Source organism: Pseudomonas sp. CCC4.1 (genome assembly GCF_035019225.1).
In the GTDB taxonomy this organism is placed as follows: domain Bacteria; phylum Pseudomonadota; class Gammaproteobacteria; order Pseudomonadales; family Pseudomonadaceae; genus Aquipseudomonas; species Aquipseudomonas bubulae.
The window spans coordinates 1-57,671 of record NZ_JASJWL010000009.1 but is presented as its reverse complement, the minus strand read 5'-3'; the positions used below and the strand labels follow the sequence as shown (position 1 = coordinate 57,671).

The 57,671-nt window shown below is 60.0% G+C and carries 50 protein-coding genes, 1 tRNA gene and 1 pseudogene (1 of these 52 running past the window's edge); 14 read left to right on the top strand and 38 right to left on the bottom strand.

Annotated features, from left to right (window positions below; all coding sequences use genetic code 11):
- The 7 genes from QN377_RS06060 to QN377_RS06030 all read right to left on the bottom strand — a co-directional run.
- Window positions 1-5,659 carry the 5' portion of a hemagglutinin repeat-containing protein gene (locus tag QN377_RS06060; RefSeq protein WP_322212806.1) on the bottom strand. Its footprint begins 4,514 nt before the window's first position, so only the first 5,659 of its 10,173 coding nucleotides appear in the window; the start codon lies at window positions 5,657-5,659; the stop codon falls past the left edge of the window.
- A gap of 333 nt (window positions 5,660-5,992) precedes the next feature.
- Window positions 5,993-7,264 carry an OmpP1/FadL family transporter gene (locus tag QN377_RS06055; protein WP_095018457.1) on the bottom strand — a complete coding sequence of 424 codons (1,272 nt, stop codon included), beginning with the start codon at window positions 7,262-7,264 and terminating at the stop codon, window positions 5,993-5,995.
- 538 nt (window positions 7,265-7,802) lie between these two features.
- A tRNA-Gly gene (locus tag QN377_RS06050) sits at window positions 7,803-7,878 on the bottom strand.
- Between the two features lie 66 nt (window positions 7,879-7,944).
- Window positions 7,945-8,499: a CDP-diacylglycerol--glycerol-3-phosphate 3-phosphatidyltransferase gene (gene pgsA, locus QN377_RS06045; RefSeq protein ID WP_322212804.1), complete on the bottom strand. Its 555-nt coding sequence runs from the start codon at window positions 8,497-8,499 to the stop codon at window positions 7,945-7,947.
- Between the two features lie 32 nt (window positions 8,500-8,531).
- Window positions 8,532-10,355 (bottom strand): excinuclease ABC subunit UvrC, encoded by a 1,824-nt coding sequence (uvrC, locus tag QN377_RS06040; RefSeq protein ID WP_095000028.1) that lies wholly within the window; start codon window positions 10,353-10,355, stop codon window positions 8,532-8,534.
- Between the two features lie 2 nt (window positions 10,356-10,357).
- Window positions 10,358-10,996, bottom strand: a complete 639-nt coding sequence (gene uvrY / locus QN377_RS06035) for a UvrY/SirA/GacA family response regulator transcription factor (protein WP_322212803.1) — start codon at window positions 10,994-10,996, stop codon at window positions 10,358-10,360.
- Between the two features lie 116 nt (window positions 10,997-11,112).
- Complete coding sequence (locus QN377_RS06030) at window positions 11,113-11,493, bottom strand: helix-turn-helix transcriptional regulator (protein WP_322212801.1); 381 nt, start codon at window positions 11,491-11,493, stop codon at window positions 11,113-11,115.
- An 81-nt stretch (window positions 11,494-11,574) separates the two neighbouring features.
- Here QN377_RS06030 and QN377_RS06025 point away from each other — a divergent pair, with 81 nt between their 5' ends.
- The 7 genes from QN377_RS06025 (at window position 11,575) to QN377_RS05995 (ending at window position 18,242) form a co-directional block, all read left to right on the top strand.
- On the top strand, window positions 11,575-11,817 hold the full coding sequence (locus QN377_RS06025; RefSeq protein ID WP_095018455.1) for a DNA-binding protein: 243 nt from the start codon (window positions 11,575-11,577) through the stop codon (window positions 11,815-11,817).
- 654 nt (window positions 11,818-12,471) lie between these two features.
- A complete protein-coding gene (locus QN377_RS06020; protein ID WP_095018454.1) occupies window positions 12,472-13,560 on the top strand; it encodes a 3-deoxy-7-phosphoheptulonate synthase in 1,089 nt (362 codons plus the stop codon).
- 109 nt (window positions 13,561-13,669) lie between these two features.
- On the top strand, window positions 13,670-14,551 hold the full coding sequence (locus tag QN377_RS06015; protein ID WP_095018453.1) for an esterase/lipase family protein: 882 nt from the start codon (window positions 13,670-13,672) through the stop codon (window positions 14,549-14,551).
- Window positions 14,552-14,657: 106 nt separating this feature from the next.
- Entirely contained in the window at window positions 14,658-14,939 is a 282-nt protein-coding gene (locus QN377_RS06010; protein ID WP_016781241.1) for a peptidylprolyl isomerase, read from the top strand.
- Window positions 14,940-15,062: 123 nt separating this feature from the next.
- Entirely contained in the window at window positions 15,063-15,833 is a 771-nt protein-coding gene (locus tag QN377_RS06005; RefSeq protein WP_186348372.1) for a 3-hydroxybutyrate dehydrogenase, read from the top strand.
- Between the two features lie 147 nt (window positions 15,834-15,980).
- Window positions 15,981-17,087: an enoyl-CoA hydratase/isomerase family protein gene (locus QN377_RS06000; protein ID WP_095000023.1), complete on the top strand. Its 1,107-nt coding sequence runs from the start codon at window positions 15,981-15,983 to the stop codon at window positions 17,085-17,087.
- 3 nt (window positions 17,088-17,090) lie between these two features.
- Complete coding sequence (locus QN377_RS05995) at window positions 17,091-18,242, top strand: acyl-CoA dehydrogenase family protein (RefSeq protein ID WP_095000022.1); 1,152 nt, start codon at window positions 17,091-17,093, stop codon at window positions 18,240-18,242.
- A gap of 118 nt (window positions 18,243-18,360) precedes the next feature.
- Here the strand turns inward: QN377_RS05995 and QN377_RS05990 are convergent, their stop codons facing one another.
- Genes QN377_RS05990 through QN377_RS05970 form a run of 5 tightly spaced genes read right to left on the bottom strand, consistent with a single transcriptional unit; the run spans window position 18,361 to window position 23,933 of the window.
- Complete coding sequence (locus tag QN377_RS05990) at window positions 18,361-19,134, bottom strand: enoyl-CoA hydratase (RefSeq protein ID WP_095000021.1); 774 nt, start codon at window positions 19,132-19,134, stop codon at window positions 18,361-18,363.
- A gap of 16 nt (window positions 19,135-19,150) precedes the next feature.
- Window positions 19,151-20,278 (bottom strand): acyl-CoA dehydrogenase, encoded by a 1,128-nt coding sequence (locus QN377_RS05985; protein ID WP_095018452.1) that lies wholly within the window; start codon window positions 20,276-20,278, stop codon window positions 19,151-19,153.
- Window positions 20,279-20,287: 9 nt separating this feature from the next.
- The gene (locus QN377_RS05980) at window positions 20,288-21,481 is read right to left on the bottom strand and encodes an acetyl-CoA C-acyltransferase (RefSeq protein WP_095018451.1); all 1,194 of its coding nucleotides are present in this window, start codon (window positions 21,479-21,481) and stop codon (window positions 20,288-20,290) included.
- Window positions 21,482-21,491: 10 nt separating this feature from the next.
- The gene (locus tag QN377_RS05975) at window positions 21,492-22,259 is read right to left on the bottom strand and encodes an SDR family NAD(P)-dependent oxidoreductase (protein ID WP_095000018.1); all 768 of its coding nucleotides are present in this window, start codon (window positions 22,257-22,259) and stop codon (window positions 21,492-21,494) included.
- 15 nt (window positions 22,260-22,274) lie between these two features.
- On the bottom strand, window positions 22,275-23,933 hold the full coding sequence (locus tag QN377_RS05970; protein ID WP_095018450.1) for an AMP-binding protein: 1,659 nt from the start codon (window positions 23,931-23,933) through the stop codon (window positions 22,275-22,277).
- A gap of 207 nt (window positions 23,934-24,140) precedes the next feature.
- On the opposite strand from QN377_RS05970, the gene QN377_RS05965 reads away from it, so the two are divergent.
- The 3 genes from QN377_RS05965 (at window position 24,141) to QN377_RS05955 (ending at window position 25,382) form a co-directional block, all read left to right on the top strand.
- Window positions 24,141-24,494 (top strand): VOC family protein, encoded by a 354-nt coding sequence (locus QN377_RS05965; protein ID WP_416194588.1) that lies wholly within the window; start codon window positions 24,141-24,143, stop codon window positions 24,492-24,494.
- 265 nt (window positions 24,495-24,759) lie between these two features.
- On the top strand, window positions 24,760-25,083 hold the full coding sequence (locus QN377_RS05960; protein WP_095018448.1) for a type II toxin-antitoxin system RelE/ParE family toxin: 324 nt from the start codon (window positions 24,760-24,762) through the stop codon (window positions 25,081-25,083).
- Entirely contained in the window at window positions 25,080-25,382 is a 303-nt protein-coding gene (locus tag QN377_RS05955) for an addiction module antidote protein (RefSeq protein ID WP_095000014.1), read from the top strand. The genes QN377_RS05960 and QN377_RS05955 overlap by 4 nt, the downstream gene beginning before the upstream one ends.
- A 60-nt stretch (window positions 25,383-25,442) precedes the next feature.
- Here the strand turns inward: QN377_RS05955 and QN377_RS05950 are convergent, their stop codons facing one another.
- The 10 genes from QN377_RS05950 to QN377_RS05905 all read right to left on the bottom strand — a co-directional run bounded on the left by QN377_RS05950 (window position 25,443) and on the right by QN377_RS05905 (window position 36,829).
- On the bottom strand, window positions 25,443-26,825 hold the full coding sequence (locus tag QN377_RS05950; protein ID WP_232527576.1) for a DUF1329 domain-containing protein: 1,383 nt from the start codon (window positions 26,823-26,825) through the stop codon (window positions 25,443-25,445).
- An 88-nt stretch (window positions 26,826-26,913) separates the two neighbouring features.
- Window positions 26,914-28,602: a class I adenylate-forming enzyme family protein gene (locus QN377_RS05945; RefSeq protein WP_095000012.1), complete on the bottom strand. Its 1,689-nt coding sequence runs from the start codon at window positions 28,600-28,602 to the stop codon at window positions 26,914-26,916.
- 37 nt (window positions 28,603-28,639) lie between these two features.
- Window positions 28,640-29,779, bottom strand: a complete 1,140-nt coding sequence (locus QN377_RS05940; RefSeq protein ID WP_095018447.1) for an acyl-CoA dehydrogenase family protein — start codon at window positions 29,777-29,779, stop codon at window positions 28,640-28,642.
- Window positions 29,780-29,790: 11 nt separating this feature from the next.
- On the bottom strand, window positions 29,791-30,981 hold the full coding sequence (locus tag QN377_RS05935) for an acyl-CoA dehydrogenase family protein (RefSeq protein WP_095018446.1): 1,191 nt from the start codon (window positions 30,979-30,981) through the stop codon (window positions 29,791-29,793).
- Window positions 30,982-31,123: 142 nt separating this feature from the next.
- A complete protein-coding gene (locus QN377_RS05930; RefSeq protein ID WP_095018445.1) occupies window positions 31,124-32,293 on the bottom strand; it encodes an acyl-CoA dehydrogenase family protein in 1,170 nt (389 codons plus the stop codon).
- Entirely contained in the window at window positions 32,294-33,472 is a 1,179-nt protein-coding gene (locus QN377_RS05925) for a lipid-transfer protein (protein WP_095000008.1), read from the bottom strand.
- A gap of 17 nt (window positions 33,473-33,489) precedes the next feature.
- Window positions 33,490-33,909, bottom strand: coding sequence for a MaoC family dehydratase (locus QN377_RS05920; protein WP_095018444.1), 420 nt, complete (start codon window positions 33,907-33,909; stop codon window positions 33,490-33,492).
- Window positions 33,881-35,014, bottom strand: a complete 1,134-nt coding sequence (locus QN377_RS05915; RefSeq protein ID WP_095018443.1) for an acyl-CoA dehydrogenase family protein — start codon at window positions 35,012-35,014, stop codon at window positions 33,881-33,883. Before QN377_RS05915 ends, QN377_RS05920 begins: the two co-directional genes overlap by 29 nt.
- Window positions 35,015-35,024: 10 nt before the next feature.
- Window positions 35,025-36,002, bottom strand: a complete 978-nt coding sequence (locus QN377_RS05910; RefSeq protein ID WP_095018442.1) for a bifunctional MaoC family dehydratase N-terminal/OB-fold nucleic acid binding domain-containing protein — start codon at window positions 36,000-36,002, stop codon at window positions 35,025-35,027.
- A 53-nt stretch (window positions 36,003-36,055) separates the two neighbouring features.
- The gene (locus tag QN377_RS05905) at window positions 36,056-36,829 is read right to left on the bottom strand and encodes an SDR family oxidoreductase (protein ID WP_095018441.1); all 774 of its coding nucleotides are present in this window, start codon (window positions 36,827-36,829) and stop codon (window positions 36,056-36,058) included.
- Between the two features lie 143 nt (window positions 36,830-36,972).
- Between QN377_RS05905 and QN377_RS05900 the strand changes: the two genes are divergently transcribed.
- Window positions 36,973-37,758, top strand: coding sequence for an enoyl-CoA hydratase (locus QN377_RS05900; protein ID WP_170943688.1), 786 nt, complete (start codon window positions 36,973-36,975; stop codon window positions 37,756-37,758).
- A gap of 61 nt (window positions 37,759-37,819) precedes the next feature.
- Here QN377_RS05900 and QN377_RS05895 read toward each other — a convergent pair whose 3' ends face one another.
- Window positions 37,820-39,247, bottom strand: a complete 1,428-nt coding sequence (locus tag QN377_RS05895; protein ID WP_095038861.1) for an FAD/NAD(P)-binding protein — start codon at window positions 39,245-39,247, stop codon at window positions 37,820-37,822.
- 74 nt (window positions 39,248-39,321) lie between these two features.
- Window positions 39,322-40,722: an LLM class flavin-dependent oxidoreductase gene (locus tag QN377_RS05890; RefSeq protein ID WP_095018438.1), complete on the bottom strand. Its 1,401-nt coding sequence runs from the start codon at window positions 40,720-40,722 to the stop codon at window positions 39,322-39,324.
- 261 nt (window positions 40,723-40,983) lie between these two features.
- Between QN377_RS05890 and QN377_RS05885 the strand changes: the two genes are divergently transcribed.
- Window positions 40,984-42,210 (top strand): acyl-CoA dehydrogenase family protein, encoded by a 1,227-nt coding sequence (locus QN377_RS05885; protein ID WP_095018437.1) that lies wholly within the window; start codon window positions 40,984-40,986, stop codon window positions 42,208-42,210.
- Between the two features lie 94 nt (window positions 42,211-42,304).
- Here the strand turns inward: QN377_RS05885 and QN377_RS05880 are convergent, their stop codons facing one another.
- The 12 genes from QN377_RS05880 to QN377_RS05825 all read right to left on the bottom strand — a co-directional run bounded on the left by QN377_RS05880 (window position 42,305) and on the right by QN377_RS05825 (window position 54,410).
- Window positions 42,305-43,282, bottom strand: coding sequence for an ABC transporter permease (locus QN377_RS05880; protein WP_095018436.1), 978 nt, complete (start codon window positions 43,280-43,282; stop codon window positions 42,305-42,307).
- Window positions 43,279-44,274 (bottom strand): ABC transporter permease, encoded by a 996-nt coding sequence (locus QN377_RS05875; protein WP_094999998.1) that lies wholly within the window; start codon window positions 44,272-44,274, stop codon window positions 43,279-43,281. The genes QN377_RS05880 and QN377_RS05875 overlap by 4 nt, the downstream gene beginning before the upstream one ends.
- Window positions 44,261-45,805, bottom strand: coding sequence for a sugar ABC transporter ATP-binding protein (locus tag QN377_RS05870; RefSeq protein WP_095018435.1), 1,545 nt, complete (start codon window positions 45,803-45,805; stop codon window positions 44,261-44,263). The genes QN377_RS05875 and QN377_RS05870 overlap by 14 nt, the downstream gene beginning before the upstream one ends.
- Complete coding sequence (locus tag QN377_RS05865; protein WP_238705493.1) at window positions 45,802-46,749, bottom strand: sugar ABC transporter substrate-binding protein; 948 nt, start codon at window positions 46,747-46,749, stop codon at window positions 45,802-45,804. Before QN377_RS05865 ends, QN377_RS05870 begins: the two co-directional genes overlap by 4 nt.
- A gap of 251 nt (window positions 46,750-47,000) precedes the next feature.
- The gene (gene catA, locus QN377_RS05860) at window positions 47,001-47,927 is read right to left on the bottom strand and encodes a catechol 1,2-dioxygenase (protein ID WP_095018433.1); all 927 of its coding nucleotides are present in this window, start codon (window positions 47,925-47,927) and stop codon (window positions 47,001-47,003) included.
- Between the two features lie 42 nt (window positions 47,928-47,969).
- A complete protein-coding gene (gene catC, locus QN377_RS05855; protein WP_095018432.1) occupies window positions 47,970-48,260 on the bottom strand; it encodes a muconolactone Delta-isomerase in 291 nt (96 codons plus the stop codon).
- A gap of 127 nt (window positions 48,261-48,387) precedes the next feature.
- The gene (locus QN377_RS05850; RefSeq protein ID WP_095018431.1) at window positions 48,388-49,506 is read right to left on the bottom strand and encodes a muconate cycloisomerase family protein; all 1,119 of its coding nucleotides are present in this window, start codon (window positions 49,504-49,506) and stop codon (window positions 48,388-48,390) included.
- Between the two features lie 27 nt (window positions 49,507-49,533).
- Window positions 49,534-50,295, bottom strand: coding sequence for a 1,6-dihydroxycyclohexa-2,4-diene-1-carboxylate dehydrogenase (locus QN377_RS05845; protein ID WP_095018430.1), 762 nt, complete (start codon window positions 50,293-50,295; stop codon window positions 49,534-49,536).
- A gap of 20 nt (window positions 50,296-50,315) precedes the next feature.
- Window positions 50,316-51,326 (bottom strand): benzoate 1,2-dioxygenase electron transfer component BenC, encoded by a 1,011-nt coding sequence (gene benC / locus QN377_RS05840; RefSeq protein WP_094999991.1) that lies wholly within the window; start codon window positions 51,324-51,326, stop codon window positions 50,316-50,318.
- A gap of 69 nt (window positions 51,327-51,395) precedes the next feature.
- Window positions 51,396-51,884 carry a benzoate 1,2-dioxygenase small subunit gene (benB, locus tag QN377_RS05835; protein ID WP_094999990.1) on the bottom strand — a complete coding sequence of 163 codons (489 nt, stop codon included), beginning with the start codon at window positions 51,882-51,884 and terminating at the stop codon, window positions 51,396-51,398.
- Window positions 51,881-53,239 (bottom strand): benzoate 1,2-dioxygenase large subunit, encoded by a 1,359-nt coding sequence (gene benA, locus QN377_RS05830; RefSeq protein ID WP_094999989.1) that lies wholly within the window; start codon window positions 53,237-53,239, stop codon window positions 51,881-51,883. The genes benB and benA overlap by 4 nt, the downstream gene beginning before the upstream one ends.
- 214 nt (window positions 53,240-53,453) lie before the next feature.
- Window positions 53,454-54,410 (bottom strand): AraC family transcriptional regulator, encoded by a 957-nt coding sequence (locus tag QN377_RS05825; RefSeq protein ID WP_095018429.1) that lies wholly within the window; start codon window positions 54,408-54,410, stop codon window positions 53,454-53,456.
- A gap of 191 nt (window positions 54,411-54,601) precedes the next feature.
- Here QN377_RS05825 and QN377_RS05820 point away from each other — a divergent pair, with 191 nt between their 5' ends.
- Together QN377_RS05820 and QN377_RS05815 are read left to right on the top strand one after the other, a co-directional pair.
- Window positions 54,602-55,936 (top strand): amidohydrolase, encoded by a 1,335-nt coding sequence (locus QN377_RS05820; protein ID WP_322212793.1) that lies wholly within the window; start codon window positions 54,602-54,604, stop codon window positions 55,934-55,936.
- Window positions 55,937-56,475: 539 nt separating this feature from the next.
- Window positions 56,476-56,805, top strand: coding sequence for a hypothetical protein (locus tag QN377_RS05815; RefSeq protein ID WP_094999986.1), 330 nt, complete (start codon window positions 56,476-56,478; stop codon window positions 56,803-56,805).
- 52 nt (window positions 56,806-56,857) lie between these two features.
- On the opposite strand, the gene QN377_RS05810 is transcribed toward QN377_RS05815, so the two are convergent.
- A complete protein-coding gene (locus QN377_RS05810; RefSeq protein ID WP_095018427.1) occupies window positions 56,858-57,319 on the bottom strand; it encodes a hypothetical protein in 462 nt (153 codons plus the stop codon).
- A gap of 196 nt (window positions 57,320-57,515) precedes the next feature.
- Window positions 57,516-57,671, bottom strand: a pseudogene (locus tag QN377_RS05805) (electron transfer flavoprotein subunit alpha/FixB family protein); the annotation flags it as partial.

Here is a 57,671-nt window from a genome sequence, read left to right as displayed (position 1 = left end):
GGTTGACGTTGTTTCCGGCAATCAATGCGCCATTAGGGGCCAGGCGTTTGTTCGCCTGGGCCATGTACAACACCGGAACCAGCACTTGCTGGTTGTTGATCGTGGTGCTTTCCAACCAGACGATATCGTGGGTCAGGGCCGCTATCTGTTCGCTTGTCAGGGTGATACCCACCGAGAGGTTGAGCGCCTGCTTGCTGGCGACAGCATTGTCCATCAGGTATTTAAACGTCGCCGCATCGCTGGTTTGGCCGTCGATAAAACGCTGGCCAGTACGGGCGGTGAGGGCTTGCTGAATCAGGCGCTGTTCATAAAAGCCGTCACCCAGGCGCTTCTGGCTTTGGTCCGGCTCGTAACCCAACTTCGCCAGCAGGTAGTCCGAGCCCATAAATTGTTTGAGGTGGGTCAGAGCCGGGTTGGTTTCGATCAGGTATTTGTGCGGGCTGGTTACAACGTTTGTGTCAGGCAAGCCCTGAACACGGTTGATGGTCAGGCCGTCAATCGCTGTTGCAGAACCTGCTGCACCTGAGAGGTCGACCGGTAGGGAGGGAGAGTGAACGGCCGACACAGTGCTGCTGCCCTGCCCGCTCAGGCGAAACAGACCGTTCTGGCCCTCAGGCAAGCTGAAGCCGGGCAGCTCTACCGGGTTCACTTGTTGCTGGGCCACATCCGCTGGCAATTGGGCGTTGATGTGGATCGGTGTGGAGTAGCCACTTCCCGCGCCCGTGTCGGTTGGCGTACGGCCGGCAGCGACATAACCGTAGTACGGCCGGATCACGCTGTTGTTAAGGCTTTGCCCGGCACTGAGGTTGACGTCGCCCCCGGCTTGGATCACAGCGTCATGGGCCTGCCCGTCGATGTTTTGGGTGCGGGTGGTGTGCGATAGCTTGCCACCGCCCAGCAGGCCAATAAAGTAACTCAGGTCAGACTCAACGGTGGCCGAGGGTGTGGGGCTGTTTTTGGCATTGAAATTGGCAGCCGCCGGGATGGCCGCAAAAATCTGTGTGACATAGTTCCAGTACGTGCGGGTGGTGGTGATCTCCTGCCCTTGCACGCCCAGGTTGTTAAGGGTCTCTGCGGTGGCCGTCACGTTGCCTGTGGCGGCAATGGTGCTGCTGTGGTTATTGAGCGTCCCGGCGTGGATCTGGAGGTCCGCGCCACTGCCCAAGAGCGAAGCCGCTGTGCTTCGGGTAACGTTCAGGCGATCGGTTTCATCGATTTGCCACAGGCCGTTTCGCCGCCCTTTACGACGAAAGTCACAACCGGCACCAGGTATCAAGTTGCAATCGAGCTCAGTGATGGTCACCGAGCTTTTTTCCTGGGCCGTGTATTCCAGCACATCCCGCACGTTATTCACGGTCATGGCGCGGATGCTCAGGTTCTGCGCGCTTTCAACCGTGCCGGAGCGGTTGTCCAGCAAATCGGCCTGGTTGTGATCTGTATCTTTGGCGATCAGCACATCGCCCAGGCCATAGACCGTCGCATAGGCATTGGTGAAGGTGGTGGACAGCAGCTGCATGTCACCGCCGCTGAAAATCAGACCATCGCGATTGAGTGCTGTGTCGGCAGTGAGCATCAGGTTCGCGCCAGCCCCCAGTGTGCCGGTGTTGGACACCTCATTGGCAATGAGGTTGAGGTCGGTCGCAGACGTCATCCGCCCGGCGTTGTTCAACTGTCCTGCCACTGTGACCCGGGTGCCGTCACCACCGGCCAGGGTGGCGGTTTCGCTGAAGTGCAGTTGCGCGGCGCGCAGATCCAGGGATCCGAGGCTGCTCAGCCGACCACTGGCCGAATAAGTACCCTCCAGGTTGATACTCAGAGTGCCGTCACTGGCGAGCAAACCGTTGTTGGACCAGTTCCCGCCTGCGCCAACAAAACTGTTGGATGCCAGTAACTGGCCGCCCGCAACTTGATTGAGGCTGTTGACGTTGACTGTCAGGCGCGCGGCCTGAATCACGCTGCTGTTGGTCCAGCTGTCCTGGTTGAGGGTCAGGCCACCTCGACTCACCAGACTGCCGCCAACGTTGTCGAGGATCGACGGATCAATGGCGAAAGTGCCGCTGCCGGAATGCAGTACCTTGCCACCCGCGTTCTGGAAGCTGCCCGCGAGTAACGTCAACTCAGTATTGGCGCTTTCCAGGGTGCCATTGCGGTTGTCCAGCAGCCCGCCAATCTGGAACAAGGTATCGCCGCTGGTACCCAGCGTACGCAACTGCCCCGTCCGGTTATCCACGCTGGCGGCGCTGACACTCAGGGTTCCTGTGCTTTCGATAAGGCCTTTATGGTTATTCAGGGCGTCACTCAGCTCGAGGCTGACGTGCTCTGCTGCCACACGCCCACCTGTTTCGCCGCTGTTGTCGAAGGCGTTGCCGGTTATTGTCAGCAGACGCTTGACGTAGAGATTGCCGTCGCGATTGTCAAAAGCGTCGGTGGTCACGAGGGCATCGCCCACTTGCGCAGAGATTTTCCCGCCGACGTTATCGATACTGCCCGCGATCAGATTCAGACGCTGGCCCTGGATGATCCCTGCCACACCGTTGCGCAGTACACCGACTACGCGAGCATTGAGGGCTTGCTTGAGGCTGCCAAGCTCACCACCACGGTTATCCAGGTTGTCGGCCTTGATCGCCAAATCACCGGTTTGGGCAATCAGTTTGCCACCCTGATTGTCGATATTTTCAGTAATGTCCAGTTCTAAGCCGGTCTTGCCTTGCACCTTGCCCTTGGCGTTGTCCAGGCGGCTAGCGGTAAGTTTGAGCTCGCCGTCCTGGCTGTAGATCAGGCCGTCATTGCTGTTTTGCACCAAGCCACTGACGCTAATGTCCAACTTGCCATCTGCCGCGACTGTGCCGCGATTGCGGTTGTCCAGGCCAGCGGTCATCAGGCTCAGCACGCTTCTGCTGACCAGCTCACCGCCCTGGTTGTCGATCTGCGCCGCCCGCTGGATCAATAGCGGGCCACCGCTGGACAGCTTGCCGCGGGTGTTGGTCAAGGTGCCAGGCAGGTCGAGGGTTGTGGCGGCGGCACCTTTGATACTGCCAGCACTGTTGTCGAGATCACGCGCACTCAGATACAGAGCCGCACCACTGTCAATCACCCCGCCCTCGGCGTTGTTCAGCCAACCACTGACATCAAGGCTTTGGGCGCCAGCACTGGTTATATTGCCCTGACCGCTGTTGTCCAGGTTGGCCGCTGTGACGGTCAGGTTTTTTTGGCTGACCAGAATACCTGTACCGCTATTGAGAAGGCTGGAGCTGAGATGGGCATCAAGGTTGCCGTAAAGGCTGGACAGTCTGCCGCTGTTGCGATTGTCGAGCGTTGTACCGGTGGCATTCAAACCCTGCCAGCCGGAGATCAGCCCGCCCTGATTGAGCAGGTTGTCGCCATTGATGTCCAAAAGGTTATTGCTGATCAGCTTGCCGCCCGTATTATCAAGATTGCGGACACTTAGGCGGAGGGTTTGCGTAGTGGAAATCTCACCGCCACGGTTGTTCAGGTCTCGCAGGTGCTTGAGGGCCAAAGGGCCTGCTGTGGTGATCAGGCCGCCCATATTGTTGAGATCGCCTGTGGCAGTACCCAAGTCGAGCGTGATGGCCTTGCCCTGCAGCGAACCCTTTTCGTTGTTCAACCCACCACTGCTGATAGCAAGTTGGCCTGCGCTGGAAATGCTGCCCAGGTGGTTGGACAACTCAGTCGCAGAGAGGCTTAACCCGCCTTCACTGCTGATCAGGCCCAAGGTGTTTGCCACGCCGGCACTAAGCTCAAGACGGCTGTGTTTTTCGCTGGTAAGCCTGCCGCCCGTGTTGTCCAGGCGAAAACCCGTCAACGACAAACCAGCCTGGCTCGACACTTCGCCTTCACGGTTATCGATATCGGCCACATCAAGCGTCAGCCCTTGAGCGCCGCCGACCAGGCCTTTATGACGGTTGTCCAGGATATTACTGCTCAGTTGGACGGCACCTTGGCCGATCAGTTGACCTTGCTGGTTGTTTAGATCCTGCACTTGAACCTTGAGGTTCTGCTTGCCGGAAATCCGGCCGCTGCTGTTATCGAGGCGGGTTGCAGTTACGCTTGCGTTGCCGTCGGCTATCACTACGCCACTGTAGTTATGCAATGTGCCATCAACGGCCAGGCGCATCTCACCCTGACTGCTGAGCATGCCAGTGCGGTTGTCCAGGCTGCCGATCCGGGCGTCGATGCTGCTGGCTGAAACCAGACCTTGGCTGTTAAGTAACCGATCAGTTTTGAGGTCGAGACTGGCGCTACTCAGAATCCGCCCTTTGTTCTGGTTATCCAGAGTGTCTGCACGGATGCTGGCGGCCTGTTTGGCGCTCAGCGTGCCCCCCTGATTGCTCAGGATTTGGGCGCTAGCTGTCAGGTGACGACTGGCAATGATGCTGGCGTTTGTGTTCGCAAGCGTTTTTGCGTCGATGTACACATCGCCATGACTGTTGCGGGAATGGTCGGCATTGACCCCGGCCTCGATAATGCCGCGATTGGTCAACTGCGCGCCGCTGGAGAGCTTGATGCTGTCACGTGCGATAAGGTTTTTACGGCTGCTCAGGTCGCCTTGAGCCTGCATATCCAGTGTGCTGCCAGCATAGATCGCCTCTTGGGCATCGAGACTTCCAGCCTTGCCTGTGATCGCACTGCTGGCCGTGACTTGAGCCATACGCAAATGCCCATTGGCATCGAGCTGTATATCCCCGCCACTGGCCGCCAGCGTGCCGTCCAGCTTGACCCCGACTCCGGCCTCGGTACCCACCAGCCTGATGGCGCCCGCATACATTCCGCCCAAGGCGCTGGAGTCAATGGCCAACTGCGGCTTGGCGCTGCCGTCATCCGCGCGCGCAGTGGCGTGCAGGGTCCGGGCATTGACGTCGTTGCGACCGGCAATCACCGTCAAGTGACGCGCATTGATCTGGGCGTTGATCTTCGCCGAGCGGGTGATGATGTCGAAGCGATCGATATTACTGGCGTTCAAACCCTGACCGTCAATGGTCACCGTACCGCCATCAACCTGATAACGATCCAGACGACCATTATCAAAAAGGGGTTTGCCCGTGCTAAGCGTGACACTGGGAGTATTGATAAAACCGCAGCCATTACAGGTAATACCGTAGGGGTTGGCCACGATCACCTTGGCCGACTGCCCCGCCACTTCGGTATAACCGCGCAACTGGCTGGGACTGCCGCCGTTGACTTCGTTGAGGATGATATGGGCGGCGTTGCCCTGCAGGTTCGGGTTGCCTAGGATGATGCCGCCCAGTTGGGTCGACTGGGTACGGTCAATGCCGTTGTTGAGGATCAGGCCATTGGCACCGACGTTGTAGTCATTGAACTGGTTATGCGACAGACCGCTGCCATTGGGTGCAGCAATATTGACGATCGGAACGCCATTACCCGCCGCTCCCAGGCTGGTGCCTGGCCCGCTGACAACGATGCCTTCGGCCTGCACCAGCAGTGGTTGCCAGAACAGCGCATTGGCCAAAATAAAGGCCAGGCCACGTTTAGGCATGCCCAGGAAAGATTCCCGGGCATGCAGTGCTGCTGAAGACTGGCGGGCCAAGAAGGCTGAATGCCGATCATCCCTGTCGGTTTCTGGGGATAACAAACCCAGCTTGGCCAGGCTGCCCGGTACAACCGGAAATAAAGACCTCATCCCGAGATAACATCCAAACATGCTTACTCCATCCGTGATTCGCCAAACTTGATGAGTGAGGCAAAGTCTTTTCAACGAGACAATTCGCAGGCAAAAGCCTTGGCGCGTCTCCGGGTGGGGTAAGTCTTGGATATGTTTGAATGAAAAGAGTTAGGACGCTTCCGATATCAATAGCGAAACGTCTCTTCAGAGCAGCTGACTGTCACTGCCATAAATTTGATCTGTCGTAGCACGCCCTAGGGTTTGAGCCAGATATGCGCCGCAATAAATGCGAAACATATCTGGCCCTACTCTGCTTCAGATCACTGCAGTGATATTGCGTAAACCCGCAGATCAGAAACGATAGGTGATCGAAGTACCAAAACCGCTCGCGCTGTTTTTGTAGGTAGAGCTGTACGCGCCCTTGGAAGCCGAGCTGTCGTTGACCTTGGTACTGTCTTCCCACAGGTAGGAGTACGCCAGGTCGATCGTCATGTTACTCACCGGCGTCCAGCCAGCGCCGAAGCTGATGGCGGTACGGTCACCGGTGGGGATACGCGGCGAACGGTTGCTGTTGTTGGTCGGCGACTCATCGACTGACAAGCCCGTGCGCAACACCCATTGCGGATTCAACTGATACGCGACGCCAATGGCGTGGGCCCAGGTGTCGTGCCAGTTCTGCTCCTCGGTAATGGTGCTCAACGAGCCGCCAAGACGCGGGCTGACATCACTGTTCTGAGCGGTAATGTCCTTGAGGCGGCTCCAGCGGGTCCAGGTGCTCCCCGCATACAGAGTCCAGTCATCATTGAGCTGGTGAGTGACCGAGAAGTCCACGGACTCCGGCGTGTCCAGGTCCAGCTTGGCATCGTAGCTCTGGCCGCTGAGGCCCAGCAGGCTGAAGGTACCGCCAGTGACCTTGGTAGTGCCCTTGAGGTTGTAACTGACCTTGGAGTGATACGTCAGGCCCACACGGGTGCTGTCAGTGGCCTGTACCAGGATACCGGCGTTGAAACCGATGGCCGTGTCATCGCCGCTGATCTTCACCTTGCCGTCGTTACTGCCCGGGGTAAGGGCATTTGGCACTTGTGAAGTCAGTTCACCGTCAATGCGGTTGATGGTCGGACCAAACCCGATCGAGACCTTGTCATTGAAGGCATAGCTGACCGTAGGCTGGAACGTCATGACTTGAATCTTGCTTTTATTGGCGAAGTAGCGGCCGGCGAAACCACTGCCATAGTCCGTAATCAAACCAAACGGCACATAGAAACCGACACCGAAAGCCCAGTGTTCATCAATCGGCTTGACGTAATAACCCATTGGCACCGCAGTCAACGGCACCATATCGCCGTCTTCCTTGCCGCCAAAGGTACTGCGGGTATGGCTGATATCGGTTTTCGCCACGAGCAAGGCAGCACCTGCACTCACCTGCTCCTGTTTCAGGCGCGCCATGCCGGCAGGGTTGCCGTAAACGGTACTGGCATCATCCGCGGAGGACGATCGACCGGCGAAACCGGTGCCCATACCGCTGATACTTTGTTCATTGATTGCAAGACCGCTGGCAAGTAGCTGAGACGACGCAAGTGCAACGGCAAGACCGAGGGTGGTCTTGAAGAATAGTTTTTTCATTATTAGAGGTCCAGTGATCAACGGGGCGCAAACTACCAATATTCCTGATCCGTTGCCAGAGCCTGTTATATAGAAATCAATTGCCTTGTAGGACAATATAACAAGAGCGCGCCGTTATTCAGCGGGCGAATACCCGCTGATGGGCAGAGCTGATCAACTGATTGATTTCGCTAACATATTAAAGCGCTAAAGATCATTAAACATGATGCACTAAACATGAAATCGCAATCTGCTGTCCGGGAGCTGATGGCGCCGGACTTGAGTGAAGTGGGTCGCTGGCGGGGCAAGTGCGCTTTTCTTGAAAGAGCTGTGAACTTTAAATAAACCCATATTCAACGTCTCAATCAAACAGGCCAGGGAATAGCAAACGGTTGGGCATTTAATAGATCAATACGCTGTGTCGGGCGCACATCATTTTCAGCCCGCGGCTTCAGAAGAGCGATTCAGCATCCCCGAATAAAACGCCAGAAACGAAAAAAGGACCCGAAGGTCCTTTGTTCTGCCCTTGCGAATCCGATTGAATTCACTGGGCCATGTTTGGAGCGGGAAACGAGACTCGAACTCGCGACCCCGACCTTGGCAAGGTCGTGCTCTACCAACTGAGCTATTCCCGCTTGGTGATGCGCATTCTATAGAAATCTAATAACGCGTCAAGCCTTTGTTTTAAAAAGTTTTATTTATTATACCGAGGTGGTCTTCAGATGCGGCCAGGCAGCCCGCAAATACTGGAGCATCGACCACAGGGTCAAGCCGGCAGCTACCAACAGCAACCCGTACCCTACCAATACCCAGAAGCTGAAGTCCGACGGATTGGCCAGCAGTATGACCAGAGCGAGCATTTGCGCTGCGGTTTTCCATTTGCCCATGTTCGAGACCGCTACCTGGGCCCGTGCCCCCAGCTCCGCCATCCACTCGCGCAACGCGGAGATGACGATCTCACGGCCAATAATCACCGCCGCCGGCAAGGTCAGCCACACGTTGTGATGCTCTTGCACCAGCAACACCAAAGCCACAGCCACCATCAACTTGTCGGCCACCGGATCCAGAAAGGCACCAAAAGGCGTGCTCTGCTCCAGCCGGCGGGCCAGGTAGCCGTCAAGCCAGTCGGTCGCCGCCGCAAAGGCGAAGACTGAGCTGGCGGCTGCATAACTCCAGCTGTAAGGCAGGTAAAACAACAAAATGAAGAAAGGAATAAGTAGAACGCGTAGTACGGTGATCAAATTAGGGATATTCATCGGCACAACTGGCTACGAGGTGAGGTGGCATTCTACTCGCTGTGCAGGTTTGCATAAATCAACTCAGCGAGCTTTTTACTGATCCCGGGTGCTTTGGCGATCTCCTCGATGCTTGCACGAGATAGCTCCTGTAAGCCACCAAAATGTTTCAATAAATCTCGGCGGCGGGTCGGCCCTACCCCTGCAATGCCTTCCAGCGTTGAGGTTCGACGGGTTTTTCCGCGTCGCGCCCGGTGCCCGGTAATTGCAAAGCGGTGGGCTTCGTCACGGATTTGCTGGATCAGATGCAAGGCCGGCGAGTCACCCTTGAGGGTGAATTCATGGGCCGCATCATTCAGGTAAAGCGTTTCAAAACCAGCCTTGCGCGTCGTACCTTTGGCCACGCCAAGCAAAATCAGGTCGGGTACTGCCAATTCATTCAACACATCACGGGCCATCGACATCTGCCCCTTGCCACCGTCGACCAGAAGAATGTCCGGCAGTTTGCCCTCTCCCTCCTTGAGTCGACTGAAGCGCCGCATCAGTGCCTGGTGCATGGCGGCATAGTCGTCGCCTGGCGTGACACCTTCAATGTTAAAGCGCCGGTAGTCGGACTTGATCGGCCCCTCGGGGCCAAACACCACGCAGGACGCCACAGTGGCCTCGCCGCTGGAGTGGCTGATGTCATAGCACTCCAGGCGCTGCGGAATCTCGTCGAGTTTCAATACCTGGGCCAAGGCTTCAAAACGCGCCGCCACATGCAGGCGATTGGTCAGGCGGGCCATCAGCGCTTGCTCGGCATTGGTGACCGCCAACTGCTGCCAGCGCGCCCGGGTGCCGCGCACACGATAGCTGATCGCCAGCTCTCGGCCACGCAGCTCGGCGATTGCATCGATAATCGCCCCGAAGCTCTCATGCTCCACGTTGACGATCAACTCGCTGGGCAGGTCGCGCTCGGGGCTGCTGATGTAGTACTGGCCAAGAAAGGCCGCCATGACTTCGGCGACATCTTCCTCAATACCTACCTGAGGGAAAAAATTCTTGCTGCCCAGCACACGCCCGCCGCGCACGTTGATCAGGTGCACACAGGCGCCGCCCGGGTTGACGAAAGCGGCAATCACGTCCACGTCGCCGTTACCGCCCTCCATGCTTTGCTGGTCCTGAACCCGGCGCAGCAAGGAAATCTGGTCACGCACCTCAGCGGCACGCTCGAAGTCCAGCGTGCTGGCAGCCTGTTCCATGGCTGCGTTCAACTCATCGGTCAGGGCACTGCTACGCCCTTCAAGGAACATGATCGAATGGCGTACGTCCTCGGCATATTCCTGCGGGTCAACCAGGCCGACGCAAGGCGCCTTGCAACGCTTGATCTGGTACTGCAAGCAAGGTCGCGTTCTGTTTTTGAAGTAGCTGTCGTCGCACTGACGCACCAGAAAAGTCTTCTGCAGGATACTCAGACTTTCACGGATGGCGCCGGCGCTGGGGTAAGGCCCGAAATACTTGCCTTTCAGTTTTTTGGCACCGCGGTGAATACTCAGCCGCGGGTATTGACCATCCGACAAAAACACATAGGGGTAGGACTTGTCGTCGCGCAACAGGATGTTGTACGGCGGACGCCACTCTTTGATAAGCGTCTGCTCAAGCAACAGCGCTTCGGTTTCGTTGGCGGTGATAGTGGTTTCAATTTGCGCGATACGCGCAACCAGTGCAGCCGTCTTGGGCGCCAGGCCGGTTTTGCGAAAATAGCTGGCCAGGCGTTTTTTCAGGTGCTTGGCCTTGCCCACATAGAGAAGCCGCGCATCGCTGTCGAACATGCGATACACGCCGGGTCGACCACTGCAGGTCGAAAGAAATGCACTTGCATCAAACACGTCTGTCATCTCTAACCAGCATCAACCATGCCGTGACGAACGGCCAGCAAGGCCAGCTCAACATCGCTCTTGACCGAGAGCTTCTCGTAAATACGGTAGCGATAGGTGTTTACCGTCTTGGGCGACAAACAAAGCTTGTCAGAAATAACCTGAACCTTCTGACAGCCAACAATCATCAGGGTGATCTGGATTTCGCGCTCGGACAAGGCATCGAAGGGAGAGTCGCTGGCAGGCTGAAAAGATTTGAGCGCCAGTTGCTGTGCCACTTGCGGACTGATATAGCGCTGGCCTGCGAACACCTGGCGAATTGCCTGAACCATTTCAGCCAGACCGGCACCTTTGGTCATGTAACCCGCCGCGCCTGCTTGCAGCAAGCGCGTAGGAAAAGGGTCTTCTTCACACACGGTCACAGCGACAACCTTGATATCCGGGTGGCTGCGCATCATCTTGCGAGTAGCCTCAAGACCACCAATGCCAGGCATTTTGACATCCATCAGGACCACATCCGGCTTCAATTCACGAGCCCTGAGCAACGACTCTTCGCCGGACTCGGCCTGACCGACCACCTGCAGACCTTCGATATCGGCCAGCATTCGTGTGATCCCTGTACGCACAAGATCGTGGTCATCGACCACTAGAACCCGAATCAAGTCGACACCTCGCAAATTGGTCTTGGTTGATTGCCGACACCATAGCAAAAACTAAAGCACCAACCTATCGACTTGCGTCAACTATCCCTGCCAAAGCATTAAATCCTTTTAAACATTCATTCCTTGACGGGATCTACCTCCTTAGGATCACGGCGTTCCTTTGCCGCTTGAGGTACCGATAATTCTGCCAGGGTAGTGGTGAGGCGGCGAATGGCGTCCTGATCCTCCTTGTGCAGCACCCTGTAACTGATCAGCACCTTCTCTTCAAGATGACTCAAATTATCGAGCAGGGTCGGGGTTGGACTGCCGGTCAACACGTAAAGCACGTCAACACCCCGGGCAGCAACGCGCGACAAGTAATCTGCCTTGGGTGCGCGGTCACCATTTTCATATTTGCCCTGGGCATTAGCCTCGACACCACCGATTTCGCCAAAAGTTTTTTGCGACAAACCTAGCCGCTCTCGCTCCTGCCGCAAGCGCAAACCAATTCCACTCATTTGGATGTAGGATCCCATTTTAAACACCCACAAGGATGGTATAATCGATAAATATTAAACAACTTTGAACGGTTTTGAACTATGACCGGAATTCGTACCGCTGCACAAGCCAAGGCATGGCTGGAACACCAGGGAAAGTCCGTTCAAGAGTTCGCTCGGGAACATGGCATAGACCCGGCTACCACTTATCAAGTGCTCGCCGGGCGCAAAAAGGGGAAACGTGGTGAAGCCCACAAGGTAGCGGTTCTTCTGGGCATGAAGGACGGGATCATTCCGTCCCAGGGCACGCATCTGACAGAAGCTAAGGATGATGAGTTAGCTTGAGTATGCGCCTAATCGGGCGACAGGCCCGATTTAGTGTTTATACTGGCTCAGGGGCCCGATTACAGGGCTCTGCGCCCTGCCCCGGCATTGCACACGTGCAGGCCAATAGTGATCGTGGGAGTTCCAGATAGTATTTTCTTATTGAATCTGCCCGTTCGCCTCGCGTAAGCTGCAAACCATCAATCGGAGACCACCCATGTTGCATCACGCCACCACCGCCATCTGCATGACCACACGCCAATCGCGTCTGGCTGCTGCTGTGTGCGCGAACAACATGCACTCCACAGCACGATTTTATTTTGGGTATTGGTTTAGCCACTGGCGCGCCTGATACCCACACGGCGCCCACTACTTAGGGGTCGCCTGACAGAGAATTCTCACCCCCGGTCGGCTTCCCGACCGGGGGTTTTGTTTTTTTGGCCCCTGACATTTTCTTGAATTGAGGATTTACCCCATGAACTACGCCACTTATTACCGTTTCGACCTTTGCACTGCATGGCGATTTATCAGCCGCCGTTCGGGACAGCCTGCCGCCTCCGAACGGACCCACATTGGTGGCACACACGTACTTACAGCCAGTCTGGCCAATTGTCGAACACCCCACTAGGGCTGAGCGCGCCGGACAACCCGCCGCCTGCCCAGGAAGCCCGAACCATGAACGCATCCGTATCCGCCCTGCCAACCGTACACGCCGTATCTGCCCCGGTGACTACCCGTCGCCTGCCCACGGCAGCACAACTCAAACAGCAACTGCCCCTCAGCGATGCCCTGCGCGTCCAGATCAGCAGCCAGCGCCAGGCCATTCGCGCCATCCTTGACGGTGAAGACTCCCGTTTACTGGTGGTGGTCGGCCCCTGCTCCATCCACGATCCCGTCGCCGCCCTGGAATACGCCAGCAACCTGGCTGCCCTCGCCCATGATGTGCGCGACGACATGCTGCTGGTAATGCGCGCTTACATTGAAAAACCGCGCACCACCGTGGGCTGGAAAGGCCTGGCCTACGACCCGCACCTGGACGGCAGCGATGACATGGCCCACGGCCTGACCCTTTCGCGCGAATTGATGCTGGAGATGCTGCGCATGGGCCTGCCGGTCGCCACCGAGCTGTTGCAACCCATCGCCGCCGGCTACTTCGACGACTTGCTGGGCTGGGTAGCTATTGGCGCCCGCACCACGGAATCGCAAATCCACCGCGAAATGGCCAGCGGGCTTGATTTGCCGGTGGGCTTCAAGAACGGTACCGACGGCGGCGTGGCCATTGCCTGCGACGCCATGCGTTCCGCCGCCCACAGCCATCGTCACTTCGGCGTCGACAGCCAGGGCCACCCGGCAATCGTCGAGACCCGTGGCAATCCCGACACCCATCTGGTGTTGCGCGGCGGCCACAGCGGTCCCAACTACGACCGCGCCAGCGTCGCCAAGGCGCGTGCAGGGCTTGAGAAGTCCGCCATCCCGGCCCGCATGATGGTCGATTGCAGCCACGCCAACAGTGGCAAAGACCCGCTGCGCCAGCCGCAAGTCTTCAATGATGTGCTTGAACAACGTCTTGCCGGCGATCACTCGCTGATCGGCATGATGCTCGAAAGCCATCTGTTCGAAGGCTGCCAGTCCCTGGGTGCAAACATGCGCTACGGGGTCTCGGTGACCGATGGCTGCCTGGGCTGGGACGCGACCGAGCAACTGCTGCGTAACGCCGCACATCAGTTGCAAACACAGCGCCACACCGCCAAGGCCATCGCCTGACAGACGCGTTCGGCAAACCACAGCGCAACCAGGGACAATGCCTACGGTTGCGCGAGGCCGGTATCGACTAAGGTGTTTTTATGGTTCAAAAACACCTGGAAAATAGCCCATGGACGACTCAGCCAATACCAAGTATCCGATATTACTGGTACACGGCCTCTTCGGTTTCGGCCGCATAGGCCCATTCAACTACTTCAAAGGCATCAAGCAAGCGCTCGGCGGATCGGGCGCCCGGGTTTTCGTACCGATCATCTCGGCCGCCAACAACAACGAGACCCGGGGCGAGCAGCTGCTTGAATATATACGCGGGGTTTGCTCGCGCACCGGGGCAACACGGGTCAACCTGATCGGCCACAGCCAGGGTGCCCTGACAGCCCGCTATGCGGCAGCCGTGGCCCCCCTTATGATCGCCTCCGTCACCTCCGTCAGCGGTCCGAATCATGGCTCCGAAGCAGCAGACCGCTTGCGCCAGGCCTTCGTGCCCGGATCGCTCCCCGAAACCGTCGCCGCCGCCCTGACCACCTCGTTTTCCAGTTTCCTGTCCGCGATCACCGGCCACCGGCAATTACCGCAACACGCCCTTGAAGCCCTCAACGCGCTGACCACCGAAGGCGTTGCCGCCTTCAACCTGAAATACCCCCAGGGCCTGCCCGCCACTTGGGGCGGCATGGGCCCCGAGCAGGTCAATGACGTTCTTTATTACTCATGGAGCGGCATCATCAAGGGTTCACGGTTGTCGGAGTCGCTAAATCTGCTCGACCCTCTACACAATGCCTGCCGCATCTTTGGCAGTTTCTTCACCCGCGAGAGCAAACAGAACGACGGGCTGGTCGGACGTTTCAGCTCGCATCTGGGCCATGTGATCGGCTCGGACTATGCAATGGACCACTTGGACACCATCAATCACCTGGCCAGAATGAACCGCACACGCATTGACCCTGTCGCCCATTACCTCGATCACGCCAGACGACTAAAGGCAGCGGGAGCATAAGCCCACCGGCAAACCCGCAACGAAATATAGCTAAGCGCACTTTTTGCCGAGAAAAACCCTACTGAATCCGGTAGGCTCGGCACTTTCTTGAAAGGAGTACACCCTCATGGCCAAAGCCACTGCCCGTCATATCCTGGTTGCCACCGAAGACAAGTGCAACGAACTGAAAGCCCAAATCGAAGGCGGCGCTGATTTCGCCGAAGTTGCCAAGGCCAATTCTTCTTGCCCATCCAGCCGTCAGGGCGGCGATCTGGGCTCTTTCGGCCCGGGCCAAATGGTTAAAGAATTCGACACTGTCGTGTTCAGCGCGCCAATCAACGTGGTGCAAGGCCCGGTTAAAACCCAGTTTGGCTACCACCTGCTGGAAGTCACCAGCCGCCAGGACTGATCCTCTGCGCGCTGCGTGAAGACGGCCCGCCTTTTGGCGGGTCGTTTCGTTTGGGCAACGGCAAATCCCCGTGCTACGTTTCCTCATTCACGAATCCGTCGTGACGCATCCGAGGAATTGATCATGAGCCTTACAGGTAAAACTGCATTGGTTACCGGCTCCACCAGCGGCATCGGCCTGGGTATCGCATTGAGCCTGGCCAAGGCCGGAGCCAACCTGATCCTCAACGGTTTTGGCGATCCGGCCAAAGTGATTGCCGAAGTCGAACAGTTCGGCGTCAGGGTAGGTCACCACCCCGCAGATGTCAGCGACCCGGCGCAGATCGCCGACATGATCGATTATGCCGAACGCGAATTCGGCGGCATCGACATCCTGGTCAACAATGCAGGCATTCAGCATGTAGCCAGCGTCGAAGAGTTCCCGGTAGAGCGCTGGGATTCGATCATCGCCATTAACCTGTCCAGCGTGTTCCACAGCACCCGCCTCACCCTGCCCGGCATGCGCAAGCGCGGCTGGGGGCGCATCGTCAATATTGCCTCGGTTCATGGCCTGGTGGGCTCGGTCGGCAAGGCCGCCTATGTCGCCGCCAAGCACGGGGTAATCGGCCTGAGCAAAGTGGTGGGCCTGGAAACCGCCACCAGCAATATCACCTGCAACGCCATTTGCCCGGGCTGGGTGCTGACGCCGCTGGTGCAAAAACAGATTGATCAGCGCATCAGCCAGGGCATTGACCCCTATCAGGCGCAGCACGACCTGTTGGCCGAAAAACAACCTTCGCTGGAATTCGTCACCCCGCCGCAACTGGGCGAGCTGGTGCTGTTTTTATGCAGTGAGGCTGGCAGTCAGGTACGGGGCGCGGCATGGAATGTCGATGGTGGCTGGCTGGCGCAATAAGATCGCGCATTGCTGCACGCCCAATATGCAAAAATGCACAGCAACCCTGCACTTATCAGGGTTGTAATGGGCAAATTTGCACTGTTAGCATCGGTTATCGTTCACCCGTGAACCCCCTTAAAAATAATATAAAGCAGGGAGTTAGTGATGACTGCTCAGGTTTCCTCCTCACCGACACCGGATATCGCGCAGCTGCAAAGCACCGTTCTGGCCGAGGTCCGCAACCATATTGGCCACCTGACCCTGAACCGCCCAGGCGGACTCAATGCCATCAATCTTGAAATGGTCCGCAGCCTCCAGCAGCAACTCGATGCCTGGGTCGAAGACCCGCAAGTCAAGGCCGTGGTACTGCGTGGCGCGGGCGAAAAAGCCTTCTGCGCGGGCGGAGATATACGCTCGCTGTACGACAGCTATCAAAACAACGACACCCTGCATACCCTGTTCTTTGAAGAGGAATATGCCCTCGACCTGACCCTGCACCGCTACCCCAAACCCGTTGTGGCCTTGATGGACGGCTTCGTTCTCGGCGGCGGCATGGGCCTGGTGCAAGGCGCGGATCTGCGCCTGGTTACCGAGCGCAGCAAATTGGCGATGCCGGAAGTGGGCATCGGTTATTTTCCTGACGTTGGCGGTAGCTACTTCCTGACCCGAACGCCAGGTCAGCTAGGCACTTACCTGGGCGTCAGCGGGGTCCAAATCCGCGCTGCCGATGCCTTGTACTGCGGGCTTGCTGACGGCTATCTGGAAAGCACCGCATTGCCTGAACTGGACAAGGGCCTCGACAGCCTCAACTGGCAAAAATCCCCTATCGATGACCTGACCGCGCTGGTAGCCCGATTCGCCGTAACCGTATTGCCCGACCCACCGCTGGCCAGGTTGCGCCCGCTGATTGACAGCGTTTTCGCCCAGGTCGACATGCCACGGATTATCGCCCATCTGCGCGCTGTCATAGCCCCGGAAACTCGCGACTGGGCCAATGAAACCGCCGACCTGTTGCAAACCCGCTCGCCGCTGGCGATGGCCGTGACCCTTGAAATGCTGCGCCGTGGCCGAGCGCTGCCCCTTGAGCAGTGCTTCGCCCTGGAACTGCACCTGGATCGCCAGTGGTTTGATCGCGGCGACCTGATGGAAGGCGTGCGTGCATTGATTATCGACAAGGACAAGAAACCGCAGTGGAACCCGCCCAGCCTGGATGCACTGGATCCAGCCCATGTCGCCAGTTTCTTCACCGCATTCAACGCCAAGGGAGCCTGAGCCATGCAAGACATCGAACTGAGCGAAGAACAAGTGATGATCCGCGACATGGCTCGCGACTTTGCCCGGCGTGAAATCGCTCCCCATGCCCAGGCCTGGGAAAAAGCCGGCTGGATCGACGACGCGCTGGTGGCCAAGCTTGGCGAACTGGGGTTGCTGGGCATGGTGGTGCCGGAGGAATGGGGTGGCACTTATGTCGATTACGTCGCCTACGCCCTGGCCGTGGAGGAAATCTCAGCGGGCGATGCCGCTACCGGCGCCCTGATGAGCATCCACAATTCGGTGGGCTGCGGGCCGATACTGAAATACGGCAGCGAGGCACAAAAACAGACCTGGCTGGCGGAGCTGGCCAGCGGGCAGACCATCGCCTGCTTCTGTCTGACCGAACCCCAGGCCGGCTCCGAAGCCCATAACCTGCGCACCCGCGCCGAGTTGCGTGACGGTCAATGGGTGATTACCGGTGCCAAGCAGTTTGTCAGCAATGGCAAGCGCGCCAAACTGGCCATTGTCTTTGCGGTAACCGACCCTGATCTGGGCAAAAAAGGCATTTCGGCGTTTTTGGTACCCACCGCCACCCCCGGTTTTATTGTCGACCGCACCGAACACAAAATGGGCATCCGCGCCTCGGACACCTGCGCGGTAACCCTCAACAGCTGCAGCGTGCCTGAAGCCAATATGCTCGGCGAGCGCGGCAAGGGGCTGGCCATTGCCCTGGCCAACCTGGAAGGCGGGCGAATCGGCATTGGCGCCCAGGCATTGGGCATCGCCCGTGCGGCCTTCGAGGCAGCACTGGGTTACGCCCGTGACCGGGTGCAATTTGACAAGGCGATCATTGAGCACCAGAGCGTGGCCAATATGCTCGCCGACATGCAGACCCGCATCAATGCGGCACGCCTGCTGATCCTGCATGCGGCGCGCCTGCGCAGCGCGGGCAAGCCCTGTCTGTCAGAAGCTTCGCAAGCCAAACTGTTTGCTTCGGAAATGGCCGAGTATGTGTGTTCCAAAGCCATCCAGATCCACGGTGGCTATGGCTACCTTGAAGACTATCCGGTGGAGCGCTACTACCGCGATGCGCGGATTACCCAGATTTATGAAGGGTCGAGCGAGATTCAGCGCATGGTGATTGCGCGGGAGCTGAAGAATTACCTGCTTTAGAAACTGGCTCAAAACCAGTGGGAGCGGGCTTGCTCGCGATGCAGGCGGCTCGGTGCTTCTCACACACCGAGTTGAGGCTATCGCGAGCAAGCCCGCTCCCACATAGAGGCATGTGCAGTTATTGGTTCTTGAACTGCGCCTCGCGTTTTTCAACAAACGCCGCCATGCCTTCCTTCTGGTCCTGTGTGGCGAACAAGGCGTGGAATACCCGACGCTCGAAACGCACACCTTCAGCCAGGTTCACCTCAAAGGCACGGTTGACGCATTCCTTGGTCTGCATCAGCACCGGCAGGGACTTTTTGGCAATGGTGGCCGCTACCTTCAGCGCTTCGTCGAGCAATTCATCCACCGGCACCACACGGGCCACCAACCCCGAACGTTCCGCCTCTTCTGCGCCTATCAGGCGCCCGCTCAGGCACATTTCCATGGCCTTGGCCTTGCCCACCGCACGGGTCAGGCGCTGTGTGCCGCCCATGCCCGGCAACACCCCCAGGTTGATTTCAGGCTGGCCGAATTTGGCGTTGTCCCCGGCCAGAATAAAGTCACACATCATTGCCAGTTCACAACCGCCACCCAGGGCAAAACCCGCGACTGCAGCAATAATCGGCTTGCGCCTGGCCGCCACACGGTCGCTGTCGGAAAACAGGTCATCAAGATAAATTTGCGGGTAGCTCAGGTCGGCCATCTCCTTGATGTCCGCACCGGCAGCAAAGGATTTCTTCGAGCCGGTGATAACGATACAGCCAATCCCGTTATCGGCTTCCAGCCTGTCCAGCGCGTGGTTTACTTCGCGGATCAATTGCGCATTCAGAGCATTCAGCGCCTGGGGCCGGTTCAGGGTAATCAGGCCCACTTGCCCATGGATGTCCAACAGAATGGTTTCGTAGCTCATCGCTAATGTCCTCGATTCAAAGATTGCGCGAAATGACCATGCGCTGAATATCACTGGTGCCTTCATAGATCTGGCACACCCGCACATCGCGGTAGATCCGTTCCAGCGGGAAGTCGCTCAAATAGCCATAACCGCCCAGGGTTTGCAACGCCTTGGAGCACACGCGCTCGGCCATTTCCGATGCAAACAGCTTGGCTTGCGAGGCCTCGACCAGCGCCGATTGCCCACTGTCACGCAGTGCCGCAGCGTAATGGACCATCTGCCGGGCGACGGCGATTTCCGTCGACATATCGGCCAGGCGAAACGCCACCGCCTGATGCTCCACCAGGGGCTGGCCAAAGGTCACGCGTTCGCGGGCATAGTCGCGGGCCGCTTCAAAGGCTGCACGGGCCATGCCTACGGCTTGTGCAGCAATACCGATGCGCCCGCCTTCCAGGTTGCCCAGGGCAATCTTGTAGCCTTGCCCCTCTTCGCCCAGGCGGTTGGCCACCGGTATCTTCAGGTCAGTAAACAGAATCTGGCAGGTGTCCGATGCATGCTGCCCCAGTTTGTCTTCAACCCGGGCCACGCTGTAACCCGGAGTATCCGTGGGTACGATAAACGCGGTAATGCCACGCTTGCCCGCCGCCGGGTCCGTCACCGCAAACACGATCACCACTCCGGCGTTTTGCCCTGAGGTAATGAACTGCTTGCAGCCATTGAGAATGTAATGATCGCCTTCGCGGCGGGCTCGGGTTTTCAGGTCACTGGCATCGGAGCCGGCCTGCGGCTCGGTGAGGGCAAACGCGCCGAGCATTTCACCGCTGGCCAGGGGGATCAGAAATTGCTGTTTTTGCGCCTCGCTGCCGTATTTGAGAATCGGCACGCAACCCACCGAGTTATGCACGCTCATGATCGTGGAGCAAGAGCCGTCACCGGCGGCGACTTCTTCAAGGGCCATGGCATAGGCCTGATAACCCGTGTCACAACCGCCCCACTCCTCGGGCACCAGCATGCCGAAAAACCCTAATTGAGCCATCTCGGCAATTGCATCACGAGGGAAGCGATGCTGCTTGTCCCACTCGGCGGCAAAGGGTTTGAGGCGTTCCTGGGCAAACTCTCGGGCTGCTTCGCGTATTTGTAATTGTTCGGGTGTAGGCAGCATACAAAATCCTTAATACAGACATTCCACGGCAATGGCCGTGGCTTCACCGCCGCCGATGCAGATGGCGGCAACACCGCGTGTAGCCTTTTGCTGGCGCAATGCCGAGAGCAAAGTCACCAGTATTCGCGCACCCGAAGCCCCAATCGGATGCCCCAGGGCACAGGCGCCGCCGTAGATATTGACCTTGCTGTGGGGGATATCCAGCTCGGTCATGGTTACCAGGCTGACCACAGCGAACGCTTCGTTGATTTCAAACAGATCGACCTGGTTCAGATCCCAGCCAGTGCTGCTCATCAGGCGCTTGATTGCCCCCACCGGTGCAGTCGGAAACAACCCCGGCTCATCGGCAAAGGCGGCGTGGCCGTGGATAACCGCCAACGGTTTGAGGCCACGTCTTTGCGCTTCGCTGCGACGCATCAGTACCAGCGCCGCCGCACCGTCGGAAATCGAGCTGGAGTTGGCCGCCGTCACCGTACCGCCCTCGCGGAACGCCGGTTTCAGGGTTGGAATTTTTGCCAGATTGGCCTTGGGCGGCTGCTCGTCATCACTGATCAGGCGCTGCTCTTTACCCACGGTCACCTGCACCGGGACGATCTCGCTGCTAAAACTGCCGTCCTTGATGGCCTGCTGCGCACGGGTCAGGGAGGCCACGGCAAAGGCATCCTGAGCTTCACGGGTAAAACCGTGATTCTGGGCGCAGTCTTCGGCAAAAGTCCCCATCAGGCGGCCACGGTCATAGGCGTCTTCCAGGCCGTCGAGGAACATGTGATCCAGCACCCGGCCATGGCCCATGCGGTAACCGCTGCGGGCGCGATCAAGCAGGTACGGCGCATTGGACATGCTCTCCATGCCCCCTGCCACCACCACATCGGCACTGCCGGCCAGCAGCCTGTCGTGCCCAAGAATGGCCGCTTCCATGCCCGAGCCGCACATCTTGTTCAGTGTGGTGCAACGGGTACCCTTGTCCAGCCCGGCCCCCAGGGCGGCCTGACGGGCAGGTGCCTGGCCGATCCCTGCCGACAGCACACAGCCAAACAACACTTCTTGCACACCATCGGCAGCAACACCCGCGCGTTCAACCGCTGCACGGATCGCCGCAGCGCCCAGTTGCGGCGCGGTCAGGCCCTTGAAGTCCCCCTGAAAGCCGCCCATGGGCGTACGCGCAGCACTTACGATTACAACCGGATCATTGCTGATTGTCATATCTCACCTCTTATTTCGCGGCCATGCGCAAGGCACCGTCGAGTCGGATCACCTCACCATTGAGCATGCTGTTTTCAATAATCTGACGCACCAGCGAGGCGTACTCGTCAGGCTTGCCCAAGCGTGGTGGAAATGGCACACCGGCGGCCAGCGATGCACGCACTTCAGGCGTCATGCCAGCCATCATCGGGGTTTCAAAAATACCCGGGGCGATGGTCATTACCCGAATGCCGAAGCGTGCCAGTTCACGGGCTGCAGGCAAGGTCAGACTGGCAATCGCGCCCTTGGATGCGGCATAAGCTGCCTGACCGATCTGACCGTCGAATGCCGCGACCGAAGCCGTGTTGATGATCACCCCGCGCTCGCCCTCGGCATCGGCAGTGGTTTCGGCAATCGCCGCTGCAGCCAGACGCAACATGTTGAAGCTGCCAATCAGGTTGACGTTGATCACCTGGCTGAATGTGTCCAGCCCATGGGGGCCGTTTTTACCGAGGATCTTTTCACCGCGCACAATGCCGGCACAGTTGACCAGCCCGTTGACCGCGCCAAAGGCGGCCACTGTAGCGGCCACGGCCGCCTGGGCGGCATCTGCCTGGCTGATGTCCGCCACAGCGCTGCGCGCCTGCTCGCCCAACGCCAGGGCCTGGGCGGCCACTGCTTCGGCGTTCAGGTCCACCAGCATCACTTTGGCACCTGCCTTGACCAGCATGTGCGCCGTGGCGGCACCCAGCCCCGATGCACCACCGGTGACGATAAAAACCTTGTTTTCGATTTGCATGATGATTCCTGAAAGTTAGACGCTGGCGCTTGCGGCCAGCTCAGCCTTGGCGATTTCCTGATTGCGCAAAATAAAGCGCTGCAACTTGCCGCTGGGTGTCTTCGGCAATTCGCTGACAAATTCGATTTCACGGGGGTAAGCGTGGGCAGCCAGCCGTTGACGCACGTGCAGGCGCAGGGTTTCAGCCAGTTGTGCATCCCCCAGATACTGAGGGCTCAACACCACAAAGGCTTTGACCAGCTCGGTGCGTTCACGGTCCGGCTTGCCCACCACGGCGGCCTCTACCACCGCCGGGTGTTCGATCAGGGCGCTTTCCACATCAAAAGGCCCGACGCGGTACCCGGACGTGGTAATCACGTCGTCGCTGCGCCCGACAAAACTGATGCTGCCGTCCGGGTTCAGCTCCACGGTATCGCCACTCAGGTAATAGTTGCCGACAAAAGCCTTGGTCTTGAAGCCTTCGTAGCCACCAAACCAGCACATCGGCGACTGGCTGCGATCAACCGCCAGAATCCCCGGCTGGCCAACGGGCAGCTCCTGATGATTGTCATCGAGCACCACGATGCGGTGGCCCGGCGAGGCAAAACCGGCGGCGCCCATATGCACCGGATGATCGAGCCCGTGATGGTTGCACAGCACCATGCCGACTTCGGTCTGGCCATAGTGGTCGTGGATGGTGACGTTGAGTTCATCGGCAAACCAGCGGATGACTTCGGGGTTGAGCGGCTCCCCGGCACTGCTGACCACGCGCAACTGGCCCTTGATCTTGCTGGCGAAGGCGTCACCGGCCGCAATCAACAGGCGATAGGCGGTGGGCGAACCGGTCAGGTTGGTAATACCGTATTTCCTGATGACCCGGCAGGTACTTTCGACCGTGAACGGGCCGTCGTACAGGGTGATCGGGTGGCCCATCGACAGTGGCCCGGTGATGCCGAAATAAATGCCATAGGCCCAGCCCGGATCTGCCAGGTTCCAGAACGAATCCTCGGGGCGCAGCCCCACTGCATCACGGGTGTAGCTCTGGAATGCAACGATGGCCTTGAGCGGCACCAGCAGCGGCTTGGCTGGCCCGGTAGTGCCTGAGGTAAACATCAGCAGGAACGGATCTTCACCGCTCAGCATCACCGGCTCACAGGTAGCCGGGTAGTTGTCCAGCTCTGCCCAGAAACTGAAGTCGCCACGTACCAGGCCCTGCCCCTTGGCTCCCGCCACCGTGACAATGGCCGGACAGTCATTGACCTCGTCCAACTTGACGCGGTTGACCGCATCGGTGACCACCAGCACGGCCCCCGAGCTGTTAAGCCGGTGTTCAATGGCCTTGGGCCCGAATGCGGTGAACAGAGGCTGATAGATGGCACCAATGCGCCAGGCGGCGAATGCGACGATCAACAACTCGACATTGCGTGGCAGCAAACCTGCCACCTTGTCGCCCTGCTTGACGCCCTGGGCGAGGAGAAAATTGGCAAAGCGCGCGGCCTGCTCCTGCAACTGAGTGAAGGTATAAGTCGCGCTGCTGGTATCGCGCCCCTCCCAGAACAACGCAATGCGGCCCGGCAAGGCATGACGGTCGCAGCACTCGACACAGGCATTGATCGCTGCCAGATGGCCATCCAGCGCACCGGCTACCGTGCGTTGGTAGTCAAAATCAGTCATCGAACTCAGATAGTCGCGCATCAGCAGAATCCCTCGGTCTTTATTTTTAGGATGGGAACCGTGAAAAATCCTGCTGATAATCGCCCTGCGAAGGCTCTGCAACAATGGTCAAAACACTCAAGCTGGGTGACTGCTTTGGCCAATGGCTACGAGCTTCTTGCGCTGATGAGAACCGCATGGCATTCAGCCAGTCACTTATCTATATTTGAGCCTCATAAGGAGATGCCCGTGACCACTGACAACCGCCAAAACAGGATCGACAACATCGAATTCAACGTCCATGACATCGCGCGCAGCAAAGCCTTTTATGGCGCCGTATTCGGCTGGACCTTCACCGACTTTGGCCCCACTTACTGCGAATTCAGCGATGGGCGCCTGAGCGGCGGCTTCACCACTGGCGAACCTGTACGCCCCGGTGGCCCGCTGATCATTCTGTACGCCGACGACCTGGCCCAGCCTCAGCAAGCCATCAGCGCTGCCGGAGGTCTCATCAGCCGACCTGAATTCAAGTTTCCCGGCGGCAGCCGCTTCCACTTCACCGACCTGGATGGCTACGAATTGGCCGTGTGGTCGCAGGCATAATTAATCACTCCCCTTCGACACAACCCTCCCCCTCCCCCGGCAATGACTTGTTGCATTACCGGGGTCTGCCGCTGCGCCGCAAATGCGCCTATGTAATAAAACCTGCACAACCTTGCGATCCATCCTAATTGCCCTCGCTACACCGCAGCCCTAGCTTTGCCACGGCCACCTTCAATCACATTGAATGTGGGTCTGCACTGACGAACAGCCGTGCTTGGCGGTTAAAAATAATTGACCAAAGGGTAGCTTCAAAGCTACATTTCAAATACTAGAGATAAGACACTACCTCCGCGAAACAGGTAACGACCCTTACCAGCAGTGGCTGGACCACTTAAAGGATCGCACGGCCAAGGCACGCATCACCGTGCGGGTCAACCGGCTTTCAGCGGGCGCTTTTGGTGATTGCAAACCCCTGTGCCAGGGCGTATGGGAATTGCGTATAGATCACGGACCAGGCTATCGGCTGTATTACGCTCGGGACGGCAAAAAACTGGTGTTGTTGCTGCTGGGTGGCGACAAGCGCCAGCAACAGGCCGAAATCGAAAAAGCCGTGCGCTGCTGGAACGAGTATCAGAAGAGGAAGCCATGAACAAAACCAAGAATCACGACGAATCCGTTATCGAGATGATCCGCCAGGATCCCGAATTTGCCATTGAATACCTGCGTATCGCCATTGATGAGCTCGATGAAGAAGGTGGCCAGGCCAGCTTTCTGACCGCGTTGCGCCATGTTGTCGAGGCACGGGGCGGCATGGCACAAATAGCCGAAAAGGCCGGGCTCTCCCGCGAAAGCCTGTACCGCGCCCTTTCGCCCAAGGGCAACCCGACACTGCGCACCATGCGTCAGGTCGTCCATGCCACCGGAATGACGTTTGCCTCACTGACCTGAGCCCATGAAAAAGCCCCGCAGGCGTTACACCGACGGGGCTTTTACCTGCAACCCTGCGGTTTACCTCCCCATCGCCCGCGCCGCATCAGCGGTGTACTGGTCAGGGGTGAACTTGCCTTCGTTGAGGATCGGGCCTTTCTTGGCTTCGTTGGTCATGCCGTAGCCGGTGTACTGCCCCGAGTTCAAGTCCATGAAGAACTGTGAACCGGCCTGCCAGCCACTCATGTCCGGGTGGTAGTAGTAGTTGATCATGGCGTGTTTCCACAACTGGCCACGCGCGTCGTAGTTGTCCGCCAGCACCGAGTTCCAGGTGTCCTCGTCGAGGAACAGTACACGCTTGCCGTATACGTGGCGGTAGCCTTCCTTGAGGTCGGCTTCAACCACCCACACCCGGCGCAGCTCATAACGCATCAAGTCCGGATTGGGGTGATTGGGCGTCAGCATGTCAGCGTATTTCACCGTACCTGCGTTGGGCTTGTAGGCGTTGGCCGGAATGTAGATTTCGCGCTTACCCAGCAGCTTCCAGTTGTAGCGCTCCGGCGAGCCGTTATACAAACGGTCTTCGTCCACGGTCATGGTGCCATTGGTACCGATCATCGGCTGGTCGTAGCCGTAGCCCGGCAACAGTCGCACACGACGGGTCGAAGGGCTGTAGCTCCAGGCCTGGCGCGGGTCGGTGGCGAAGTTGTAGGGTTCGTGGGAGATGCTCAGCGTGCCGTTGTCACGGGTCGGCTTGAGGGTCATGTTGTTGCTCATGGCCTGGAGCTTGTTTTCAGTCCTGGGTTCTACCGTAGGCGAGTTGGCCATGGCCAGGTTACGGGCATAGGCACGGCCCCAGCCAATGCTGCCGTTGGGCAGCACGGAGGCCAGGTCACTGGTTTTTTCTTCGGTCCAGGCACGGGCCGGCAGTTGGTGGTTCCACAGCGCTTCCATGCCGTTTTTAGGAATCGGGAACGGCACTTGTCCCAGCCCTTCAAAGCCCATGCCATCATTGACCAGCTTGGCGTTCAAGGCGTTGTTCATGACCCGCTGGCACACGTAATCCGGGTAGCGGTAGTCACGGTGACCGGTGTAGATGTTCATCTTGTAGGTGGTCGGATAACGCTTGAGCAGCGCCTTCTGGCCTTCGGTCAATTTGTCTTCGTACTGGGCCATGTTCTGCGCGGTAATCACCAGAATCGGCTTCTCCGCAGCGTAGGGGTCAACCGGCTGGTCGCCGGAAAACTTCACATGGTTCCAACCCGGCACTTCGCCCAGGTACTTGCCGGTATACGCAGGGATGGTGCCCGCGGCGTTACCCGCCTGCTCTGCCCCTACACAGGTCAGCTCCTTGCCCAGTTTGGCCGCTTCTGCGGGCGATACCTGAGCAGATGCCGTGCCGATGGCGACCACGTTGACGGCCATGGCGGCTGCGAGCATTACGCCTGTTCTTGTTATTTTCATGTATTGCCTCCTACGCGAATAAGGCTTGCTGGGGGTGTGCATCCATTCTTCGCCAATCAGCGGCGAGCACATCGTCCACAGAGACTACTCAGGCCGTTACCAGCAGTTCCTTGAGCACACTTTTTAGCGTCTTGCCCGAGGCATTGCGGGCAAAGGGTGTGTGCTGCACATGGATCTGCGCCGGCACCTTGTAGCTGGCCAGGCGCTGGGCGATAAAACTGCGCACGGCTTCGCTGCCTGGGGTTGCATCCGGCTCGCCCCGCACCACCAGAAACACCACTTCACCCAGCACATCATCAGGTACGGCAAATGCTGCCGCTTCAATCACCCCGGGCATTTCACAGGCACAGGACTCAACTTCGGCAGCAGCTATTTTCTCGCCGCCGCGATTGATCAGATCCTTGGCGCGATCCGTGATGTAGAGGAAGCCTTCGTCATCCAGCAAGCCGATATCGCCGGTGTCGAGCCAGCCATCGCACAGGGTCCGCGCACTGGCTTCGGGCAGGTTCCAGTATTCGCTCATCAGGGTTGGCGAGCGCATCCAGATCAGCCCGCTGACCCCGGCCGGCACGGGGCGATCCGGGCTGTCACCGATACGCACATCGACAATCGGCAAGGGCCACCCGGCCGATGCCGGTTTGTAGACGAACTGGTCACCACCATGGGCCGCACAGATGCCATTGCTTTCGGTCAGGCCATAGCCGCTGCCACCGATTGCCTCGGGCTTGCGCCGGGTCAGGTTGTCCAGCAGGCTGCTGGAGGGTGCCGCACCGCCCAGGCCCAGCCCGAACAGGCTCGCGGTGTCGGGGCTGCCAAAACGTGGCGAAGCCAGCAGTTGCTGCATCATCACCGGCGCACCGTTGAACTGGGTGCATTGTTCGTCACGTATCAGGTCGAGGGCTTTTTCCACGTCCCACTTGTACATCAGCAGCAAGCGCCGCCCACTGCGCAAGGCCAGCAGAAACTGGGCATGCAGGCCACTGACATGGAACAGCGGCACCGCCATCAGGGTGGCGGGAGCATAGCCGCTATTGATTACCACACTGATGCGTTCCGGCGAACTGACCGCACAGAATGCCCCCTGGAACTCCAGGGCGACCAGCGCCTGGCAGACTGCGCCATGGGTCGACAACACGCCCTTGGCCAGGCTGGTGGTGCCCGAGGTGTAGAGGATCATCGCCGGATCACTGGCACTGACCGACTGTACCGGCACGCTCAGCGCCGGGGCTGCCAGCAGGTCCTCCAGCCGATGGCAATGCTCCTCCAGCGGCACGCCTGCGCGCAGCCCCGCCACCACGGTCGCCAGCCCCTGCTGGCGCAGGTCATTGGCGAGCAACTGCAAGCGTGGCTCGTCGCACAGCAACAGGGATGCGCCGCTGTCCTGCAGACCGTGGAACAGTTCGTCACGCAGGCCCCAGCTGTTGAGCGGTACACACACCGCACCGCAACGCTGGATGGCGGCAAACGCCACCAGCCAGGCGGGCTGATTGCGCATGGCAATGGCCACGCGATCACCCTTGCGCAAGCCAAAGGTCTCGACCAGTTGCCCCGCCAGGCGATCCACCTGATCGAAAAACTGGCTGAATGTCAGGCGCTGCTGCTCCCACACCAGAAATTCACGGTCACCGTGGATGCGCCCGCTATCAATCGCGGCCCAGACGCTGGCGGCGGTATGACGAAAAAATTTCGGCCCGCCATCGGCGGGTGTCTGTACTTCAAAAGGCGAGCCGGCACCAATCAGTTGCTGCCAGGCGCTCTGCCATTGTTCAAGTTTCATCTTGTTATTCTCCTGACTCGAACTGCCCGCTACAGGCTCAAGCGTGCGCCAGCTCCAGGGCTCCATAGCGCTCGCAGTGATAATCGGCATCGCCAAGGGTTGCCTGGGCCACCCGGATACGCTTGAGAAACAGGCCCACATCCAGCTCGTCGGTGACACCGATGCCGCCGTGCATCTGCACCGCCTCGTTGGCCACCTTGATCGCCGTCTGCCCGGCCTTCCACTTGGCCAGGCTGGCCAGGCGCTGACGCTCGGCCTCGCTCAGGCTGCTGTCGTCCAGCGCCGCCAGACCGGCCATCACGGCGCTGCGTGCCAGCGCCAGATCCACATACAACTGCGCCGCGCGATGTTGCAGGGACTGGAAGGTGCCTATCGCCACATCAAACTGCACACGGGTCTTGAGGTAGTCGAGGGTCAGTTCAAACAGCTTTTCAGACATGCCCAGCATCTCGGCAGCCAGACACACGCGGCCGCGATCCAGGGCGATATTCAAGGCCGGCATGGCAGACCCGGCGGCACCCAGCAAGGCATCAGCCCCGACCTGTACCTGATCCAGCTGCAAGCGCGCATGGTTGCGCGAGTCAATCAGCGGCAACGGGCTGACGGTCAGGCCCGGGGCATCTGCCGGCAGCAGGAACAGACTGATGCCTGCCGTGCCGGTGCGTGCCGCCACCAGATAAGCGTCGGCCCCCACCCCGTCGATAACGAAATATTTATCTCCGCTCAGGCTGTAGCCGTCGCCATTGGCCACAGCTTGCAACGCCACTTTCGCCGGGTTGTGCCGTGGCTGCTCGTCCAGCGCCAGCGCCACCCGCTGCCCCCCGCTGATGGTCGCCGACAGCCAGCGGTCCTGCTGCTGTGCATTGCCTTGCAGGTGCAGCAGCGATCCGCTGAGCACCACACTCGAAAGCAACGGCGTGGCACTGAGATTACAACCGATGGCTTCAAAAATCGGCCCCAGGCCCATGCAGCCAAAATCCAGCCCGCCGAGGTTTTCCGGGAAAGGAATTGCACTCCAGCCCAACGCCACCGCGTCTTGCCACAGTAGCGGGTCAAAGCCGTCCACCTGCGCTTCATCCCGCAAGGCGCGCTGACGGGACACCGGGCTGCGCGCGGCGAGAAATTCGCCGGCGCTGTCGGCCAGCAGTCGTTGATCTTCGTTGTAAAGCAGGTTCATGGTGAGTTTCCTTACTTCACGTCAGGCAGGCCCAGGACCCGCTTGGCAATAACGTTGAGCTGCACTTCCGACGAGCCGCCAGAGATGGTCAGGGCGAAGCTGTTCAACCAGCCGCGGGTGATTGCCTGTTGCTGGGGGCTGAAAGCATCCGGGTCCCAGCCCAGTCCCTGATAGCCCATGACATCGAGCAGCACTTCGAACTTGTCGCGCTCCTGTTCGGTGTGCACCAGCTTCATGATCGACATCAGCCCGCTGACGTCCTGCCCGACGCGGGCGGCTTCGCCCATGCGCTGCACGGTCAGGTTGTAGCTGTGCTCGTTCATGGCCGTGGCCACCGCTCGTGCAACCAGTGCCGACTCGCTCTGGCCGGTGGCCTCGGGCAAGTACTGTTTGACCAGGGGCAACAAATGAAAATGGGTCGGCAAGCTGAATTCGCCGAACTTGGACATGGCCTTGCGTTCGTGTTGCAACAGACGCTTGGCCAGGTTCCAGCCGCCGTGCAGCGGGCCGATCAACTGGCTTTTCGGAACTTTGACGCCATCGAAAAACACCTGACAGAACGCCGACTTGCCGCTGATCAAATCAATCGGCGCAACGCTGACTCCGGGGCTCTTCATGTCCAGTACGATCAGGCTGATGCCCGTGTGCTTGCTGGCCTTGGCATCGGTGCGCACCAGAGCGTACATCCAGTCCGACTTGTCGCCGTAGGAGGTCCAGATTTTGCTGCCATCGACCACAAAGTGATCGCCGGCATCCCGGGCCGATGTTTTCAGGCTGGCCAGATCAGAACCGGCATTGGGCTCGGAGAAGCCCTGGCACCAGCGCACCTCTCCACGGGTCATGGGTGCCAGCAGCTGTTTTTTCTGCTCTTCGGTACCGAACTCCAGCAGCACCGGGCCCAGCATCCAGATGCCCAGGTTGATTTGCGGCGGGCGGCATTTGAGGCGGCGCAGCTCGCTTTCGAGCACGGCGTTGTACTCCGCACTCAGCCCGGCGCCACCGTATTCAACGGGCCACTCGGGGCAGAACCAGCCTTTGTCGCGCATGCGCTCGAACCACAATTGCGCATCTTCACTGGGGAACTCCATCTTGCGGGCCCCCCACACCATTTCGCCTTCAGGGATGGCCTTGCGTTGCGATGGCGGGCAATTGGCCTCAAGCCAGCTGCGGGTCTGTTCTCTGAACTGGTCAATCGCGTTCATGTTGTTTCACCTTTCGGTTCTTGTAGCCGCTGACGAGGTACGAGGCTGCGACGGGATGAGCAGCAGCCCCGGTGATCTGCAGGGCCTGCGCCCCTTGTCGCAGCCTCGTACCTCGCCAGCGGCTACAGGTTTTCGGCAATGTTTAACGCTGGGTACGCGGCATGCCCAAACCGAACTGGGCGATCAGCTCGCGCTGGATTTCATTGGTGCCACCGCCAAAGGTCAGGGTCACTGAAGCACGCACTTCGTACTCCAGTTCGCCGTGCAGCAGCGCCGCCGGTGAACCGCTGCGTATCAAGCCCGCGGCACCGACCATGTTGCTCAGGACTCGCAATATCTCGATCCCCGACTCCGAGCCGTAGACCTTGGTGGTCGACGCCAGCGCCACGTCCATGCGGTCGCGCTCGAGGTCGGCGGCAATGCGCAGGTTGATCAGGCGCATGGCTTCCAGCCGCGCGTAGCATTGCGCCAGTCCCGCACGCACCCAGGCCTTGTCGGTGGCACGCACGCCTCGTTCATCGGCTGCATTGGCCCACTTCAAGACCCGGCCAAACAGCCCCACGACCTTGTCCGACCAGGCGCCCAGGCCCAGACGCTCGTGGTTAAGTTGTGCCGTGATGAGTTTCCAGCCGCCATTCAACTCGCCCACCAGCATGTCGGTGGGCACCCGCACGTTGTCGTAGTAGGTGGCCGCCGTCGGGATGCTGGTGGTCGGGATCACCGTGCTGGCAAAGCCCGGCGCACGGGTGTCGAGAATCAGGATCGACACGCCTTTGTGCCGCGGCCGCTCGGCGTCGGTGCGCGCCGCCAGCCAGATGTAGTCAGCCGACTCCGCACCCGAGGTCCAGAGCTTGTTGCCGTTGACCACGAACGCGTCGCCTTCGAGGCGCGCCGTGGTTTTCAGCGCAGCCAGATCGCTGCCTGCATCCGGCTCGGAGTAGCCGATGGCGAAGATGATTTCCCCTGCCGCGATACCCGGCAAAAACCGCGCCTTTTGCTGCTCGGTGCCGTGGGCCATCAACGCCGGCCCCACGGTGCTGATGGTTACGAACGGCAACGGCGCACCGGCGATATTGGCCTCTTCAAAGAAAATAAACTGCTCGGTAGGGCCATAGCCCTGGCCGCCGTGTTCCTTGGGCCAACCCACCGCCAGCCAGCCGTCACGGCCCATCTGGCGGATGGTGTCGCGGTACAGCTGGCCGCCCTCTTTGCCGCGCAATTGCTCACGCAACTGCGGGGTCATCAGGTTCTGGAAGTAGTCCCGCACCTTCAAACGCAGGGCATGTTGTTCTGGCGTCAGGTCGACGAACATTCAGGCTGCTCCCAGAATCAGGCCGCTGGTTGGCACACCGGTGCCGGCCGTCACCAGTACGTTCTCGACATTGTCGACCTGGTTGACCGAGCTGCCGCGCACCTGCCGCACCGCTTCCGCCACGCCGTTCATGCCGTGGATATAAGCCTCGCCCAGTTGCCCGCCATGGGTATTGATCGGGAATTTGCCGCCACGGGCATGGTGCCCGGCGCGAATAAACTCCTTGGCCTCGCCGCGTTCGCACAGGCCGAATTCTTCCAGTTGCGGCAGTACAAACGGGGTGAAGTGGTCATAAATGATCGCCGTTTGCAGCGCCTCGGGGCCAAGTCCCGACTGGCGATACAGCTCTTTGGCGACAACGCCCATTTCCGGCAGTCCGGTGATGTCGTCGCGGTAGAACGAGGTCATGATCTGCTGGCCCGAGGTAATGCCCTGGGAACCGGCCTTGATCATCACCGGCTTCTGGCGCAAGTCCCTGGCGCGCTCGGCCGAGGTGATCACCATCGCCACGGCACCGTCGGATTCCTGGCAGCAATCGAGCAGGTGCAGCGGCTCGCAGATCCAGCGCGAAGCCTGGTGTTCTTCCAGGGTGATCGGCTTGCCGTAGAAAAACGCCTGGGGGTTGGTGGCGGCAAAATCCCGTACGGCTACCGCTACGCGGCCAAAGTCTTCGGAGGTGGCCCCGTAGGTATGCATGTAGCGCTGGGCAAACATCCCGACCCAGGATGCCGGCGTGTGCAGGCCGTGGGGCATATACCAGCCGTAGTTGACGTTCTCGAACGTCGGGGTCGAGGCAAAGCCGTAGCTGCCGCTGCCGAAGCGATACCACGAGCGCTCGTTCATGGCACGGTACACCACCACCACTTTGGCCACACCGGTGGCCACGGCCATGGCTGCGTGCATGATCGGCCCGCAGGCAGCACCGCCGCCGTGGGGCACCTGGGAGAAGAACTTGACGTCCTTGCACCCCAGCAACCGGGCGATTTCATATTCCGGCACTTTATCCACCGAGTACGAGCTGAAGCCCTCGACCTCGGAAGGGTCAATACCGGCGTCTTTCAACGCAGCCAGAGTGGCCTCCAGCGCCAGACGCAGTTCGGTGCGCCCGGAGTTTTTCGAAAATTCGGTCGCGCCCAGGCCAACAATGGCCGCGCTGCCGGAAAGTGACGATTGCGTCATGAGTACTGTCTCCGCGATCAGGGCAGAACCAGCGCGACCGTACCGGTCACGTGGTTACCCATGGAATTTTTGCCGCTGAGGGTGATTTCCACCGTGCGGGTAGTGGCATCCTGACGGGTGACCGCGCCATTGAAGGTCATGCTGTCGCCGGGATAATTCGGCGCGCCAAGCTTGATCTTCAGCGAGGCAAAACGCGCCTCGGGGCCGGCCCAGTCTTCGATATAGCGTTGCACCAGGCCGTTGGTGGTGAGGATATTCATGAAGATATGTGGCGAGCCCAACTCCCGCGCCGCCTCTACATCATGGTGGCCGGGGAAATAGTCGCGGGTGGCGATGGCACCACCGGCGATCAGGCCCACGGTGATCGGGATCGCCAGTTCCGGCAGGGTTTCGCCGGGGCGCACGTCGTCAAAGCGCTTGGTGTTCTGCAAGGTCATATTTCCATCCCAGCTTGTCGTTATGGCTCAGCCAGTCGCCGAGGCGTTCAAGGCATGCTGCCGATCCACCTAGGGCACAACCCAGGGCGCGGCTCCAGTAGAGGAAGCGGTGTATCGGGTAGGTCAGGTCGACACCTATGCCGCCATGTACGTGCTGGGCGTTGTGCCCAATCAGGTGCCCCGCTTCACAGGCTTGCCAGGCTGTGGCCAGTGCTTCGCTGGGCGCCGGCAAACCGGCGTCCAGGCGGTAGCACAACTGCCACAGGGTGCTGCGCAGCGCTTCGAGGGCGATATGGGCGTTGGCCATGCTCATTTGCACCGCCTGAAAACTGCCAATGCTGCGTTCGAACTGACGCCGCTCGGTGACGTATTCCACGGTGCGGCGGATCTGCTCGGCACTGACGCCCAGCTGCAGCGCCGCCAGTGCGGCGATGCTGCGCGGCTCCAGCCAGTCCAGCGCGGCTGGCGGGAGCAGGCACTCGGCGCGGATCAGCAGCCCGTCGATATGTACATCGGCAATGGCCTCACCATGGGTCATGCGCCCGGGCACGTGAGTGATCGCCTTGTCGCCCAGCTCGACCAGCGCCAACCGCGGCTGCCCGTCAACACTGACCAGCAGCAATGCCGCCTGCGATTGCTCGGCCAGCGCCAGAGCGCCAACACGGCCTTTGACACGCCAGCCACCGTCAGTCTCTACCCCGTGCAATTGAATGCCATGGGCGTTGAACAGGCCGCTCAAATCCAGGGTCAGCAATGCCCTGCCCGCGGCGGCCTCCTCAGCCCACGCCTGCAATGACGGATCGGCAAACTGCGCGACAGTGGCAGCCGCCAGTTGATGGCGCCACAGCGGCACCTGCCCCAACGCACGGCCCTGAGCCTGTAACACCAGCATCAATTCGGTCATGCCCAGGCCGCTGCCACCCTGTGCTTCAGGGATGGCCAGGGCTTGCAGGCCGGTTTCCACGCACAGTTCCCACAGCGGCTGCATATAGGCCTGCTCACTGGTATCGAACTGGCGCAGGCGGTCATCGGTGCAATAGTCGGCAAACACGCTGCCGGCCATTTCGGCAATGGCGCCCTGGTCTTCGCTAATGTCGAAATCCATGCTGGCTCCCTTACTCGACCACAGGTCGGAATAGCGGCAAGGTCAACTCGCCATCGAAGGTCTGGAACTCAAGCTGCAAGGGCTGGCCAATACGCAGGTCCTCGCGCTTGGCGCCTGCAAGCCCCGCCACCAGACGCACGCCCTCCTCCAGCTCGATCAGGCCGATCGGGTTGGGATGGTCGAACGGGGCAACTTCGGGGTAATGCATGATCACAAACGAATACAGGCTGGCGCGGCCGCTGGCCTGCACACTGTCCCAATCAAACGAGTGGCATTCGATGCACACCGGCGCCGGCGGATGACGCAAGGTCTGGCACTGGGTGCAGCGCTGGATCAGCAGCTTGCCGGCGTCACAGCCTTCCCAGAAAAACCGCGTGTCATCGCTCATGCCCGGCTTCGGCCGTTTGACCACCGCAGCCGCTTCGGCCTTGGCCGGAGCGGCCTCGACCGCATGGTTGTTGGCCGGGCGAAACTTGAATACGCGAAACAGCAACTGGCCAACGGCCTCGTCGCCACTTTTGTGTTCAACGAAGTAGTCCATCACCAGGGTGACAAAGAAGCCGGTGCCCAGACCGGTGGTTTTTTCGTCGCCCACCGAGTCAAGCCGCGTGGTGTAGTAGAGCTTTTCACCCGGACGCAGGTTGCGCTCGAAGGTCAGTTCGGAGTTGACCGCGACCACCGACGGATAACCGTAGGACTCAATCAGCTTGAGCACTTCATAGGGGTTTTCGGTGGTCGAGCCGGGCGCATAGTTGTTTATGTGAAAACCTTCCATGCACCACACCTGCAACATCGCAGGCGGCGCCACCAGCCCGTCCTGGGCGCTGTTGGCAGCAAAGGCCGGGTCGGTGTAAAGCGGGTTGTCGACGCCCACGATCTCGCACCACTGGCGGATCATCGGGGCGTTGACTTCGTCCCAGGCGTAGACGCGACCATATTCACGCCCCACCAGGGCGCGCACGTCGGTTAGCAATTGAGAATCAGCCAAGTTCGTCTCCTGCGTGTCAAGTGCAGCAACCGGGTGGTCGCCGCTGAAGGTCGTCAGTGCGCAGCGCTCAAAAAAGCCGGGCGTTCGCCGCCGCCGTGCAACAACAGGTTGCAGCCGCTGGCATAGCCGGCCAGGGGTGATGCGATAAACAGGCAGGCGTTGCCGATGTCTTCGGGCAGCGCCATGCGCCCGGCCGGGATCCCGGCGCTGACCGCCGCGATGCCTTGTTCGTCGCCAAAATGCAGGTGAGCCTGCTCGGTGCGTACCAGCCCCGGACTGACCGCCACTACCCGCACCCTGGGAGCCCACTCCACGGCCAACGACTGCACCAGGGCCAGCACCCCGGCCTTCGCCGCGCCATACGCGGCGGTGCCCGGCGATGCGCGCAAGGCACTGATACTGCCGATAAACACGATGCAACCACCCTCGTCCTGTTGCTGCATCAGGGCATTGGCCTGCTGGGCAACGTTCAGCGGGGCGATCAGGTTGAGACGGATAATGCTTTCGTGAAAACGCGGCGAGACGCTGGCCGCATCGGCCGGCGGGCTGCCGCCGGCATTGTTGATGAGCACATCGAGGCGGCCGAAATCGGCGCGAATGCCTTCGAACAGTGCCTGGAGCGAGTCCGGGTCGCGCACATCGCAGGCCATGAACACCGCCTGTGCCGACCCCGCCCGGGGCAACACCTCGGGGGTTGTCCTGCCACACACGATCACCCGTGCCCCGGCTTGCAGAAAGCTGCGGGCGATTCCGGCGCCGATGCCTTTGGTGCCGCCGGTGACCAGCACCACCTTGGCGCTGTAATCCAGCCCTGAGAGTTGACCCATGACATGCTCCTTTTCTACTGATGGAGCCACTCTAGGGGCAATCCGGGGGCTGCTCGTCGTCTGAACGGACGATGAATCACGACCGGGTGAACGCAACAATCCAGCGCATGCTGTGGTGACAGCCCCCGTCAATGAGGAACCCCATGACAGATCCATCTGCCGCGCCGGTACTACTTGAATTCCCGAGCCCGGGCGTGGCCCTGCTGCGTCTGAACCGCCCCCAGGCCACCAACGCCCTGAGCCTTGAGCTGCAAGCGCTGCTGTCGCGTCACTTCACCGAGCTGGCCGAGAACCCGAACGTGCGCTGCATCCTGTTGACCGGTGGCGACAAAGTGTTTGCCGCCGGTGGCGATATCAACAGCATGGCCGGAGTCGGCCCGATCGATATTTACCAGCGTCATACCGAACGGCTGTGGGCACCCATCCAGCATTGCCCCAAGCCGGTGATTGCGGCGGTGTGCGGCTATGCCTATGGCGGTGGCTGCGAACTGGCGATGCTGGCGGACATCATCGTGGCCGGGCGCAGCGCCAAATTTTGCCAGCCGGAAATTCGCATCGGCATCATGCCGGGTATCGGCGGCACTCAACGGCTGGTGCGGGCGGTCGGCAAGGCCAAGGCGATGCGCATGGCCCTGACCGGGCAGCCGATTACCGCTGAAGAGGCCTGGGTTTCGGGGCTGGTGAGCAACGTTGTCGACGATGCCGAGGTCCAGGCCTATGCCCTGGAGATGGCGCAGCTGATCGCCGCCATGCCGCCGCTGGCAGCAGAACAGATCAAAGAAGTGATTTTGGCCGGGGTTGACGGGCCACTGGAAACGGGCCTGGCGCTGGAGCGCAAAGCCAATGCACTGCTGTTTGCCTCCAGGGATCAAAAAGAAGGCATGCAGGCGTTTATCGAAAAACGGGCGGCTCGCTTTGAGGGCAATTAAGTCATTTCAAACAAAAGCCCCCCCAACCCCCTGACTGCGGGAGAGGGTCGGGGGGGGGGTATTACAGCGACGCCAATCGCTCAGCCAATGCCTTGGCCTGCAAGGCAACATCGGTTACCGCGGTACTTTCCCACCACATGCCGCGCAATGGCGGGCCCATCGCAAACAACCGCTGTGCGGGCTCGGCCTGCGCATTCAAAACCGCCCCGCCCGCATCGGCGGCAATGCCCAGCCCCAGATTGCCGGGCCGTATCAACCCGCGCTGCAACAGCTGGCGTGGCAAGGGTTTATCCACCCGGCGCCAGTCGTACTCGATGCCGGTGGAGTTGATCAGGCCATCACCCTCAATCCATACCGCTTCGGATTGCCCGCGATAACGCAGCCGGATCCGTGGCCCTGAGCTATCAACCCCTTGCAGCGACGCCGTATGGATGGTCAGCCGCCCTTCCTCGAGCAGACGCTGCAACAAGGCATCACCCTGAGGCGGCGAACGGTGATGATGGCTCTCCCACCAGGGCCGCACATGGCGTACAAACTGACGGCGCTGGGTATCATCGGCCTGACTCCAGAGCCTGGCGATATGCACCCGCACGGTGTCCAGCGGTGCCTGCCAGTCGATCCCGAGGGACTGGGCCAGGGCACATTGGCGGCGCAGTTCACGCAGCAGCTGCAAAGGACTGCGAAGGTCCGGGGCCAGGCTGAGAAAATCTTCCCATACCGGTGGCTGGCGTCGCACATGGGGCAACAGGCCATGCCGGGAAAAAACCTCGATCGGCCCTCGGTGTCCCGCCTGGTTCAGGGACTCAAGGGCATCCACCATGGTCAGCCCCGAGCCGATAATCAGTACCCGGGCATCCACCGGCAGCGCACGCAAAGCCTGGACATCCCAAGGGTCCAGCGCTGCCGCGTTGAGGCCACTGGACTGGCGCTGCGCCGTGCGGGCCGCCGGGAACATGCCGGTGGCCAGGACCGCAACACCGGCCTGCCACTGGCTACCGTCCTTGAGTGTGGCGATAACACCCTGCCCCGGGGTTTGCAGATCGATCACTTCATCACGCACATGGCTCAGGCTTGAGCCCTGCGCTGCGCCGATGGCCTGTGCTTCGGCCAGACGCTGGCGGGCATACACACCAAACAGCCCTCGCGGCGGGAACAGCTCGGCAACCGGCACCTGCTGCACCCCGGACTCGGGCCAGCCACCCCCGGCGATATGAGCCTGCAGCCAGCGGGTCAGGTCGTCGGCATCATCCGGTTCGACGCTCATGCGCGCGGCATTGCCGTTAAGGGTATGGCCCAGCTCGGTGGCGCTGTAGGCCTCGCCCCGGCCCAGTTCGGCCCGGGGTTCCAGCACCACGATATGCCGGGCACCCGGCAAGCGCAGCAGTTGCATGGCCAGCAACGTACCGCTCAGGCCACCGCCAACAATCAGAATATCGGCCGTGCGGATGGCAGGGGTTGCCTGTCCGCTTGGCACATCACTTGAGGTCATTCACTCGTTCCTGGATTTATTGAGCGCTGAACGCAGAGTCAGTCACTGACCCTGCCTGTGTCCAGCCCCTGGTTTCAAGCAGGCTCTGTTGCGCGGCTGCGGTTGAGTTCGCCCAGGTTGCGGTAGCCCGCCCCCGGATGCCCGTGTGCCAGACGCGGACCTTCGCCAAACAGCTTCTCGCGCAGGGTGCCCGGCGCGTAGTCCTTCTTGTACACGCCGCGCTTTTGCAGTTCCGGCACCAACAGCTCGACGGCATCGATAAAGGTCTCGTGGGTGATGGCGTAAGCCAGGTTGAAACCGTCCACATCGGTCTCGGCCACCCATTCTTCGAGCAGGTCAGCCACGGTTTCCGGGCTGCCGACAAACAGCGGGCCAAAGCCGCCGATGCCCACCCAGTCGGCCAGGGCATTGGGGGTCCAGACAGTGTTGGGGTCCGCCGTGGAAAAGGTCTCGACCGCCGACTGAATGGCATTGGTGTGCACATGTTTGAGCGGCTCGTCAGGCTTGAACTGACTGAAATCAATGCCGGTCCAGCCGCTGATCAGGGCCATTGCGCCTTCGTAGCTGACGTAGCTTTTGTATTCTTCGAACTTGGCCTTGGCCAGGGCATCGGTCTCGCCGAGGATCACTGTCTGCAGATTGAAAATCAGGATTTTGGCAGGGTCTCGCCCGGCTTCGGCCGCACGGCGGCGGATATCGGCGACGGTTTTTTTCAACAGCACCTTGGACGGCGCCGCGACAAATACGCACTCGGCCTGCTCGGCGGCAAACTGCTTGCCCCGGCCGGACGCCCCTGCCTGATAGAGCACCGGAGTGCGCTGCGGCGAGGGTTCACAGAGGTGAATGCCCGGCACCTGGAAATGTTTGCCGTAGTGGTGGATTTCATGAATTTTGCCCGGGTCGCTGAACACCCGTCGCTCGCGGTCGCGCAGGATGGCGCCCTCTTCCCAGCTGCCTTCCCAGAGCTTGTAGCAAACTTCCAGATATTCCTGGGCATAGTCATAGCGCGCATCGTGCTCGGTCAGCGCTTGCTGCCCGATGTTCCTGGCGCCGCTTTCCAGATACGAAGTGACAATATTCCACCCTGCACGGCCTTTGGTCAGATGGTCAAGGGTCGACAGCCGACGAGCGAACGGATACGGATGCTCAAACGACAATGAGGCGGTCAGGCCAAACCCCAGGTGCTCGGTCACCAGCGCCATCGGCGGGATCAGTTGCAGCGGGTCATTGACCGGCACCTGCACGCCCTGGCGGATCGCCGCATCGCCATTGCCGCGATACACGTCATAGATTCCCAGCACATCGGCGATAAACAGTCCGTCGAACTTGCCACGCTCAAGGATCCTGGCCAGGTCTGTCCAGTATTCAAGGTCCTTGTACTGCCACGAGCGATCACGGGGGTGGGCCCACAAGCCCGGGGATTGATGACCGACACAGTTCATATCGAAGGCATTGAGACGGATTTCACGGGACATCCAATTACTCCACGGCAAGGCTTTTGAAAGCGCTATTGCACAGGCCGTGCCGGACATGCCCCTGCCTTGCGAGTACGAGCCTGCTTGCCCGCGCAAGGATTCTTGGTGCTCATTGCTGTGCGATTTGCGTACAACCTGATTGTTAACTGTTGCTCAGCAGTCAGTTGCCAAGGCCTGACTCCCGGTTTTGCGGGCTCGTCGCCTGCGGCACAAACCCTGCAACCCCCCACGACAGGAACCTTCCATTTCAGGAGAACTGCCATGACCGCATCACCTCTGTCCGTGGGCACCGACTACGAGACCCTGGCCAATCGTTTTCGCCCGCTGTTTCGCAAAATCGCCGCCGGCACGCTTGAACGCGAACAGGCCCGCGAGTTGCCCCATGAACCTATCCGCTGGCTCAAGCAGGCAGGTTTTGGCGCAGTGCGGGTGCCGATTGAATACGGCGGCTCCGGAGCGTCCATCGGCCAATTGTTCCAGTTACTGATCGAGCTGGCCGAGGCCGACTCCAATATCCCGCAAGCCCTGCGCGGCCATTTTGCCTTTGTCGAAGACCGTCTCAACGCTTCGCCAAGCCCGGAACGCGGGGCATGGTTCGCACGTTTTGTGGCGGGCGAGCTGGTGGGCAATGGCTGGACTGAAGTGGGCGCGGTAAAACTGGGGGAAATCCTCACCAGGATCACCCCCCACGGCGACAAGTACCTCCTCAACGGCGCCAAGTACTACAGTACCGGCAGCCTCTTTGCCGACTGGATAGATGTCTATGCCCAGCGTTCGGACAACGGCGCCGATGTGATTGCCCTGGTGCATGCCCATCACCCCGGCGTCACCCAGAGCGATGACTGGGACGGCTTTGGCCAGCGCACCACGGGCAGCGGCACCTCGGTGTATGTCGACGTGCCGCTGAGCGCCGAACACGTAATCCCCTTCGAAACACGTTTCAAATACCAGACCGCTTTTTACCAACTGGTGCTGCTGGCCGTACTCGCGGGTATTGGTCGTGCGGTGGAGCGCGATATTGCGCAAGAAGTGCGTGAACGCAAGCGGGTGTTCAGCCACGGCAATGCCGAGACCGCCAGTGGCGATGCGCAAATCCTGCAAGTGGTCGGGCAGATATCGGCTCAGGTCTACGCAGCCGAGGCGCTGACCCTACGCTCGGCCGAACCGCTGCAGAGGGCCTATGTCGCACGCCTGGCCGAGGACATTGAGGCCGAGCGCCTGGCCAATATCGACGCCGAAATCGAGACTTCCAAAGCCCAGGTAGTGGTGTCGGAATTGATTCTGCGGGCCACCAGCGATCTGTTCAATGCGCTGGGAGCCTCCGGGGTCAGCGTCAGCAAGGCGCTGGATCGCCATTGGCGCAATGCTCGCACTGCGGCCTCCCACAACCCGTGGATCTACAAGGCGCGGATTGTCGGGGACTGGGCGGTTAACGGTACTGCGCCGCTGTATGTTTGGCAGATCGGCAATAGCCTCAAAGCAGGCTAGACAGCGGTGTGGCCGCGGGCCTCGCGATGCAGACAGCGCGGGGCATTCGCACCAGCACAGGGCTGCCACCGCAGGCAAACCAGCCCCTTCAGGCTTACTGCTGCGCCTGCAATCGCCGACTGCCAAAACTGAACGCCAGCACCAGCAAAATCAGCGCCCCGGTCGCCACCTGTTGCCAATAGAAATTCCAGCCGATCAACAGCAACCCATTGGCAATCACATTGATAAACAACACCCCCAGCAACGTGCCGGGGATGTTGGCGCGTCCGTTGCGACTCAAGGTAGTGCCCATAAACACTGCACCGATGGCATTGATCAAAAACGCATTGCCCGACATCGGTACATAAGCATTGACCGTGGAACTGAGCACAACCCCGGCCACGGCACAGGCCAGCGCGCTGGCAATAAACACCTTGAGGCTGATCTGGCGGATCGACAGGCCCGAATATCGCGCCAGTTGCACCTGAGTGCCAACCGCGAGAATTTCTCGCCCCAACCGCCCTCGGGCCAGAATCACCCCGTATACCGTCGCCACACCCAGCACCAGCCACAAAGGCAAGGGCACACCCAACCATGACATCGCGCTAATCCCCGGCAACAGGTTCTGCGCGATATAGATCGGCTGCCCACCCTCGGACAGCAACTGCTGAACACTGGTGCCGATAAACAAGGTGCCCAGTGTCGCCAGAAATGGCGTGATGCCAAGACCCGCGATCAGCCCCGCATTAAAGCCCCCCACCAGCGCCCCGGCCAGCAGGGCGCCGGGGATGGCAACGGGCAGGCCATGACCGCCATTTAGCAGCACGACAAAAGCCAGGCTAGCGAAATCCGCCGCGGTGCCCACCGACAGGTCGATCCCCCCTGCCGCCACAGCCCAGGTCATGCCAATGGCAACAATCGCCAACAGCACGAAGTTGTTCAGCAGCAGGCTGCTCAAATTGCCCAGGGTCAAAAATCCCGGCGCAGCCACAGCGAAAAAAACCACGATCACAACGATCAAGAGCGGCAGAATACCGCGCAGCAGGCGGGATATAAGCACCGCGGATACCGGCGTTGCAGCGAGCGTAGTCATTGTCCACCCTCCTCTTTGCGCAAGGCACTGGACATGGCCACCACCAATAGAATCAGCACCCCCTGCACACCGTTGACCCAGAAGCTGGCGATGTTCAGCAGTTGGAAACCGTTAATCAAGAAACCCAGCAGCAACGTTGCCAACAAGGTGCCGGGGATATTCGCCACCAGCCGCCGGGAGAACACCACACCGAGAAAAGCAATGGCCACAACCGACAGCAGCATGTCCCCGGAACCGGTGGTGCTGCCGCTGAAAAATGCCGCCGAACAAAATGCTGCAACCGCTGCACACAGCCCGGCAATCAGGTAGCTGGAAAACACATAGCGGCCTACGCCCAGCCCGGCCGCCCGCGCCGCCTGGGGGTATTCGCCCACCGCATACAGGCGCAAGCCATAAGGGCTGTGCTGAATCAACAAGCCCAGCAGCAAGGCAACCCCCAGCAACACCCAGGCCAGTACGGGTACCCGCAGCCATTCACCAGTGGCCAGGATGTCGAGCAAGGCCGAGTCGGTGGGCAGTACGCTGTTTTGGGTCAGCACCAGCTCCAGCCCGGCAATCAGGTTCATGCTCGCCAGGGTGGCGAGCAGCGGCGGCAGACGCAGCACCACTACGGTAAAACCGTTCAGGGCACCCACCGCCAGCCCGCAGAGCAAGGTCAGGCCAATTGCTTGCGCGGCGTTCAGCCCCGCATTGTTCAGGCTGCTGTAGACCGCTGCACAGAGGCCCAGATTGGCCGCCAGCGACAGGTCAAGGCCACCCGAAACCACATTGGAACCACCACCAATCACCACACAGGTAAGGCCGAAGGCGAGAATGCCGAGGATCGCCGACTGGGCAAACACGTTGGCGATATTGCCCGGGCTGAGGAAGTTTGGCGCACTCACGGCGAACACCGCCAGAATCAGCAAAAGCGCCAGCAGTGAGCCGCGCCTCAGAAGCAGCAAGCCAAGCCGTCGGGCCAGCGGTTGGACGAGGATTTCAGACGAAGGCATGTGCAGGCTCCTGCTCGCATTCAAGGGCCACAGTGGCTAATTCCCGCGCCCCCGTGGCACAGGCCAGCAAACGATCGCTGTCGACCTCGCGGGCATCGAATTCACCGGCCAGCGCACCACGGTGCATGACCAGAATCCGGTCACTAATGCCAATCAGCTCCGGTAAATCAGAAGACAGCACCAGCACCGCCGCACCTTGCTTGGCCAAGCGGCCGATCAGGCGATAGATCTCGACCTTGGCGCCGATATCGATGCCGACACTGGGTTCGTCGAGCAGATACACCGCACAGCCCTTCCCTAGCCATTTACCCAGCGCGACTTTTTGCTGATTGCCGCCACTCAACTGCGAGACCCTGGCGTCATGTCCGGCGGTCTTGATCCCCAGTTCGGCAATCAGCCGATCGCTTTCCCGAACCTGTGCCGCAGAACTCAACAGCCCCCAGCGAATAAAGCGCGACAAGCCGGCCAGGGTCAGGTTTTCCATGACCGAAAGCAGTGGTGCAACCCCGTGGCTGCGGCGTTCTTCGGGCACCAGCGCGATACCTTTGCGCACCGCATCGCGGGGCGACTTGAGGCGCGTAAGGCGTCCCTGCAAATGCACGCTGCCCTGCTCGGGCTGCACCAGACCAAACAAAGTCTTGAGCAGTTCCTTGGCACCAGAACCCACCAGCCCGGTCAGCCCCAACACTTCACCTTTGCGCAGGCTCAAGTGAATATCGCGATACGCCAGACCAGCACTGAGCCCCTTCAGTTCGAGCACCACCTCACCCGGCGTTACCACGGCCTTGGGGTACATCTCGCCGACCTCGCGATTGACCATCAACCGGGCAATCTGTGCCGTCGAAGTACTGCGCGGATCCACCACGGCCACGGCACGACCATTGCGCAACACGGTGACCCGGTCGCACAGGCTTTGGATTTCTTGCAGATAATGGGAGATGTACACAATCGTCAGACCCTGATCGCGCAGACGGCGGATAATGGCCAGCAACTGGTCAACCTCGCGCTTGACCAGTGACACGCTGGGCTCGTCGAACACCAGGACTTTCGGCTTGGCCAGCAAGGCCCGGGTAATTTGCAGAATCTGTCGCCGGGCGCTGTCCAGCTCGCTGACCAGCGCCCCGGCGGGGAACTCCAGGTCGAAATACTCACGCAACAACCGTGCGGCCTCGCGGTCCTGGGCACGCCGGCGGATAAAAGGCCCGCGCCTGAGTTCGCGGCCGAAGAACAGCGCTTCACCTACGGTAAAACTGGCGGGCAACAAGCGTTCCTGGTGAATGAAATGCACGCCCAGCGCCTCAATCTGCCGCGGGCTCAACGCCGCAAAAGACTGCCCGTCCACTGCCAGGGTGCCACTGTCGGCCCGATGGATACCTGCCAGCACTTTGATCAGGGTTGATTTACCGGCACCGTTTTCACCGACCAGCCCGTGAATGGAGCCTTGCTCGACGCGCAGATCAACGCCATCCAGCGCCCGGGTGGCCCCGAAAGACTTGGTGATGCCCTGCAAATGCAGGGCGGGAGACGTCACTGATCGCCTCGCAGCTTTTGCACCTGCTCAAGGTTCGCAGCAGTAGTCAGCAGGGTCGGCACCTGGGTTTCCCTGGGCAGGTCATGTTGCCCGGCCAGATAGCGCGCCACGTTTTGCACAGCGGTTTTGCCGATCAAAGCCGGTTGCTGGGCTATCACCGCACCGACCGGCGAGTCGCTGCGTTTGAGCAACTCCAGCACTTCGGGCGTGCCATCGACGCCATAGGTCTTGATCTCCGTACGCCCGGCATCCACCAACGCCTTGCTCGCGCCCAATTGCGGAATATCCCAGGCAGACCAGATCGCGGTTACGCTGCCCTTGGGGTATTTGTTGAGCAGTGCACTGACCTGACTGTAGGCGTCCTGCACGGTATTGGGGATCACATCACGCAGTTCGGGATCAATGATTTTCAGCTCGGGATGATCCTTGAGCGCCAGTTTGAGCTGGTCATAGCGGATCGCACACACCGGCACCCCGTAAAAGCCGTTGAACACCAGAATATTGCCCTTGGCGCCACTGTCGGCTACCAACTGGTCGGCCAGATGCTTGCCGGTGGCGACGTTGTCCGATGTGGTGTTATTGAGGCTGTATTGCGACGGCGCATCAATCGTAAACAGAGGAATGCCGGCCTTGCTGATACGCTTGAGCCAGGGATCGATCACGCTCAGGGTGCCCAGGGTCTGGATCACCGCATCGGGTTTCTGGGTGACCACGGTTTGCAGTTGGGTCACCAGGTTTTTATCGTTGCGCCCGGCATCCAGGGTGATCGGTGTGCCGCCCAGGCGCCTGACTTCGGCAACCTGGGCGTCGAAGGCTTTGACATCAAAGTAGTGACTGGTGCCGGTCATGCTGATGGCAATGCGTTTGCCGGCCAGGGAAGGCACATCGTTGTCGTCGGCATGGGCCAGTGTGCCCAGCCCGACGCTGACCACCGCCAGCGCCATGGCCTGCCAGAAGCGTGTAGGGAAAAAGTGCGGTTTGCGCGAGGTGGCTGCAGGCATGACAGTGTTCCTGAAGGGTATTTCCAGGAGCTTTGCACAGACCATGCCGCAGCCCTTTGAGCCAGTGGCGCCGGCGGGCAGCGCTGTGGCACGGTTCCCAGAGCTGCCTGTTTGCCAACAGTCTGTCGGACCACTGTTGCCGGGCAAACACTTGCAGACCGGCACGGGTTCTCAGGCCTCGCTGCAGCCTGCTGTCAAACCTGCTGCAAGGCCCGCGGGCGATGGCTGCGCTGTTCGGCAGCAGGCGCAACGGCCTGTTGCAACTGGAAGTCGAACCTCAACTCGGCATAACGCCCGGCAACACCACGGGCACCGTCGTCGCGAAACTGCACTTCACCCACCAGGCCGTCGCGGGTGGCATAGGCAAAGTCGTCCCACAGGTACTTGTCCCCGGACAGGTTGATCTGGGTGGTCAGGTGACGGTGACCGGGAGCCGAGATAAAGAAGTGCACATGGGCCGGACGCTGGCCGTGACGGCCCAGTTGGTCAAGGCATTCCTGGGTCGGCCCCTGCGGGTCGCAGCCATAGCCCGAGGGCACGATGCTGCGGGCACGGTAGCGGCCCTGGGCATCGGTGATGATACGTCGGCGCAGATTGTACTCGGACTGGCTCTGGTCAAAGAACGAGTAGGTACCCTTGGTGTTGGCGTGCCATAGATCAACCGTGGCACCGGCCAGCGGTTGGCCCGAAAGATCGAACACCTGCCCTTCGAGGAACATCACGGTGGCAACACCCTCCTCGCTGCCGTCGTCCATCCGTGCCAACCCTTCGTACACCGGGGCACCGGCCACATACAGCGGGCCTTCGATGGTACGCGGGGTGCCGCCAGTCTGACCGGCCTGCTCGTCCTTGGCGTCCTGCAACAGGTCGATAAAATGCTCGATGCCCAGCCCGGCCACCAGCAGCCCGGCTTCCGAGCGGCCGCCCAGGCGGTTGAGATAGTCCACGGACTTCCAGAATTCATCTTCAGTGATGTCCAGGTCTTCGATGATTCTGGCGCTGTCCTGCAAGATGCGCAGGATGATGCTTTTCAGGCGCGGGTTGCCGTTATCGCTGGAAAAACCTGCGGCTTCCTTGAAGAAGCGCTGGATGACTTCGGTGTGGGAAATTTTCACGGTCATGGGGCTCACCTCATCTTGTTCTTGTGCAAGGGATAGAAAGCGTTAGCGGTCGTCGCTGTGGATCGAGGACGGGTGGCGGCACAGCCCTTCAATCTCGATATCCATGTAGGGAAAGAGCGGCAATTGCAGCAGGGTGTCATGCAGTTCTTCGACACTGACCACGTCGAACACGCTGTAGTTGGCGTAGTGCCCGGCGATGCGCCACAGATGGCGCCAGGTGCCTTCCTGCTGCAGCCGTTGAGCCAGTTGCTTTTCGTCGGCTTTGAGTTTTGCGGCCTTGGTCGGGTCCATGTCCAGGGGCAGATTTACGGTCATTTTTACGTGGAAAAGCATGGGGCTCTCCTTGAAGAAATAGGGGAAGTGGCTGTGGGAGCGGGCTTGCTCGCGATAGCATCAGCGCGGATGCACCGAGTCGTCTGCATCGCGAGCAAGCCCGCTGCCACAGGGGTTTTTCAGAGTGTCAGCGGCTAAAACGGGCCAGGCGCTCTTCGTCCAGCGTCAGGCCCAGGCCTGGAGTGCGCGGGATATGCAGCTCAAAATCACGGTACTGCGGCGCCTCGGTGACGATGTCTTCGGTCAGCAGCAGTGGCCCGAACAGCTCGGTGCCCCAGGTCAGTTGCTTGAGGGTGAGGAAAACATGGGCCGAGGCCAGGGTGCCCACCGAGCCTTCAAGCATGGTGCCGCCATACAGGGCGATACCGGCGGCCTCGGCGATATGAGCAGTGCGCAGCACTGCACGGGGCCCGCCGTTTTTCGCGATCTTGAGGGCAAATACACTGGCCGCACCGTCCGCCGCCAGACTGAAGGCGTCCTCGACACTTTCGATGGATTCGTCGGCCATGATCGGCGCCGGGCTGCGCAGATTCAGACGCACCTGCCCTGAACGATTAGCCCGGGAAATCGGCTGTTCGATCAGGTCGATACCGTGGTCACCCAGCACCTGGCAACCACGAATGGCCTGGGACTCGTCCCAATACTGGTTGACGTCAACCCGCACACTGGCGCGCTCACCCAGGGCCTTTTTGATCGCCAGCACATGTTTGAGGTCCTGCTCCAGCGGGTTGGCACCGATCTTCAATTTGAAGATGCGGTGGCGTCGCAGGTCGAGCATCTGCTCGGCTTCGGCAATGTCACGGGCAGTGTCACCGCTGGCCAGGGTCCAGGCCACTTCCAGACTGTCGCGCACGCGCCCGCCCAGCAACTCGCTGACCGCCAGCCCCAGGCGCTTGCCCTGGGCGTCGAGCAACGCGCTTTCGATACCCGATTTGGCAAAGGTATTGCCCTTGGCAATCTTGTCCAGGCTGTGCATGGCGGCGTTGATATTGGCCGCTGGCTTGCCCACCAGCATCGGTGCCAGATGCGCATCGATATTGGCCTTGATGCTTTCCGGGCTTTCGTAACCGTAGGCCAGGCCGCCGATGGTAGTGGCTTCACCGACACCTTCGATACCGTCGCTGCAACGCAGGCGCACAATCACCAGGGTCTGTTTGCGCATGGTGTGCATGGCCAGCGTATGCGGGCGGATGGTGGGCAGATCGACGATCAGGGTCGTCAGGCTTTCAATCAGAATTTGGCTCATGGCAGTTGTCCTTTTTTATCAGAGAAGTCAGCCGAGGTCGCCGCCACCCACCGGCAGGGTTACGCCGGTGATATAGGAGGCTTCGTCGCTGGCCAGAAACAGGATCGCGCCGACCTGCTCATCGAGGCTGGCGTAACGTTTCATCAGGCTGCTGTCGAGGGTCTGGTCAACGATTTGCCGGTACCAGACCTGCTCCTCGGGGCTTTGCTCGTTCTCATTGCGCGCAATCCGCCGCGGTGGTGCCTCAGTGCCCCCGGGGGCAGTGGCGTTGACGCGAATCCCGCGCTGGGCATTCTCGAACGCCAGGCAGGCAGTCAATGCATTCACGCCGCCCTTGGCCGCGCCGTAAGGAACGCGGTTGACGCTGCGTGTGGCGATTGAAGAAACATTCACAATCGCCCCGCTGCCCTGTTCGAGCATGTAGGGCAGCGCCGCATGGCAGCACCACAGAGTGGGGAACAGCGAGCGACGAACTTCGGCCTCGATTTCCTCGGCCCGGTAATGCTCGAACGGTTTGGCCCAGATGGTGCCGCCCACGTTGTTGACCAGCACATCGAGGCGGCCAAAGGTATTCACCGCTGCAGCCATCACCCGCACACAATCGGTGTATTGCTCCAGATCAGCAGTCAGGGCCAGCACGCCTTCGCCCTGCAGCTCAAAGACCAGCTCGGAACGGTCCACCGCAATCACTTGCGCGCCCTCGCCCAGCAGACGCTCGCACACGCGACGGCCAATGCCCTGGGCGGCGCCGGTAACCAGCGCGACCTTGTTGTGGAATCGGTTGTTCATGGCTAGCTCCAATCAAAGTGTCAGGCCGCAGCGGCAAACTTCTCGTAGTAGAAATTGGCCGGGGTAATGCCCTGCTCGCGGATATACAGGTTGACCGCTTCCACCATCGGCGGCGGGCCGCACAGGTACACATCGACGTCGCCCTGGTTGAGATGGCCCGGCTCGATATGCTGGGTCACATAGCCCTTGAGCGGGTGCTGGCTCTGCGGGTTGGCCACGCAGGCGCTGAAGCTGAAATTGGCGATGCGCTCACTCAGGGCATGCAGGCGATCCAGCTCCACCAGATCGAAGTCGTTGCTCACGCCGTAGATCAGATGAACCGGGTAGGCACTGCCCTGCTCGGCGATTTTTTCCAGCATGGCGGTGAACGGCGCCAGCCCGGTACCACCTGCCAGCAACAACAAGGGCCGCTGGATCTGACGCAGGTAAAAGCTGCCCAAAGGGCCCGCCAGGGTCATGCTGTCGCCAGCCTTGGCGATGCCTGTCAAAAAGCTGCTCATCAGCCCGCCCGGGACATTGCGGATCAGGAAGCTGACCTCGCCATCCTTTTGCAGGGTGCTGAAGGAATAGGCCCGGCTCTGCCCGCTGCCGGGTACCTGCAGGTTGACATACTGGCCCGGCAAAAACGCCAGGCTGCCCAGGGACTCGCCCTTTATCGACAGAGCGATGGTGCTCTCGGACAACTGCTGCACATTGCTGATAACGGCATCAAAACTGGCCTGTTGGGTCTTGCACAAGGTCGAAGAAGCAGGCACCCGCAATACGCAGTCGCTGGCGGCACGCATCTGGCAGGTCAGCACATAGCCCTGCCCGGCCTCCTCTGCGCTGAGGGCGTCTTCGATATAGTCCTCGCCCAGCTCGTAGCGGCCAGCTTCGGCAAAGCACTTGCAGGTACCGCAGGCACCGTCGCGGCAGTCCAGCGGGATATTGATGCCCTGGCGGTAAGCGGCGTCAGCGACGGTTTCCTGGCCATTGGTCTCGATAAAACGGGTAACTCCGTCTTCGAAGTTGAGGGCAATTTGAAAACTCATAATGTACCTCGCAGGCAATGCCCGGCCCGGGCACCCACAGGCACTCTCAGGCACGCATCACAGCCTTGATCAGATGTGGTAGATGTCGATGACCTGACGCACGTAGTCATTCTTGAGCACGACTTTCTTGGCCTTGATCAGCGGCTGTGGGCCGCGCATGTCGAGGGTGTAAAAGCTGGTGCCGAAGTAGCTGTCGGTGGTCTTGTAGCGAAAGCTGAGGGTGTGCCAGTTAAAACGCACTTGGCACAGGCCGTCGGCCTGGTCGACGATCTCGATATTGCTCAGGTTGTGCGAAGTGCGGGTGTCGGGCACGGTCGCGCTGGAGCGCTCGGTCTTGATGCGGAACACGCGATCTTCCAGGCCACCGCGGCTGCCGTACCAGATCAGCGAGATTTCGCTTTGCGGGTCTTCGGTAAGGCGGTCGTTGTCATCCCAGCACGGCATCCAGAAACTGGCATCGGCGGCGTACAGCTCAAGCCACTGATCCCACTGGCCGTCGTCCAGGTAACGCGCTTCGCGGTACAGAAAATCCCGCACAATGGGGTAAAGGCTGTTCATTGCACAGCCTCCACGGGGATCAGCGCGGGCTCGCCGCCAGCCGCCTTGAGCATGGTTTGCTGCCAGTATTTATGTTGCAGCACAAACAGGCCTTCGTCTTCGGTACGCACCCCGGACAACAGCGGCTTGAGGTCGATTTCTGCGGCGGCGGCATCGGCGCCTTCGACCCAGTGTTCGGCCCCGCGGGACATGTCATTCCAGCCGCGACCTGCACCGTAACCGGTCTGGCAGGAGCGGAACTCTTCCAGATCGTCCGGAGTGGCCATGCCGCTGACGTTGAAGAAATCTTCGTACTGACGGATGCGCTTGGTGCGCGCCTCACTGCTTTCGCCTTTGGGCGCGATGCAGTAGATGGTGATCTCGGTCTGATTCACGGAGATGGGCCGGGCAATGCGGATTTGCGAGCTGAACTGGTCCATCAGGTACACATTGGGGTACAGGCACAGGTTGCGCGAGTTCTCGATCATCCAGTCGGCACGGGCCTGGCCGAAATCACGGGCCAGTTCGTCGCGGCGCTCGTAGGCCGGACGATCTTCGGGGTTGGCCCAGCGAGTCCAGAGCAGCAGATGGCCATGGTCGAAGGAGTAGAAACCGCCGCCGCCCTTGGCCCAGCTGCCGGCGCTCATGGTTTTGATTTCTTCACCCGCTTCACGCAGGGTGCGCTGGTTTTGCGTGGCCGCGTAGTTCCAGTGCACGGAGCTGACGTGATAGCCATCGGCGCCGTTTTCGGCGGTCAGTTTCCAGTTGCCTTCGTAGATATAGGAACTGGCACCGCGCAGCACCTCCAGGCCATCGGCGGACTGGTCGACGATCATGTCGATGATCTTGGCGGATTCACCCAGATGCTCGGCCAGGGATTTCACATCGGGGTTGAGGCTGCCAAACAGAAAGCCGCGATAGGACTCGAAGCGGGCCACTTTGGTCAAATCATGGGAGCCTTCGCAGTTGAAGCCTTCGGGGTAACCGGCGGCACCCGGATCCTTGACCTTGAGCAGCTTGCCGCTGTTGTTGAAGGTCCAGCCGTGAAACGGACAGGTATAGCTGGCGCGGTTGCCGGTTTTGTGCCGGCACAGCATGGCGCCGCGATGGCTGCAGGCGTTGAGAAAGGCGTTGAGTTCACCGGCCTTGTTACGCGCGATAAAAATCGGCTGGCGGCCCATGGTGGTGGTCAGGAAGTCGTTGACGTTGGGGATCTGGCTCTCGTGGGCGAGGTAGATCCAGTTGCCCTCGAAGATATGGGTCATTTCGAGTTCAAAGAGGTCGGGGTCGGTGAACATCTCACGCTTGCAGCGGTAGATACCCTTGTCTTTGTCGTCTTCCAGCATGGCATTCAAGTAATCGATACCCAGGGACATGGCCAGGGCCTCCGTTGTTATTATCCAGGCCGGGTCAGGTTAGGGAATCGATGTCCGGGGCACTATCCGTTTACTGCGGATCGTTATCCGGTTAGTGCAGGCAAGACGGGTATTTCAGTGGGAGCGGGCTTGCTCGCGATCCAGGCAGCGCGGTGTTCCGCTGACACCGCAGCGATCCCATCGCGAGCAAGCCCGCGCCCACAAAATCCGTTGCTCAGTGCCGGCGCTTGAAGGTGCTCGAAGGCAGCTCGCCGAACTGCAAACGGTAGCTTTCGGAAAAACGGCCCAAGTGCATAAAACCGTAATCGAGCGCCAGCTCTGTGAGGCTGCGTACCGTGCAGCTCGGGTCGTTCAGGCAGGCATGAATCCGCGCAAGTTTGCGCTGGCGAATGTACTGCAACGGCGTCACGCCCAACTGGCGCTCAAACAGGCTGTACAACGAGCGCTGGCTGATACAGGCCTGTGCTGCCAGGTCTTCACCGTTGAGTTCCTGTTTGAGATTGCGTTCGATGTAATCGAGTATGCGCTCAAGCCCGGCACTGGCTGATGCCAGGTTTTCACGGCTGATATTGGTCTGCATCAGGGTCAACAGCTTGCTGCCGACAATCTGCGTGTAGTGCTCCTGCACCCGCAGCAGCGGATCGCTGGCCTCGGACTCCTGGCACACCATGCCCAGCAAACCGATAAAGCCCTCCAGCTCATCGAGCCGGTAGTGATTGCGCATAAAGCGCACACCGCCTGACGGCCGCCGCCAACGCTGATCGTCGCACACCGATTCGAGCAATTTGGCCGGTATTTTGAGGATGAACTTTTCGCAATCCTGAGAGTAAGTCAAATCGACCGGATCATCCGGATTGATCACCAGCAACTCCCCCGGCACCAGGTGCTGCTCGCGGTTCGGGCCGCGCCACAGGCAATTGCCGCTGAGCAGCACCTGCAAGTGAAAGATGGTTTCCAGTGCGGGCGAGGTCACGCGCACACTGCCGCCATAACTGATCCGGCACAGATCAAGCTCGGCGAATTTACGGTGATTGAGGCTGGCCAGCGGCCGGGTGGTTCTGGAAAGGCCGATGCAGTGCTGGCCAACATGCTGGTTTACATAGTCGGACACGGCATGTGGGTCGGCGTGTCGGAACACGCTACTGCGTTCACTCAGCAGGCGGCTATCCATCGGCAAGGTACTCGGTGTTGTCATTATTATGGGTGTTGTCTGCGCCAGAGTAAGCACGACGGCAATGGCAGGGCAATTGGACACTCGGCTAATGGGCGGTAATCGAACGCTTTTAGCCCGGCGGTTGCGCCGCCTGTGCGAAAAACTGGCTTACCCTGAGCGCCCTAAAAACAACAAACAAGAGACCTTCAATGCTGCCCCGCCTTCGCCATGCCCCTTTGTACCTCGCACTGTTGAGCACGCTGACCAGCACCGGCCATGCGGCTGACCTGAGCTGGGTCGACCCCGCCGTCGCGACGGTCAATGAGCAGGTAATCTCCCTGCGCCACACCCTCCACCAGAACCCGGAGATGGGCAATCAGGAATTCAAGACCGCCGCCATGGTCGCCGAGCAACTCAAAAGCCTGGGCTTGCAGGTGCGCACCCAAGTGGGCAAGACCGGTGTAGTGGCCGTGCTCAAGGGTGGCCTGCCTGGCCCGGTGATGGCCCTGCGCGCCGATATGGACGCCCTGCCGGTCAAGGAAATGACCGGCCTGCCCTGGGCCAGCACGGCCACGGGAGTGCGCCTGGGCAAAACCGTACCGGTGATGCACGCCTGCGGCCATGACACCCACACCGCCATGCTGCTGGGTGCAGCCAGAGTGCTGGCCGAGCATCGCGATCAGGTCGCCGGCACCGTGGTATTCCTGTTCCAGCCCGCTGAAGAAGGCGCGGCAGACCTGGACGAATTCGAAACCGAAACCCTGGTGGGTGCCCAGGCGATGATCCGCGACGGCGCCCTGGACTCCCCCAAGGTCGAAGCCATATTCGGCGTGCATGTGATGGCGGGTTACCCCACCGGTCATCTGTATTACAAGGCCGGTACCGTGCTCAATAGCAGCGACGGTTTTCGCATCATCGTCAAAGGCCAGCAAACCCATGGCTCGGCACCCTGGAGCGGCGTCGACCCGGTAGTAGCCAGCGCAGGCATTATCAACGGCCTGCAAACCCTGGTCAGCCGCCGGGCTGATCTGACCCAGGGGATGGGCGTGATCAGTGTTGGCACCGTCAATGCCGGTTCTGCAGCCAATATCATTCCCGAAAGCGTGGAAATGACCGGCACCATCCGCAGCAACAGCGCGGCAGTGCGCGACACCCTGCTGAAAAAAATGCCACCCCTGGTGCAAGGCATTGCCAGTGCCTACGAGACCGAAGCCAGCCTGCTGCTGGTCAATCATGCGCCGGTCACCAGCAACGACCCGCAGCTTACCGCCGCGATGGTCCCGGCACTGGAACTGGCTGCGCCAGGCAAGGTGCAGTTGCTGCCGGCGTCCCTGTCGCCCAGCGAAGACTTCTCCTACTACGCCGAAAAAGTCCCGGGCTTGTTCGTATTTTTGGGCGCTACGCCTGAAGGGCAGGACATGAGCAAGGTCGCGAACAACCACAGCCCCTACTTCACCGCCGACGATGCCACCCTGGCCACGGGCGTAAAGGCTCATGTGCAATTTGTGATGAATTACCCGGGGCGGGTGCGCAACAGCAACTGAGTGGGGCTCGCCTACCTTGAACTGCCGAAATAACGGGGGTATCGGCTACGGTTGGGGCATTTATCGGGGATGACCGGCATGCTGAAAATCGACCCGCCAGTCACATATGTAGTGCCATAAAATAATCACTACATAAGTATTGACGGCTCGATTTTCCCCCAGCATTATGCAGACGTCTTCCCCACCGGAAGCGCTGGAAAGGGTTGTTGCAAGCATGCTCGACGAGCTGTCGGGCTGTTCCGGGATAGGTACTGCCCACAAGGCAGAATTGATGAAGCTGACCTGGCTTGATCGTCCGCGTCAAAGACGACAGGGGCTAGCGAAACGTCCTCAAGAAGCTTGTGGCTGATGCGTCATGTCACTCAGGCATCCTGGTTCACGCTGCTCTCCTTCGCTTTACGCTCTGTATGTAGTGCCGGGTTTTACTACTACATATGACGAACTCAAGACAGATCTGCTTTGGATGGACACTACGTAGCGCTGCATGTGCAGTTGCGCGAATCAATTAGACAGATCAACGAGTAGTCAAGGAGTTAGCCATGAACCTGAATAACCAACCGACTGTTAACGAGCTGGCTCGACTCTTCGCCGCCCAGAAAGACACGCTGAACGACCATATCCTGTGGATCAGCGAAGCCGGCGATGTACGTATCGATCCCGTGACGTCGTGCAAGGAAGAAACCAGATTCGAGGAGGAACGTCCACAAATGCGCGCCCACCTCAAAATGTACCGCCGTGGCCAAGGCTACGTGGGCAAGAAGGCTGCGGCCGATAGCGACTATATGGCGCGCGTGCTGCAAACCCTGACCCTGACCTGGCAAAAGGCTCAAACCGAGCCTGCCCTGGTAAAAGTTAACAGCTACAGCTGATAAGCCGGGCCGTACAAAAAAGCCCCGGATAATCTCCGGGGCTTTTTCAATTTCAAACTTGCGGGGTTTTAATGCATGTTTCCGTACCATGGCCACCGCCATTGTAGTCGGGCGCATAGTATGACTTGTGCAGCGTGGTAGTGTATTGCCCCTTGCTGTCCTGGTCACGGGTAATGGTCGCAAGCCCGATGCCTCGATCCGTGGCGGCCTCCTGGCTGTCATTGGCAAAATACATTGCCAATTGCTGACCCTGGGCGGCGGCGTAGCCTGAATAAGTGGCCTTGTCGCCTCCAAGATCCACTTCAAGCGTGAAGGTATAAGCGCCGAAGTTCTGGCTGAAGTTGCTGGATTTCTCATTCACTTTGACACTCAGGTCGCCCTTGAAGGCCCCGTCATGACTGTCAAACCCTGTGCATTTATAGTTGCCGGTTATATACAGCGGATCATTGACTGCCGTATCGGCCAGTGCAGAACCGGTAAACGCCAAACTAAGCGCAACCACAAGAGTATTCATTACATTCCTGGAGAAGTTACCCGACATAGTCTTACCCTCGATACAACGTAATTAAGGATGGGATATTACCGTCGGGAATCTACACTCGAACTTGTACTTGCATCTATAGAACTACAAAACGGATTGTGGCAAAAGTTGTGCTGCAAGCAGATGGCTTTATTCCTGCGGGAGCGGGCGAACCCGCCCCCTACAGAAGTTAGATCGCCTGCTCCAGCTCAGGTACCGCTTCGAACAAGTCCGCTACCAGGCCGTAATCGGCCACCTGGAAGATCGGCGCTTCTTCGTCCTTGTTGATCGCAACGATCACCTTGGAATCTTTCATCCCGGCCAGATGCTGGATCGCGCCGGAAAT

Excerpts from the sequence above, each read along its gene's own strand:
- QN377_RS05880 (WP_095018436.1), bottom strand. The coding sequence starts at position 43,282 with ATGACTACGCTCGCTGCAACGCCGGTATCCGCGGTGCTTATATCCCGC.
- QN377_RS06020 (WP_095018454.1), top strand. The coding sequence starts at position 12,472 with ATGAACGCATCCGTATCCGCCCTGCCAACCGTACACGCCGTATCTGCC.
- QN377_RS05985 (WP_095018452.1), bottom strand. The coding sequence starts at position 20,278 with ATGCTGCCTACACCCGAACAATTACAAATACGCGAAGCAGCCCGAGAG.
- QN377_RS05820 (WP_322212793.1), top strand. The coding sequence starts at position 54,602 with ATGCTGCCCCGCCTTCGCCATGCCCCTTTGTACCTCGCACTGTTGAGC.
- QN377_RS05975 (WP_095000018.1), bottom strand. The coding sequence starts at position 22,259 with ATGCAAATCGAAAACAAGGTTTTTATCGTCACCGGTGGTGCATCGGGG.
- QN377_RS05900 (WP_170943688.1), top strand. The coding sequence starts at position 36,973 with ATGACAGATCCATCTGCCGCGCCGGTACTACTTGAATTCCCGAGCCCG.
- QN377_RS06010 (WP_016781241.1), top strand. The coding sequence starts at position 14,658 with ATGGCCAAAGCCACTGCCCGTCATATCCTGGTTGCCACCGAAGACAAG.
- QN377_RS05850 (WP_095018431.1), bottom strand. The coding sequence starts at position 49,506 with ATGAGCCAAATTCTGATTGAAAGCCTGACGACCCTGATCGTCGATCTG.
- QN377_RS05915 (WP_095018443.1), bottom strand. The coding sequence starts at position 35,014 with ATGGATTTCGACATTAGCGAAGACCAGGGCGCCATTGCCGAAATGGCC.
- QN377_RS05825 (WP_095018429.1), bottom strand. The coding sequence starts at position 54,410 with ATGGATAGCCGCCTGCTGAGTGAACGCAGTAGCGTGTTCCGACACGCC.
- QN377_RS06055 (WP_095018457.1), bottom strand. The coding sequence starts at position 7,264 with ATGAAAAAACTATTCTTCAAGACCACCCTCGGTCTTGCCGTTGCACTT.
- QN377_RS05875 (WP_094999998.1), bottom strand. The coding sequence starts at position 44,274 with ATGCCTTCGTCTGAAATCCTCGTCCAACCGCTGGCCCGACGGCTTGGC.
- QN377_RS05940 (WP_095018447.1), bottom strand. The coding sequence starts at position 29,779 with ATGAACCTGCTTTACAACGAAGATCAACGACTGCTGGCCGACAGCGCC.
- QN377_RS05970 (WP_095018450.1), bottom strand. The coding sequence starts at position 23,933 with ATGCGCGACTATCTGAGTTCGATGACTGATTTTGACTACCAACGCACG.
- QN377_RS05955 (WP_095000014.1), top strand. The coding sequence starts at position 25,080 with ATGAACAAAACCAAGAATCACGACGAATCCGTTATCGAGATGATCCGC.
- QN377_RS05890 (WP_095018438.1), bottom strand. The coding sequence starts at position 40,722 with ATGTCCCGTGAAATCCGTCTCAATGCCTTCGATATGAACTGTGTCGGT.
- QN377_RS05905 (WP_095018441.1), bottom strand. The coding sequence starts at position 36,829 with ATGGGTCAACTCTCAGGGCTGGATTACAGCGCCAAGGTGGTGCTGGTC.
- uvrC (WP_095000028.1), bottom strand. The coding sequence starts at position 10,355 with ATGACAGACGTGTTTGATGCAAGTGCATTTCTTTCGACCTGCAGTGGT.
- QN377_RS05925 (WP_095000008.1), bottom strand. The coding sequence starts at position 33,472 with ATGACGCAATCGTCACTTTCCGGCAGCGCGGCCATTGTTGGCCTGGGC.
- catC (WP_095018432.1), bottom strand. The coding sequence starts at position 48,260 with ATGCTTTTCCACGTAAAAATGACCGTAAATCTGCCCCTGGACATGGAC.
- QN377_RS05950 (WP_232527576.1), bottom strand. The coding sequence starts at position 26,825 with ATGAAAATAACAAGAACAGGCGTAATGCTCGCAGCCGCCATGGCCGTC.
- QN377_RS05815 (WP_094999986.1), top strand. The coding sequence starts at position 56,476 with ATGAACCTGAATAACCAACCGACTGTTAACGAGCTGGCTCGACTCTTC.
- QN377_RS05935 (WP_095018446.1), bottom strand. The coding sequence starts at position 30,981 with ATGAACGCGATTGACCAGTTCAGAGAACAGACCCGCAGCTGGCTTGAG.
- QN377_RS05995 (WP_095000022.1), top strand. The coding sequence starts at position 17,091 with ATGCAAGACATCGAACTGAGCGAAGAACAAGTGATGATCCGCGACATG.
- QN377_RS05895 (WP_095038861.1), bottom strand. The coding sequence starts at position 39,247 with ATGACCTCAAGTGATGTGCCAAGCGGACAGGCAACCCCTGCCATCCGC.
- catA (WP_095018433.1), bottom strand. The coding sequence starts at position 47,927 with ATGACCGTGAAAATTTCCCACACCGAAGTCATCCAGCGCTTCTTCAAG.
- benC (WP_094999991.1), bottom strand. The coding sequence starts at position 51,326 with ATGAGTTTTCAAATTGCCCTCAACTTCGAAGACGGAGTTACCCGTTTT.
- QN377_RS05865 (WP_238705493.1), bottom strand. The coding sequence starts at position 46,749 with ATGGCGCTGGCGGTGGTCAGCGTCGGGCTGGGCACACTGGCCCATGCC.
- QN377_RS05945 (WP_095000012.1), bottom strand. The coding sequence starts at position 28,602 with ATGAAACTTGAACAATGGCAGAGCGCCTGGCAGCAACTGATTGGTGCC.
- pgsA (WP_322212804.1), bottom strand. The coding sequence starts at position 8,499 with ATGAATATCCCTAATTTGATCACCGTACTACGCGTTCTACTTATTCCT.
- QN377_RS05810 (WP_095018427.1), bottom strand. The coding sequence starts at position 57,319 with ATGAATACTCTTGTGGTTGCGCTTAGTTTGGCGTTTACCGGTTCTGCA.
- QN377_RS06025 (WP_095018455.1), top strand. The coding sequence starts at position 11,575 with ATGACCGGAATTCGTACCGCTGCACAAGCCAAGGCATGGCTGGAACAC.
- QN377_RS05920 (WP_095018444.1), bottom strand. The coding sequence starts at position 33,909 with ATGACCTTGCAGAACACCAAGCGCTTTGACGACGTGCGCCCCGGCGAA.
- QN377_RS05845 (WP_095018430.1), bottom strand. The coding sequence starts at position 50,295 with ATGAACAACCGATTCCACAACAAGGTCGCGCTGGTTACCGGCGCCGCC.
- QN377_RS06015 (WP_095018453.1), top strand. The coding sequence starts at position 13,670 with ATGGACGACTCAGCCAATACCAAGTATCCGATATTACTGGTACACGGC.
- benB (WP_094999990.1), bottom strand. The coding sequence starts at position 51,884 with ATGAACAGCCTTTACCCCATTGTGCGGGATTTTCTGTACCGCGAAGCG.
- benA (WP_094999989.1), bottom strand. The coding sequence starts at position 53,239 with ATGTCCCTGGGTATCGATTACTTGAATGCCATGCTGGAAGACGACAAA.
- QN377_RS05885 (WP_095018437.1), top strand. The coding sequence starts at position 40,984 with ATGACCGCATCACCTCTGTCCGTGGGCACCGACTACGAGACCCTGGCC.
- QN377_RS05980 (WP_095018451.1), bottom strand. The coding sequence starts at position 21,481 with ATGACAATCAGCAATGATCCGGTTGTAATCGTAAGTGCTGCGCGTACG.
- QN377_RS05930 (WP_095018445.1), bottom strand. The coding sequence starts at position 32,293 with ATGTTCGTCGACCTGACGCCAGAACAACATGCCCTGCGTTTGAAGGTG.
- QN377_RS06005 (WP_186348372.1), top strand. The coding sequence starts at position 15,063 with ATGAGCCTTACAGGTAAAACTGCATTGGTTACCGGCTCCACCAGCGGC.
- QN377_RS06000 (WP_095000023.1), top strand. The coding sequence starts at position 15,981 with ATGACTGCTCAGGTTTCCTCCTCACCGACACCGGATATCGCGCAGCTG.
- QN377_RS06030 (WP_322212801.1), bottom strand. The coding sequence starts at position 11,493 with ATGAGTGGAATTGGTTTGCGCTTGCGGCAGGAGCGAGAGCGGCTAGGT.
- QN377_RS05990 (WP_095000021.1), bottom strand. The coding sequence starts at position 19,134 with ATGAGCTACGAAACCATTCTGTTGGACATCCATGGGCAAGTGGGCCTG.